The 55,840-nt window shown below is 71.5% G+C and carries 53 protein-coding genes (1 of these 53 only partly in view); 29 read left to right on the forward strand and 24 right to left on the reverse strand.

The window, feature by feature from the left end; all coding sequences use genetic code 11:
• Nucleotides 1-79: 79 nt before the first annotated feature.
• Nucleotides 80-808 carry a D-Ala-D-Ala carboxypeptidase family metallohydrolase gene (locus tag GA0070561_RS17155; protein WP_091402218.1) on the reverse strand — a complete coding sequence of 243 codons (729 nt, stop codon included), beginning with the start codon at nt 806-808 and terminating at the stop codon, nt 80-82.
• 176 nt (nt 809-984) lie between these two features.
• Between GA0070561_RS17155 and GA0070561_RS17160 the strand changes: the two genes are divergently transcribed.
• A complete protein-coding gene (locus GA0070561_RS17160) occupies nt 985-1,497 on the forward strand; it encodes an HIT family protein (RefSeq protein ID WP_181518504.1) in 513 nt (170 codons plus the stop codon).
• Nucleotides 1,498-1,546: 49 nt separating this feature from the next.
• Here GA0070561_RS17160 and GA0070561_RS17165 read toward each other — a convergent pair whose 3' ends face one another.
• The gene (locus tag GA0070561_RS17165) at nt 1,547-2,041 is read right to left on the reverse strand and encodes a hypothetical protein (protein ID WP_091401721.1); all 495 of its coding nucleotides are present in this window, start codon (nt 2,039-2,041) and stop codon (nt 1,547-1,549) included.
• An 86-nt stretch (nt 2,042-2,127) separates the two neighbouring features.
• On the opposite strand from GA0070561_RS17165, the gene GA0070561_RS17170 reads away from it, so the two are divergent.
• A complete protein-coding gene (locus GA0070561_RS17170; protein WP_091401723.1) occupies nt 2,128-3,186 on the forward strand; it encodes an aldo/keto reductase in 1,059 nt (352 codons plus the stop codon).
• A gap of 163 nt (nt 3,187-3,349) precedes the next feature.
• Here GA0070561_RS17170 and GA0070561_RS17175 read toward each other — a convergent pair whose 3' ends face one another.
• Nucleotides 3,350-5,506 carry an elongation factor G-like protein EF-G2 gene (locus GA0070561_RS17175; RefSeq protein ID WP_091401724.1) on the reverse strand — a complete coding sequence of 719 codons (2,157 nt, stop codon included), beginning with the start codon at nt 5,504-5,506 and terminating at the stop codon, nt 3,350-3,352.
• Nucleotides 5,507-5,755: 249 nt separating this feature from the next.
• Here GA0070561_RS17175 and pgsA point away from each other — a divergent pair, with 249 nt between their 5' ends.
• From pgsA to GA0070561_RS17220, 8 genes are all read left to right on the forward strand, one after another.
• Entirely contained in the window at nt 5,756-6,385 is a 630-nt protein-coding gene (gene pgsA / locus GA0070561_RS17180; protein ID WP_091401726.1) for a phosphatidylinositol phosphate synthase, read from the forward strand.
• A gap of 46 nt (nt 6,386-6,431) precedes the next feature.
• Nucleotides 6,432-7,364, forward strand: a complete 933-nt coding sequence (locus GA0070561_RS17185) for a phosphatidylinositol mannoside acyltransferase (protein ID WP_091401728.1) — start codon at nt 6,432-6,434, stop codon at nt 7,362-7,364.
• 16 nt (nt 7,365-7,380) lie between these two features.
• Nucleotides 7,381-8,541: a glycosyltransferase family 4 protein gene (locus GA0070561_RS17190; protein WP_091401730.1), complete on the forward strand. Its 1,161-nt coding sequence runs from the start codon at nt 7,381-7,383 to the stop codon at nt 8,539-8,541.
• A gap of 81 nt (nt 8,542-8,622) precedes the next feature.
• Nucleotides 8,623-9,126: a hypothetical protein gene (locus GA0070561_RS17195; protein WP_091401731.1), complete on the forward strand. Its 504-nt coding sequence runs from the start codon at nt 8,623-8,625 to the stop codon at nt 9,124-9,126.
• A 150-nt stretch (nt 9,127-9,276) separates the two neighbouring features.
• Complete coding sequence (gene pdxS, locus GA0070561_RS17200) at nt 9,277-10,194, forward strand: pyridoxal 5'-phosphate synthase lyase subunit PdxS (protein WP_091401733.1); 918 nt, start codon at nt 9,277-9,279, stop codon at nt 10,192-10,194.
• Nucleotides 10,195-10,297: 103 nt separating this feature from the next.
• A complete protein-coding gene (pdxT, locus tag GA0070561_RS17205) occupies nt 10,298-10,903 on the forward strand; it encodes a pyridoxal 5'-phosphate synthase glutaminase subunit PdxT (protein WP_091401735.1) in 606 nt (201 codons plus the stop codon).
• 282 nt (nt 10,904-11,185) lie between these two features.
• Nucleotides 11,186-11,938 carry a YebC/PmpR family DNA-binding transcriptional regulator gene (locus tag GA0070561_RS17215; RefSeq protein WP_091401738.1) on the forward strand — a complete coding sequence of 251 codons (753 nt, stop codon included), beginning with the start codon at nt 11,186-11,188 and terminating at the stop codon, nt 11,936-11,938.
• Nucleotides 11,939-12,084: 146 nt separating this feature from the next.
• Nucleotides 12,085-12,702, forward strand: coding sequence for a ribonuclease FAU-1 family protein (locus GA0070561_RS17220; protein WP_091401740.1), 618 nt, complete (start codon nt 12,085-12,087; stop codon nt 12,700-12,702).
• A 12-nt stretch (nt 12,703-12,714) separates the two neighbouring features.
• On the opposite strand, the gene GA0070561_RS17225 is transcribed toward GA0070561_RS17220, so the two are convergent.
• On the reverse strand, nt 12,715-13,710 hold the full coding sequence (locus GA0070561_RS17225) for a helix-turn-helix domain-containing protein (RefSeq protein ID WP_091401742.1): 996 nt from the start codon (nt 13,708-13,710) through the stop codon (nt 12,715-12,717).
• 252 nt (nt 13,711-13,962) lie between these two features.
• Here GA0070561_RS17225 and GA0070561_RS17230 point away from each other — a divergent pair, with 252 nt between their 5' ends.
• On the forward strand, nt 13,963-14,991 hold the full coding sequence (locus GA0070561_RS17230) for a helix-turn-helix domain-containing protein (protein WP_167362426.1): 1,029 nt from the start codon (nt 13,963-13,965) through the stop codon (nt 14,989-14,991).
• Nucleotides 14,992-15,062: 71 nt separating this feature from the next.
• On the opposite strand, the gene GA0070561_RS17235 is transcribed toward GA0070561_RS17230, so the two are convergent.
• The 8 genes from GA0070561_RS17235 to GA0070561_RS17270 form a co-directional block, all read right to left on the reverse strand.
• A complete protein-coding gene (locus GA0070561_RS17235; RefSeq protein WP_091401745.1) occupies nt 15,063-16,856 on the reverse strand; it encodes a carbohydrate binding domain-containing protein in 1,794 nt (597 codons plus the stop codon).
• A gap of 178 nt (nt 16,857-17,034) precedes the next feature.
• Nucleotides 17,035-18,096 (reverse strand): ABC transporter permease, encoded by a 1,062-nt coding sequence (locus GA0070561_RS17240; RefSeq protein ID WP_091401747.1) that lies wholly within the window; start codon nt 18,094-18,096, stop codon nt 17,035-17,037.
• Nucleotides 18,093-18,986: an ABC transporter ATP-binding protein gene (locus GA0070561_RS17245; RefSeq protein ID WP_091401749.1), complete on the reverse strand. Its 894-nt coding sequence runs from the start codon at nt 18,984-18,986 to the stop codon at nt 18,093-18,095. The genes GA0070561_RS17240 and GA0070561_RS17245 overlap by 4 nt, the downstream gene beginning before the upstream one ends.
• An 80-nt stretch (nt 18,987-19,066) precedes the next feature.
• On the reverse strand, nt 19,067-19,783 hold the full coding sequence (locus tag GA0070561_RS17250) for a response regulator (protein WP_091401751.1): 717 nt from the start codon (nt 19,781-19,783) through the stop codon (nt 19,067-19,069).
• Entirely contained in the window at nt 19,780-21,114 is a 1,335-nt protein-coding gene (locus tag GA0070561_RS17255) for a sensor histidine kinase (protein ID WP_091401753.1), read from the reverse strand. Before GA0070561_RS17255 ends, GA0070561_RS17250 begins: the two co-directional genes overlap by 4 nt.
• Before the next feature lie 116 nt (nt 21,115-21,230).
• Nucleotides 21,231-22,178, reverse strand: coding sequence for a permease prefix domain 1-containing protein (locus tag GA0070561_RS17260; RefSeq protein WP_091401754.1), 948 nt, complete (start codon nt 22,176-22,178; stop codon nt 21,231-21,233).
• Complete coding sequence (locus GA0070561_RS17265) at nt 22,175-22,516, reverse strand: PadR family transcriptional regulator (RefSeq protein ID WP_091401756.1); 342 nt, start codon at nt 22,514-22,516, stop codon at nt 22,175-22,177. The genes GA0070561_RS17260 and GA0070561_RS17265 overlap by 4 nt, the downstream gene beginning before the upstream one ends.
• A gap of 130 nt (nt 22,517-22,646) precedes the next feature.
• Nucleotides 22,647-23,246, reverse strand: a complete 600-nt coding sequence (locus GA0070561_RS17270) for a hypothetical protein (RefSeq protein WP_091401758.1) — start codon at nt 23,244-23,246, stop codon at nt 22,647-22,649.
• A gap of 134 nt (nt 23,247-23,380) precedes the next feature.
• On the opposite strand from GA0070561_RS17270, the gene GA0070561_RS17275 reads away from it, so the two are divergent.
• Nucleotides 23,381-24,811 (forward strand): serine/threonine-protein kinase, encoded by a 1,431-nt coding sequence (locus GA0070561_RS17275; protein WP_091402220.1) that lies wholly within the window; start codon nt 23,381-23,383, stop codon nt 24,809-24,811.
• A gap of 17 nt (nt 24,812-24,828) precedes the next feature.
• Here GA0070561_RS17275 and GA0070561_RS17280 read toward each other — a convergent pair whose 3' ends face one another.
• The 3 genes from GA0070561_RS17280 to GA0070561_RS17290 form a co-directional block, all read right to left on the reverse strand.
• Entirely contained in the window at nt 24,829-25,377 is a 549-nt protein-coding gene (locus tag GA0070561_RS17280; RefSeq protein ID WP_091401760.1) for a hypothetical protein, read from the reverse strand.
• The gene (locus tag GA0070561_RS17285) at nt 25,374-25,913 is read right to left on the reverse strand and encodes an RNA polymerase sigma factor (protein ID WP_091401762.1); all 540 of its coding nucleotides are present in this window, start codon (nt 25,911-25,913) and stop codon (nt 25,374-25,376) included. Before GA0070561_RS17285 ends, GA0070561_RS17280 begins: the two co-directional genes overlap by 4 nt.
• Nucleotides 25,914-26,012: 99 nt before the next feature.
• A complete protein-coding gene (locus GA0070561_RS17290) occupies nt 26,013-26,633 on the reverse strand; it encodes an L-threonylcarbamoyladenylate synthase (protein WP_091401764.1) in 621 nt (206 codons plus the stop codon).
• Nucleotides 26,634-26,777: 144 nt separating this feature from the next.
• Here GA0070561_RS17290 and dnaE point away from each other — a divergent pair, with 144 nt between their 5' ends.
• On the forward strand, nt 26,778-30,308 hold the full coding sequence (gene dnaE, locus GA0070561_RS17295; RefSeq protein ID WP_091401766.1) for a DNA polymerase III subunit alpha: 3,531 nt from the start codon (nt 26,778-26,780) through the stop codon (nt 30,306-30,308).
• 44 nt (nt 30,309-30,352) lie between these two features.
• Here dnaE and abc-f read toward each other — a convergent pair whose 3' ends face one another.
• Nucleotides 30,353-31,990 carry a ribosomal protection-like ABC-F family protein gene (gene abc-f / locus GA0070561_RS17300; protein WP_091401768.1) on the reverse strand — a complete coding sequence of 546 codons (1,638 nt, stop codon included), beginning with the start codon at nt 31,988-31,990 and terminating at the stop codon, nt 30,353-30,355.
• Between the two features lie 304 nt (nt 31,991-32,294).
• Here abc-f and GA0070561_RS17305 point away from each other — a divergent pair, with 304 nt between their 5' ends.
• Complete coding sequence (locus GA0070561_RS17305; RefSeq protein ID WP_091401770.1) at nt 32,295-32,657, forward strand: type II toxin-antitoxin system RelE/ParE family toxin; 363 nt, start codon at nt 32,295-32,297, stop codon at nt 32,655-32,657.
• The gene (locus GA0070561_RS17310; protein ID WP_091401771.1) at nt 32,657-32,971 is read left to right on the forward strand and encodes a transcriptional regulator; all 315 of its coding nucleotides are present in this window, start codon (nt 32,657-32,659) and stop codon (nt 32,969-32,971) included. The genes GA0070561_RS17305 and GA0070561_RS17310 overlap by 1 nt, the downstream gene beginning before the upstream one ends.
• A gap of 242 nt (nt 32,972-33,213) precedes the next feature.
• On the opposite strand, the gene GA0070561_RS17315 is transcribed toward GA0070561_RS17310, so the two are convergent.
• Nucleotides 33,214-33,909: a response regulator gene (locus GA0070561_RS17315; RefSeq protein ID WP_091401773.1), complete on the reverse strand. Its 696-nt coding sequence runs from the start codon at nt 33,907-33,909 to the stop codon at nt 33,214-33,216.
• Nucleotides 33,906-35,492 (reverse strand): ATP-binding protein, encoded by a 1,587-nt coding sequence (locus GA0070561_RS17320; protein WP_091402221.1) that lies wholly within the window; start codon nt 35,490-35,492, stop codon nt 33,906-33,908. Before GA0070561_RS17320 ends, GA0070561_RS17315 begins: the two co-directional genes overlap by 4 nt.
• Nucleotides 35,493-35,590: 98 nt before the next feature.
• Between GA0070561_RS17320 and GA0070561_RS17325 the strand changes: the two genes are divergently transcribed.
• The gene (locus tag GA0070561_RS17325; protein ID WP_091401775.1) at nt 35,591-36,976 is read left to right on the forward strand and encodes a cation:dicarboxylate symporter family transporter; all 1,386 of its coding nucleotides are present in this window, start codon (nt 35,591-35,593) and stop codon (nt 36,974-36,976) included.
• 166 nt (nt 36,977-37,142) lie between these two features.
• Here GA0070561_RS17325 and GA0070561_RS17330 read toward each other — a convergent pair whose 3' ends face one another.
• Nucleotides 37,143-37,781, reverse strand: a complete 639-nt coding sequence (locus GA0070561_RS17330) for a hypothetical protein (RefSeq protein WP_141710395.1) — start codon at nt 37,779-37,781, stop codon at nt 37,143-37,145.
• A gap of 182 nt (nt 37,782-37,963) precedes the next feature.
• On the opposite strand from GA0070561_RS17330, the gene GA0070561_RS17340 reads away from it, so the two are divergent.
• The 5 genes from GA0070561_RS17340 (at nt 37,964) to GA0070561_RS17360 (ending at nt 43,985) form a co-directional block, all read left to right on the forward strand.
• On the forward strand, nt 37,964-39,376 hold the full coding sequence (locus GA0070561_RS17340; protein ID WP_208603784.1) for an FAD-dependent oxidoreductase: 1,413 nt from the start codon (nt 37,964-37,966) through the stop codon (nt 39,374-39,376).
• Nucleotides 39,377-39,463: 87 nt separating this feature from the next.
• Nucleotides 39,464-41,653: an FUSC family protein gene (locus GA0070561_RS34550; RefSeq protein ID WP_279616375.1), complete on the forward strand. Its 2,190-nt coding sequence runs from the start codon at nt 39,464-39,466 to the stop codon at nt 41,651-41,653.
• Between the two features lie 88 nt (nt 41,654-41,741).
• Entirely contained in the window at nt 41,742-42,350 is a 609-nt protein-coding gene (locus GA0070561_RS17350) for a permease-like cell division protein FtsX (RefSeq protein ID WP_091401783.1), read from the forward strand.
• Nucleotides 42,350-42,886 carry a SigE family RNA polymerase sigma factor gene (locus tag GA0070561_RS17355; protein WP_091401785.1) on the forward strand — a complete coding sequence of 179 codons (537 nt, stop codon included), beginning with the start codon at nt 42,350-42,352 and terminating at the stop codon, nt 42,884-42,886. Before GA0070561_RS17350 ends, GA0070561_RS17355 begins: the two co-directional genes overlap by 1 nt.
• A gap of 61 nt (nt 42,887-42,947) precedes the next feature.
• Nucleotides 42,948-43,985: an aminotransferase class V-fold PLP-dependent enzyme gene (locus tag GA0070561_RS17360; RefSeq protein WP_091401786.1), complete on the forward strand. Its 1,038-nt coding sequence runs from the start codon at nt 42,948-42,950 to the stop codon at nt 43,983-43,985.
• 39 nt (nt 43,986-44,024) lie between these two features.
• On the opposite strand, the gene GA0070561_RS17365 is transcribed toward GA0070561_RS17360, so the two are convergent.
• Together GA0070561_RS17365 and GA0070561_RS17370 are read right to left on the reverse strand one after the other, a co-directional pair.
• Entirely contained in the window at nt 44,025-44,546 is a 522-nt protein-coding gene (locus GA0070561_RS17365; RefSeq protein ID WP_091401787.1) for a peptidoglycan-binding domain-containing protein, read from the reverse strand.
• A gap of 96 nt (nt 44,547-44,642) precedes the next feature.
• Nucleotides 44,643-45,815, reverse strand: coding sequence for an acyl-CoA dehydrogenase family protein (locus tag GA0070561_RS17370; protein WP_091401789.1), 1,173 nt, complete (start codon nt 45,813-45,815; stop codon nt 44,643-44,645).
• 196 nt (nt 45,816-46,011) lie between these two features.
• Here GA0070561_RS17370 and GA0070561_RS17375 point away from each other — a divergent pair, with 196 nt between their 5' ends.
• From GA0070561_RS17375 to GA0070561_RS17385, 3 genes are all read left to right on the forward strand, one after another.
• Nucleotides 46,012-46,668 carry a TetR/AcrR family transcriptional regulator C-terminal domain-containing protein gene (locus GA0070561_RS17375; RefSeq protein ID WP_091401791.1) on the forward strand — a complete coding sequence of 219 codons (657 nt, stop codon included), beginning with the start codon at nt 46,012-46,014 and terminating at the stop codon, nt 46,666-46,668.
• Between the two features lie 69 nt (nt 46,669-46,737).
• Nucleotides 46,738-48,192, forward strand: a complete 1,455-nt coding sequence (locus tag GA0070561_RS17380) for an aldehyde dehydrogenase family protein (protein WP_091401792.1) — start codon at nt 46,738-46,740, stop codon at nt 48,190-48,192.
• Nucleotides 48,189-49,397 (forward strand): alcohol dehydrogenase catalytic domain-containing protein, encoded by a 1,209-nt coding sequence (locus GA0070561_RS17385; RefSeq protein ID WP_244166271.1) that lies wholly within the window; start codon nt 48,189-48,191, stop codon nt 49,395-49,397. The genes GA0070561_RS17380 and GA0070561_RS17385 overlap by 4 nt, the downstream gene beginning before the upstream one ends.
• 20 nt (nt 49,398-49,417) lie before the next feature.
• Here GA0070561_RS17385 and GA0070561_RS17390 read toward each other — a convergent pair whose 3' ends face one another.
• Complete coding sequence (locus GA0070561_RS17390; protein ID WP_208603785.1) at nt 49,418-50,167, reverse strand: phosphotransferase family protein; 750 nt, start codon at nt 50,165-50,167, stop codon at nt 49,418-49,420.
• A 127-nt stretch (nt 50,168-50,294) separates the two neighbouring features.
• Nucleotides 50,295-50,558 carry a hypothetical protein gene (locus tag GA0070561_RS17395; protein ID WP_091402229.1) on the reverse strand — a complete coding sequence of 88 codons (264 nt, stop codon included), beginning with the start codon at nt 50,556-50,558 and terminating at the stop codon, nt 50,295-50,297.
• A gap of 173 nt (nt 50,559-50,731) precedes the next feature.
• On the opposite strand from GA0070561_RS17395, the gene GA0070561_RS17400 reads away from it, so the two are divergent.
• Together GA0070561_RS17400 and GA0070561_RS17405 are read left to right on the forward strand one after the other, a co-directional pair.
• Nucleotides 50,732-51,097, forward strand: coding sequence for a PadR family transcriptional regulator (locus GA0070561_RS17400; RefSeq protein ID WP_091401794.1), 366 nt, complete (start codon nt 50,732-50,734; stop codon nt 51,095-51,097).
• A complete protein-coding gene (locus GA0070561_RS17405; RefSeq protein ID WP_091401796.1) occupies nt 51,094-52,470 on the forward strand; it encodes a permease prefix domain 1-containing protein in 1,377 nt (458 codons plus the stop codon). The genes GA0070561_RS17400 and GA0070561_RS17405 overlap by 4 nt, the downstream gene beginning before the upstream one ends.
• A gap of 166 nt (nt 52,471-52,636) precedes the next feature.
• On the opposite strand, the gene GA0070561_RS17410 is transcribed toward GA0070561_RS17405, so the two are convergent.
• Complete coding sequence (locus GA0070561_RS17410; protein ID WP_091401798.1) at nt 52,637-53,494, reverse strand: SPFH domain-containing protein; 858 nt, start codon at nt 53,492-53,494, stop codon at nt 52,637-52,639.
• Nucleotides 53,495-53,717: 223 nt separating this feature from the next.
• Between GA0070561_RS17410 and GA0070561_RS17415 the strand changes: the two genes are divergently transcribed.
• The 3 genes in view from GA0070561_RS17415 to GA0070561_RS17425 are tightly spaced (at most 51 nt apart) and all read left to right on the forward strand, a layout consistent with a single transcriptional unit that may run on beyond the window.
• Complete coding sequence (locus GA0070561_RS17415; RefSeq protein WP_091401800.1) at nt 53,718-54,479, forward strand: ABC transporter ATP-binding protein; 762 nt, start codon at nt 53,718-53,720, stop codon at nt 54,477-54,479.
• A complete protein-coding gene (locus GA0070561_RS17420; protein ID WP_091401802.1) occupies nt 54,466-55,158 on the forward strand; it encodes an ABC transporter ATP-binding protein in 693 nt (230 codons plus the stop codon). The genes GA0070561_RS17415 and GA0070561_RS17420 overlap by 14 nt, the downstream gene beginning before the upstream one ends.
• A gap of 51 nt (nt 55,159-55,209) precedes the next feature.
• Nucleotides 55,210-55,840: the 5' portion of an ABC transporter substrate-binding protein gene (locus GA0070561_RS17425; RefSeq protein ID WP_372471847.1), read on the forward strand. It continues 620 nt past the right edge of the window; the window shows 631 of its 1,251 coding nt (coding positions 1-631); it begins with the start codon at nt 55,210-55,212; its stop codon lies off the right edge, out of view.

Below are 55,840 nucleotides of genomic sequence, written 5' to 3' on the forward strand. Positions count from 1 at the left end.
CGCCCGGAGTGCGGCGCCCGGAGTGCGGCGCCCGGAGTGCGGCGCCCGGAGTGCGGCGCCCGGAGTGCGGCGCTGGGTGTCAGATGCCGCAGTTGGGTGCTGACCAGCCGCCGACCGCCGCCACGTGGGTGTGGTCGTTGTGGTCGGGGTAGCCGGGGCCGAGGATCTGCCCGAAGCCGTGGTAGCGGGCCTGCTGGGCCAGCCGGCAGAACGACGGGGACCCGACCAGGTCCACCCCGTCGCCGTACAGGTGTCGGCTGTTCGACGCTCCGCCGACCGCGCTGTTGCAGGCGTAGCTGCGGAAGCTGCTGCTGATCGCGATGGAGACGTCGCCGAGGGCGTGCCGCATGGCCTGGAGCTTCCACATCGAGACGAGCGCGTTGAACCGCGCGGTGCTCGCCGAGACCGCGCCACCGGACCAGTCGCTGTTGCACTTGTTCAACTCGGGGTAGCTGAAGTTGGCCGGGGTGCAGTCGTCGTCCTGGAGGGCGTAGAGCCGGTTGAACGTCTGCGGGCCGGCGACGCCGTCCGCCGACATCCCGTACGCCTGCTGGAAGCGGATGACCGCGGACCGGGTGGCCGGGCCGAACGCGCCGTCGATGGTGAGCACCGCGCCGTAGCCGGGGTAGCCGGCGACCCGGATCTGGAGTTGCCGGACGTCTTCGCCGGTCATCCCCTGGGACAGGGCGCGACCCCAGGTGTAGCAGCCGTCCGCCTGTGCGGCGCCGGCGGTGAGGGTGACGCCGGCCACTGTGGTGGCGGCAGTCAGGGCGAGTGCCGCGAGGAGCCGGCCGAGCCGTCGGAACATGTAGCCCTCCATCAATGAATGGAAGTACGTGGATGCATGGAAGTTTCATGCTTCGACTTTGATCCGTCAAGAACTTGCAGTCCTGGTTTTCCCGAAGGCGGGTGTCGCGGCGTGCCCGCGGGGCTCCGTAGGATCGGCTCGTGACAGGGGCGGAACGGCACACGGACAGTGACGGCATGGCGGACGGTCTGGAGCGGCTCTGGACGCCGCACCGGATGACCTACATCTCCGGCGAGGACCGCCCGGCCGAGGGCTACGAGAAGCCCACCGGCTGCCCCTTCTGCCGAGGGCCGCAGCTGCCCCCGGAGGAGAGCCTGGTGGTGGCCCGGGGTGAGCACGTCTTCGTGGTGCTCAACCTCTACCCGTACAACCCGGGGCACCTGCTGGTCTGCCCCTACCGGCACGTCGCCGACTACACCGACCTGGACGTGCCGGAGACCACCGAGCTGGCGTCGTACACCCAGACCGCCATGCGGGTGATCCGCAAGGTCAGCAACGCTCACGGCTTCAACCTGGGCATGAACCAGGGCGGGGTGGCCGGCGCCGGCATCGCCGCGCACCTGCACCAGCACGTGGTGCCGCGCTGGGGCGGCGACGCGAACTTCATGCCGGTGATCGGCCGTACCAAGGTCCTGCCGCAGCTGCTCGGCGACACCCGCGACCTGCTCGCCCGCGCCTGGCCGTCCTGACCGCCGCCGGCCGCGCCGCGCCGGTCGCGCGGCCTCCGCACCGGTCCGGCTAGTCGGCGCGCAGCAGCGGGGTCAGTTCCGACCAGCTCTCCACCCGGCGTACGCGGGGCAGCAGCGCGGCGTGTGCGGCGACCTCGGCCTTTCGGGGCCGGAACAGGAAGCGGTGCGGCACCGTGTCGAGATAGCCGAGCACCTCCAGCTTGTCGTCCACGAAGTGGGTCAGGCCGAGGCGTCTGGCGATCGGCGCCTTGTCCGGTCGGGTGCGGCAGAAGTGCACCCGCTCGACCGGGATGCCGGTGCGGGCCGGAAAGTCCTGGTGGGCCAGCCACTCCCTGGTACGCCGCTCGGTGGCCTCCCCGCACTTGGACACCAGGTGCACCTCGTCGAACGCCGGGCCGAGCGCCGCGAGCGCGTCGAACGCCCCGACGACGACAGGGGTACGCAGGTAGTGCGCGCCGAAGAACGACGTGTCGGCGTCGTCGTCGGCCGGCTCGATGATGACCCCGCCGATGTCCACCCCGAGCCGTCGCATGGCATTGATCATGCCGCACCGTGACCGTCTCCATGCACCCGCGTGTCCGCCCGCGGATCTGCTGCGCCCCGGCCCGCCGAAGGTGGCACGATCGGCCGATGGCAGTCACGACACGGGTGTTGGGGCGCAGCGGCATCGAGGTCAGCGCCCTCGGCATGGGGTGCTGGGCGATCGGCGGGCCCTGGGCGGAGGGCACCCAGCCACTGGGCTGGGGCGCTGTCGACGACGACGAGTCGGTGCGGGCGGTACGCAGGGCCCTCGATCTGGGCATCACCCTCTTCGACACCGCCGACACGTACGGGGCCGGGCACGGTGAGCGGGTGCTCGGTCGCGCGCTCGCCGGTCGCCGTGACGACGCCGTGATCGCCACGAAGTGGGGTTACACCTTCGACGAGGCCAGCCGGCAGGCCACCGGCGAGGACGCGTCGCCCGGGTACCTGCGCACTGCCGTGACCGCCTCACTGCGCCGGCTGGACACCGACCGGATCGACCTCTATCAGCTGCACCTGGCCGACCTGTCGGTGCCGAGGGCGCAGGCGCTGATCGGGACCTGTGAGGACCTGGTGGCCGAGGGTCTGATCCGCGCATACGGGTGGAGCACCGACCGCACCGACCGGGCGGCCGCGTTCGGGCAGGCCGCCGCCGGTGCCACCGCCGTACAACACGCCCTGTCGGTGCTGCGTGACGCCCCCGAGTTGCTCGCCGTCTGCGAGAAGTACGACCTGGCCAGCGTCAACCGGGGTCCACTCGGGATGGGGCTGCTCACCGGCAAGTACTCGGCCGGGTCGACACTGCCCCGCGACGACGTACGCGGGCTGACCCCGGGCTGGTTGGAGTGGTTCCGGGGTGGCCGGCCGGCACCGGAGTGGCTGCGCCGGGTCGGCGCGGTCCGTGCCGCGCTCACCGCCGACGGGCGCACCCTCGCCCAGGGCGCGTTGGGCTGGATCTGGGCGCGCAGCGGCCGCACCATCCCGATCCCAGGCTGCCGTACGGTCGCCCAGGTCGAGGAGAACGCCGCCGCGCTGCACCGGGGCCCGCTGCCGGCGGACCAGTTCGTCGAGGTGGAGCGTCAACTCGCCGCCGTCCGCACCGCGGCCCTCCGCGACGCCGACCGCCCCCACTGGCCCCGCCCCACCCACCCCACAGTCCACCCGTAGACCCCCCGGGGCGTCACCTCCATCCCTCGCCGATCTTGCACTTTCTGCGGTGACTTATGCCGCAACAGCGACATAAGAACAACAGAAAGTGCAAGATCGCCGGGGCCGGGGCCGGGGCCGGGGCCGGGCGGGGCCGGACCGGGGCCGGGGGCCGGGGCGGGGGTTAGGGGAGTTGTTCCTTGCGGGTCTGGTCGGCCAGGTGGGCGGGCATCGGGTCGTGGCGGACGAAGTGGCGGCGGAAGGTGCCGGTGCCGGCCGTCATGGAGCGCAGTTCGACGGCGTACCGAAGCAGCTCGGTGGCCGGCACTTCGGCGCGGACGAGGGTGCGGCCCTCGCTGTCCGGGTCCGGTTCGGTGCCGAGCACCCGGCCGCGTCGGCCGGACAGGTCGCCCATCACCGTGCCCACCGAGCCGTCCGGCACCCGGATGGTGACCTCGTCGATCGGCTCCAGCAGGGCCGGCTGGCCACGCTCGGCGGCGTCGCGCAGCGCCAGCGCGCCGGCGGTCTGGAAGGCCGCGTCGGAGGAGTCGACGCTGTGCGACTTGCCGTCGACCAGGGTCACCCGCAGGTCCACCACGGGGTGCCCGGCGACCAGCCCGCGTTCCAGTTGGGCGCGGACGCCCTTCTCCACGGACGGGATGTAGTTGTGCGGCACCGCGCCGCCGACCACCCGGTCGACGAACTCGAAGCCACTGCCGCGGGGCAGCGGCTCGACCTCGATGTCGCAGACCGCGTACTGACCGTGGCCGCCGGACTGCTTGACGTGGCGGCCGTGCCCCTTCGCGGGCACGGTCAGGGTCTCGCGCAGCGACACCTTGACCGGTTCGGTGTCCAGCTCGACGCCGCCGGCGCGTAGCCGGTCGAGCACCACGTCCGCGTGTGCCTCGCCCATGCACCAGAGCACCAGTTGGTGGGTCTCCGGGTTGCGCTCCAGCCGCAGCGTGGGGTCGCCGGCGACCAGGCGGGCGAGGTTGCGGGCCAGGGCGTCCTCGTCGGCGCGGCTGCGGGCGGCGATCGCCACCGGCAGCAGCGGCTCCGGCATCTCCCAGGGGGCGATCAGCAGCGGGTCGTCAGTGGTCGAGACGGTGTCGCCGGTCTCGGCGCTGCCCGACTTGGTGATCGCGCAGATGTCACCGGCGACGCAGAGCGACACCTCCCGCACTGTGGCACCCAGCGGGGTGTAGATGTGCCCGACCCGCTCGTCGGCGTCGTGGTCGGGGTGCCCACGTTCGGCCATGCCGTGCCCGGAGACGTGCACGGTCTGGTCGGGGCGCAGCGTGCCGGAGAAGACCCGGACCAGCGAGACCCGACCGACGTGGCGGTCGATGGTGGTCTTGACGACCTCGGCGACCAGCGGCCCGGCCGGGTCGCAGCTCAGTGGCGGACGCGGCGAGCCGTCCACGCCGGTCACCGCCGGCAGTTCGTGCTCCAGCGGCGACGGGAACGCGGCGGTCAGCACCTCCAGCAGCACGTCCAGCCCGACACCCGTCTGGGCGCAGACCGGCACCACCGGGTAGAAGTGGCCCCGAGCGACGGCCTTCTCCAGGTCGTCGATGAGCACCTCGTCGCTGATCTCCTCGCCGTCGAGGTAGCGGTCCATGAGGGTCTCGTCCTCGCTCTCGGCGATGATCCCCTCGATCAGCTCGTCGCGGGACTCGTCGATGGCCCGCTGGTGCTCCGGGTCCGGGTCGCGGACGTCGGCGGGCAGCCCGGCGCTGTAGTCGAAGACCCGACGGGTGATCAGGCCGAGCAGCCCCTCGGTGGAGACCCCGTCGTCGCCGAGCATCGGCAGGTAGAGCGGCATCACGTTGTCGCCGAAGAGGCGCTGGCAGAGCGCCACGGTCTCGTCGACGTCGGCGCGGGGTTGGTCCAGCCGGGCCACCGCGACCGCGCGGGGCATGTCGACGGCGGCGCACTCCTCCCAGAGCGCGACGGTGGCCGCGTCCATGCCGCCCGCGGCGGAGACCACGAAGAGCGCGGCGTCGGCGGCCCGCAGCCCGGCGCGCAGCTCACCGACGAAGTCGGCGTACCCGGGGGTGTCCAGCAGGTTGACCTTGATGCCGTTGTGCAGCAGCGGCGCGCAGGACAGGCTGACCGACCGCTGCTGGCGTACTGCGGCGGGGTCGTGGTCGCCGACAGTGGTGCCGTCGACCACGGTGCCGGCGCGGCCGATCGTGCCGGTCGCCGCGAGCAGGGCCTCGACCAGTGTGGTCTTGCCCGCCCCGGAGTGCCCGACGAGCACCACGTTGCGAACCCGCTCGGGCTCGGTCACCACCGGCGTGCCGCCGGTGGAACCCTTCTCGTGACTCTTCTGCGCCATGGGGCGCACCTCCCTCAGCCGGTGGTGGTGGCGACCGCCGCGCGACGGGAAGCGGCCCGGGGCGAGTGCGCGGCGATATCCTCCGGTGGTCTGCTGCACAGCGGGAACGGGACGGGCGGACGGGTGAGCTGGCTCACCTCCCGGCTCGATCTCACACCCGTTGCCGGGTAGGCACAAGCCTCCCCCGGGCGGGTCGGCGGTACCGTCCGTATCGCCGGAGCTGGGCCGACCGTTATCGTGGGGACCGCCATGGCGAAGATCTTCCAAGTGTCGGCCCGCGCGGGGATGACCCGCGTCGTAGAGCCGATTGCCCGCGCCCTGCTGCGCGCGGGCGTCACCCCCAATGCCGTCACCGTCGCGGGCACCGTTGGTGTGCTCGTCGGCGCGCTCGGCTTCGGTGCTCGCGGCCACCTGGTCGCGGGCGCGTTGATCGTCACCCTGTTCGCGCTCACCGACCTGCTCGACGGGACGATGGCCCGGATGAGCGGCGGCTCCACCAAATTCGGCGCCTTCCTCGACTCAAGCATGGACCGGGTCGCCGACAGCGCCGTCTTCGGCGCTGTCGCGTACTGGTTGGCCACGCAGGGCGACCACTCCGGGGTGGCCGCCGCGTTGGTCTGCCTGGCCGTCGGAGGCCTCGTCTCCTACGTCAAGGCCCGCGCCGAGGGGCTCGGCATGACCTGCAACGTGGGCATCGCCGAGCGCACCGAGCGACTGCTGATCGTCGGGGTCGGCGGAATCCTCACCGGTGTCGGTGTCGATCCGGCCCTGGAGATCGCGCTCTGGCTGCTCGCCGCCGTGTCGATCTTCACGGTGGGGCAGCGGATGACGCACGTCTACCGCCAGGCCCAGCAGCTCCAGCCGGACGGCCAGGCGTGAGTGGCGTGCCGGCGACCAGTTGTCGGACGACCGGCGGCCGAGTCGCGTGAACCTCACCGAGCTGGGCTACATCGCCGGGTGGCGGGTGGTCCGCGCGCTACCCCGGCCGTTGGTGGCGGCGGCGTTCCAGGCGGGCGCGGACCGCGCCCACCGCGCCGGCGGCGGGGGTACGGCCCGACTGCGCGCGAACCTGCGCCGGGTTGTCGGCCCGGAGCTGCCCGACGCCGAGTTGGACGATCTCGTCAAGCGCGGGTTGCGCTCGTACGCCCGGTACTGGATGGAGGCGTTCCGGCTGCCCGCCCTGAGCCGCTCGCAGATCCTGTCCGGTTTCCGGCTCGACGGCGCCGAGCTGCTCGCCGCCGACGTGGCCGCCGGTCGGGGCGCGGTGGTGGCCCTGCCGCACGCCGGTAACTGGGATGCCGCGGGCGCCTGGGTGGCGGCCACCGGTTGGCCGATCACCACGGTCATGGAGCGGCTCAAGCCGGAGGGCGTGTACAAGCGCTTCCTGGCCTTCCGGGCGAGCCTGGGAATGGAGATCCTGCCGACCCACGGGGGGCCGCGTCCGGCGTTCGACGTGTTGCTGGACCGGCTGCGGGCCGGTGCGGTGGTGCCGTTGCTGGCCGACCGGGACCTCTCCGCCCGCGGGGTGGAGGTGGACTTCTTCGGTGGGAAGACCCGGATGCCCGCCGGGCCGGCGTTGCTCGCGCTGCACACCGGTGCGCCGCTCTACGTGGCCTCGCTCTGGTACGAACCGGATGCCGCCTGCGCGTCGCTGGCTGGTCCGTTGCCGGTGCCGGGGCCCGAGGTGGGGCCGCTGGACCAGCGGGTCCGGTCGCTGACCCAGCTGATCGCCGACCGTCTGGCGGCGGGTATCGCCCGGCATCCGGAAGACTGGCACATGTTGCAGCGGATGTGGCTGGACCAGGCGAGGTCGGGGGAGGGCGCGACGCTGCCCTCGTCGGCCTCCGGCCCGGCCTGAGGAGGTGGGCTGACGGATGCGGATCGGCATCGTGTGCCCGTACTCCTTCGACGTGCCCGGTGGGGTGCAGAACCACGTCATGGACCTCGCCGAGGCGCTGATCACGCTGGGCCACGAGGTCAGCGTGCTCGCGCCCGCCGACGAGGATTCGCCGCTGCCGGAGTACGTGGTGTCCGCCGGTCGGGCCGTTCCGCTGCCGTACAACGGTTCGGTGGCCCGGATCGCGTTCGGCCCGGTGTCGACCGCCCGGGTGCGGCGGTGGATCACCAACGGCGACTTCGACGTGCTGCACGTGCACGAGCCGCTCACGCTGAGTCTGTCGCTGCTGGCCGTGCTGTCCGCCCGTGGCCCGGTGGTGGCCACGTTCCACACCGCGATGACCCGTTCGCGGGTCCTCGCCGCCGCGCAGGGTGTGCTCCAGATCGTGTTGGAGCGGATCACGGCCCGGATCGCGGTGAGCGCGCTGGCCCGCAAGGTGCAGGTCGAGCACATGGACGGCGGCGCGGTGGAAATCCCCAACGGGGTGGCGGTGGCCAAGTTCGCCGACGCCGAGCCGTTGCCGGGCTGGCCGGGGGAGTGCGGGGCCGGCACCGGCGGCACGCTCGGCTTCCTGGGCCGGTTCACCGAGGCACGCAAGGGCTTCCCGGTGCTGCGCGACGCGTTCGTGGCGCTGGCCGCCACCCGGCCCGGTCTGCGGTTGCTCGTCGCCGGCCCGGGCGACCCCGACGACCTGTACGACCAGTTCCCGGCCGAACTGCACGAGCAGATCACGTTCCTCGGCCTGGTCAGCGAAGCGGACAAGGCGCGCATGCTGCGCAGCGTGCACCTCTACGTCGCACCGAACACCGGCGGTGAGTCGTTCGGCATGATCCTCACCGAGGCCCTCGCTGCGGGTACGACGGTCATCGCCAGTGACCTGGACGCGTTCCGGCGGGTGCTCGACGGTGGGCGCGCCGGTCGGCTCTTCCCCACCGGCGACCCGGTGGGGCTGCGTGACGTGCTGGCCGAGCTGCTGGACGATCCGGCCGCGCGGGCCACGCTGAGTGCCTGCGGCGATCAGGTGGTCGCGAATTTCGACTGGCCCGTGGTTGCTCGCCGCGTTCTGGAGGTATACGCAGCGGCGATCGAGGCAACCGACGGGCGGGTCATCGACCAGGAGTGGGTGGGGCTGAGCTGAGCCGGTGTGACGGATGGTGCGGGGGTGACCGGTGGGACCGGTCCGGCCGCGCCCAATCGGACGAAACGGAGCAGCACTACGATGCCGCACATGTGGTGGGTGGTGGCCGCGAGCGTGGTCGTGGGGCTGGTCGCGGCGTACCTCATCTGGACCGCCGGCCGGGTGGAGCGGCTACAGGGCCGCGCGGAGCTGGCGGCCCGGGCCCTCGACGCCCACCTGCTGCGCCGCGCGGCGGCAGCCGCGGTCCTGGCTGAGCGGCGTTTCGGCGTCGAGCTGTACGCGGCGGCCCGGATCGCCCTGGACGCCAGCCCGGACGAGCGGGAGGCGGCGGAGAACGACCTGACCCGGCAGTTGCGCGGCGTCCAGTTGGACCCGGGCGACCCGGACTGCGTGGCGGTCATCGCCGCGAGTCGTCGGCTCGCGTTGTCCCGGCAGGTGCACACCGACCTGGTCCGGGACGCCCGCTCGGCGCGCAGCCGGCCGCTGGTGCGCCTGTTGCGGATGGGGCGGGGCCGGGAGTGGCCGCGCTACTTCGACATCGACGACCCGACCCTCGTCGTGCCGGCGGACGTCCCCGCCGCCTGACCTCCGAGCGGCGCCGTGGCTCCTGCGGCGAGCCGGTGACCACTGCCACAGTGCAGGCCACCGGGGGTCTGATTGGCTGTCGGTGCGGCGTTGAACCGCGCGTAGCATTTTCGCTGCCACCCCCAGAGCTTGTCCAAGGAGCGATGACCCGTGCCCGAAAACACCGCCTCGAACACCGGTACCGCCCCCGTCGTCGGCACCGCCCGCGTGAAGCGTGGCATGGCCGAGATGCTCAAGGGCGGCGTGATCATGGATGTCGTCAACGCCGAGCAAGCCAAGATCGCCGAGGACGCCGGCGCCGTCGCCGTGATGGCCCTGGAGCGGGTGCCCGCCGACATCCGCGCGCAGGGTGGGGTGTCCCGGATGAGCGACCCCGACATGATCGACGGGATCATCGAGGCGGTCTCCATCCCGGTGATGGCCAAGGCCCGCATCGGCCACTTCGTGGAGGCGCAGATCCTCCAGTCGCTCGGCGTGGACTACGTCGACGAGTCCGAGGTGCTGACCCCGGCCGACTACGCGAACCACATCGACAAGTGGGCGTTCACAGTGCCCTTCGTCTGTGGCGCGACCAACCTGGGCGAGGCGCTGCGCCGGATCACCGAGGGCGCGGCGATGATCCGCTCCAAGGGCGAGGCGGGCACCGGTGACGTCTCCAACGCCACCACCCACATGCGCAAGATCCGCCAGGAGATCCGCCGGCTGGCCTCGCTGCCGACCGACGAGCTGTACGTCGCGGCCAAGGAGTTGCAGGCCCCGTACGAGCTGGTCAAGGAGGTCGCCGAGAGCGGCAAGCTGCCGGTGGTGCTGTTCACCGCGGGCGGGATCGCCACGCCGGCCGACGCGGCGATGATGATGCAGCTCGGCGCGGAGGGCGTCTTCGTCGGTTCCGGCATCTTCAAGGCGGGCAACCCGGCTCAGCGGGCCGCCGCGATCGTCAAGGCGACCACCTTCCACGACGACCCGGACGTGCTGGCCAAGGTCTCCCGGGGTCTCGGCGAGGCGATGGTCGGTATCAACGTCGACGAGATCCCGCAGCCGCACCGCCTGGCCGAGCGCGGTTGGTGAGCGCGAGGAGTGAGCCGCTCTTGCGAGCCCCGCAGTCGCGAGGGGGAGGAAAGGTTGTGAGCGCTCTTCCCGGACGGCGGACGCGGAGAGGAACGGTGCGACCATGACGGCACCCGTGATCGGTGTGCTCGCGCTCCAGGGCGACGTCCGCGAGCACGTGGCGGCGCTGGCCGCGGCGGGCGCGGACGCCCGCCCGGTCCGCCGTCCGGCGGAGCTGGACGCGGTCGACGGCCTGGTCATCCCCGGCGGCGAGTCCACCACCATGAGCAAGCTCGCCGACATCTTCGAGATGCGCGAGCCGATCGACAAGCGGATCGCCGACGGCATGCCGGTCTACGGCTCCTGCGCCGGGATGATCATGTTGGCGACCGAGGTGCTCGACGGTCGGCCCGATCAGCGGGGTTTCGCCGGCATCGACATGACCGTCCGGCGCAACGCGTTCGGCCGGCAGGTCGACTCGTTCGAGGCGCCGGTGACCGTGGTCGGGGTGCCGGGGGAGCCGTTCCACGCGGTGTTCATCCGCGCGCCGTGGGTCGAGCGGGTCGGTGCCGGCGTCGAGGTCATCGGGGTGGTGTCCGACGGCCCGGCCGCCGACCGGATCGTGGCGGTCCGGCAGGGCAACCTGGTGGCCACCTCGTTCCACCCGGAGCTCACCGGTGACCTGCGGGTGCACGCGTACTTCGTGGACCTGGTCCGCGCCGCCCGCTGAACGGCGGGCGACCGCGCCGAGCTGTCCATGATGCTCGCCGCGGTCGTGGCTTCGTCCAGGGTTTTTGTCCCGTCTGCCCAGGTCCGTCGGGGCCGGGCGGTCCTGCCGCGCGCGGTGCATGACAGGGACCCGGGGGACGTCGGTAGGATTGCGGAGATTCGGCAGGGCCATCTGCCCGCCACGGCTTCCACCAGAGCTGACCGGCACCTCCGCGTGCGCCGGCGGGAGCGGGGCGTGAGCGGTGCGGTCGATGCAGACGGCGGGTAGCAACGGAGGTAGAAGATGTCCGGCCACTCAAAGTGGGCGACGACCAAGCACAAGAAGGCCGTCATCGACGCCAAGCGCGGCAAGATGTTCGCCAAGCTGATCAAGAACGTCGAGGTGGCCGCGCGGATCGGCGGCGGCGACCCCACCGGCAATCCGACGCTCTTCGACGCCATCCAGAAGGCGAAGAAGAGCTCGGTGCCGAACGACAACATCGATCGCGCGGTCAAGCGTGGCTCCGGCCTGGAGGCTGGCGGCGCCGACTGGCAGACGATCATGTATGAGGGGTACGGCCCGAGCGGCGTGGCCATGCTCATCGAGTGCCTCACCGACAACCGCAACCGCGCGGCGACCGAGGTACGGACCGCGCTGACCCGCAACGGCGGCTCGCTCGCCGACGCCGGCTCGGTGTCGTACATGTTCTCCCGCAAGGGCGTGGTGATCGTCCCCAAGGAGGGCACCAGCGAGGACGACGTGATGCTGGCCGTCCTGGACGCCGGCGCCGAAGAGGTCAACGACATCGGCGAGGCGTACGAGGTGGTCTCCGAGCCGACCGACCTGATCCCGGTGCGCACGGCGTTGCAGGACGCCGGCATCGAGTACGAGTCGGCCGAGTCCTCCCTGATCCCCAGCGTCAACGTGCCGCTGGACGAAGAGGGCGCGCGCAAGATCTTCAAGCTGATCGACGTCCTGGAGGACTGCGACGACGTGCAGAACGTCTACGCCAACTTCGACGTCAGCGACGACGTGATGGCGGCGGTCGACGCCTGACCCTGCCCTGCCCTCGCCCCGCCTCACCCCGCCTCGATCTTGCACTTTCTGACCCGACAGACCGGGTCACGCAGGGCATATCGTCAACAGGAAGTGCAAGATCGCGGCGGGGGTTGGGGCTGGGACGGCGAGGGAGGGGGTGCGGGGTGGTAAAGCGGTTTGAGCGTGGCGACACCGTGGTACGGCGTGAGGTGCTGCGGGGTGAGGTCTGGTTCGGCTGCCCGACGATCTGCGTCGAGAATTCGCCTGACCTGCTCGCCCTCTACCTCCCACCGGGGGCCGAGTTCGGCTTCCCGGACACGGGCGTCTTCCCCTGCGGGCGGCACCCGTGGGAGGCCGCCGGGCACCGGTCCTGGTCCGGGCACGGCAAGCTGATGCTGCAACGCCCCGGTGAGGCGCACTCGATCGACGTGTTCTGGACCGGGCCGGGGCGCGACTTCGCCGGCTGGTACTTCAACCTCCAGGACCCGGTGCGGCGTACCCCGATCGGGGTGGACACCCTGGACCACGAGCTGGACCTGTGGTGGGCCGCGGACGCCGACCGGTACGTCTGGAAGGACGTGGAGATGTTCGCCCAGCGCCTCGTCGAGGGGCGCTACCCGGGCATGGCGGACGCCATCCAGGCCGAGGGTGACCGCATCGCCGCCCTGCTCGACGGGGGCGAGCGCTGGTGGGACCCGTCGTGGGCCACCTGGCAGCCCGACCCCGCCTGGACGGTGCCCCCGCTGCCCGCCGGCTGGGACCAGGTGCCACCGGCGCGCTGAGCGGCGCCGACGTCAGTTACCGGGCAGCGCGTTGACCAGGAACACCTGATCCGGGCCGCCGGTGCACGGTTCGACCAGCGCCGCGTCCGCCACGGCGCTGTCGTCGTCGCGCAGGCCGACGCACAGCTCGGTACGGTCGGGCCGGATGCGGTACGCGTCGGGCGTCGCTCCGGTCGGTTCGAAGTGGAACACCTGCTTCGACCTGTTCGCGCTGCAATCCTTCTCGTTCCAGGGTTCGAGCAGGTTCCGGCCGGGATCCTCCTCGCGGATGGTGAGGCAGCCCTTCCCGAGCACCGGGTGGACCCAGTGGATGAAGAACATTCCGTCGGCCACCGGTTCCAGCGAGGTGTCCGGTGGGGTGGCCTCCGTGCAGGGCCGCTGGACCGCTATCTCCTTGGTGTACTGGCCGGTGCGATCGCGACCCTCGCTGAGGCAGAGGTGCGGGCTGCGGGCGGGGCGGATCTGACTGAGCCCCGCGCTCGGCGAACGGGCACCCTCACCCGCCGACGCGGTCGGATCGGTGGTTTGCGCGGCCTTTCCTCGCCCGTCGTCGCGTCGCTCGATCCAGAAGCCCACGCCGAGCGTGGCCAGCAGGGCGGCGACGACGAGCAGCGCCAGCGGCGCGGGCCGCGCGAACCACCGTGGGCGGGCCGGGCCAGAGTGCTCCGGGGCCACGGTCGTGACCGTGTCGATCGGCGGTGGGTCCGCTACCGGCGTCGGCGGGGTCAACTGGCCTGCCGTGAGGCGGTGCCGGGCCCGTAGCCACGTCTCGACCTGATCTTCCGCGCCGCACGCCCGCACGAACGCGGCCACCACCTCGGGGCGCGGCAGTGTGGACCGGCGCAGGATGTCCGCCGCGGTGCTGCGGGCCAGCACATCACCCGTCGACGCGGCACGCTGCTCCAGTTGCCGGTAGGTGAGCCCCGACCGGTCCTTGAGCTGGCGCAGCATCTCGACGAACTCGGCCGGGTCGGACGCGTCGTCCGGGCGTAGCTCCCCCGTGGTCATCGCCCGATTCTCCAGACACCGCGGACGCGGGGGCAAGTCGGGTCCCGGCGACTGTCCGAGATGGTCGGACAAGACCCGGACATGCTGCCCTGAGCTGCCCGGACAGCCCAGCGCGGCGACCAGGGCATTGTCCTGGCCGACCGGGTTCCCTAGCGTCTTTTCTCGATGGCCGCGCCGCTGACCGGTGTACGGCCGAGGGGCTCGCACCGGCACGGGTTCGGGCTCGACCACACCAAGACACGGGGAGATTCGATGGATGACGCTGTCCGGGATCCGGTGCCGCAGGCGGCCACGGCGGGGGAGTACGTGGCGTTGCTCAGGGAGGTGCGGCGGCGTTCCGGTCTGACCTATCGGGAGCTCGCCCGGCGAGCCTCGGCGGCCGGACACTGGCTGCCGCCGAGCACTCTCGCGACGATGCTGGGGCGGACGACGCTGCCCCGGGAACGCACCGTCGTCGCGCTGCTGGCCGCCTGCGGCACCCCGGCGGTCGAGGTCGACAGGTGGTTGGAGACACGGCGGGACCTCGAGGCTCGCCTGGGCGAGCAGGGTCGAGGGGAGAGTGACGCGGTGCGGACCCCTGCCGGCCCGTCCACTGCCGTCGCGGCGAACATCCGCCCGAGCGTCGGCTCGGTTCCGCCGCGACCCGAAGCGCCGTGGCCGGCCCGTCGCTGGCTTCGGCTGGCGCTGCTGGCGGTGTTCGGCGTTCTGACGGTCGGGACGGCCGGGGCGCTGCGACCCCTCGCCCCTCCCACGGTGGACGGCTCGCCGACCGTTGGCTGCCCGGAGGTGCTGCGCCAGGGCATGTACGGCCCCTGCGTGCTGAGCCTCCAGGAGCATCTGGTGGCCGACGGACTCACAGTGCCGGTCGACGGCTGGTTCGGCCCGGACACCACCAGCCGGGTGATGGTGTTCCAGGCGTTTGGCGCTCTGCCGGTCAGTGGCACCGCGGACGAGCGGTTGTTCGACGAGTTGGCGGGCGATCGCAAGGTGCCCGCCAGCTGGTCGGAGGACCGGATCGGCAAGCATCTGCGGCGGACGTTCCCGGAGGACCCGGCCGGGGCGGTGCAGGTGGCGCGCTGCCTTTCCGGCTTGGACCCGTACCGGGTGGAGGTCGGCGAGGACGGAACACGGCGCTGGGGGTTGTTCCAGTTCAGCGACATGGAGGTGTCCCGGTTCGGCGTCGACCGCCAGACGGCGCTGGACGCGGCCTGGAACATCAGGACGGCACGGGAGGTCTGGTCTCGTACGGGCGACTTCAGCCATTGGAACTGCGCGGCGTAGCGGTCACGCGTGACGCTCCCCGCCCGGTCCACGAACCGGACGGGGAGCCCCCCGTTATCCCGACTGGCGATTCACTGTCGCAGGCGGTTGGCGAAGACGTACGCGCCCACGGAACGGCCGGTGGCGAGCCCGGCGTCCGCGTCGAACCGGTAGTGCACGCCGAGGTAGATCCGGCTCAGCGCGTTCTCCTCGGCGGCGTGGTCGAAGCCGGTCATGTGCCGGACCACGTCGACGGCGTGCGGATCGTCAGTGGTGGCGTCGAAGGCGATCGCATCGGTGCCGAAGAACCTCTTCATCACCGCGGACCAGGCCCCCGCGAAGGTGGCGTGCCCGGAGATGTAGGCCGGGAAGGCCGGCGTGTACGGCACCCCCTCGCGGGTCTGCGACAGCGGCTGCCAACCGGGGCCCTCCGTCGCTTCGATCGCCGTCACCGGCCGCCACAGGTCGACAGGCGTCTGGTACTTGGCGTCCCAGGCGGCGATGGCGGCGTCGGCGAGGGCGAGGGCGACCAGCCCGAAGAGCCGGGCGTTGGCCAGGATGCCGAGCTGACGCTGCTCCGACACGATCCGGGTGTGCGAGAAGAGTTGACCCGGCGGCTTGTACGTGCCCCCCAGGTCATTGGCCCAGAAGAACGCGATCTGCGTCTGCTCGGGGGTCCGCAGCGATGACGTCCGACCGCCGTAGTCGCGGATCTCCTGCACCTGGGTGCGGTACTCCTGCTTGCCGAGCAGGTCGGCGTACCCGGTGGCGTCGGCCGGTAGACCGGGCCGGAACTGCTGGCCCGAGGTGAGCGCGAACGGGGTGACCAAGCCCCAGTTCGGGCTGACCGCCGCCTTGCCGTTGGTCGGCCGCCACGCTCCCGGCACGTTCTCCTGCACCGGGTACGCCGTGTTGTTGTCGGAGCCGTCGTTGGCGCGGGCCTGGAGGTTGGCGGCGGCCGCCGCCGCGCCGACGGTGTCACCGCGCGCCTCCTCGGCGTCGTTAACGCCGGACGGCCGGCGCTCGACGGCACGGGTGAGGGCATCGGTGAAGGAACGACCGTGCCGGGTGTACAGGGCGGTCAGCACGTCGTACGCGGCCCGGTCGATGGCCGCGTGCAGGGACGGCGCCACGACGTTGTCCATGGTGCCGGGGTAGCTGACCGGCACTCGTACCCGGTAGGGGTTGCCGACCCCGGTTACCGAGACGGCGGCGTCGTGCATCGCCGCGTGCAGGATGGCGGCCTCGCGGGACGAGGAGGTGGGTGGCAGGTCCAGCGCCTTGTACGTGGCCAGCAGGATGCCGTTCCAGTACAGGATCGGGTCGGTGGCCGGGTTCACGGCCAGCGGGGTGAGCGAGATGTTGTCCAACCGGACCGTCGAGGCGGCCTGGCCGCCGAAGTGGAACAGCAGCACCGCCTTCGGGTCGCCGAACGGGGACGTGAAGTCGAAGGTGAACCGGCGCATCGAGGACGTCAGCGCAACGCTCTGGTCGACGGCGGAGGTGAAGGGCGTGTCCGCCCGGGAGACCGAGACGCGCAGGGAACGGTTGACGTCGGCCGAGGCGTCGAACTGCAACCGGTACGACTGCGCGGCCGTCACCCCGAACTCGAAGTGACCGACCAGGTCCTCCCAGACGGGCTTGCCCACCGTGGCGCTGGTGCGGACGCGCAGTTGCCCGGCGTTGACAGTGGTGCTGGTCGAGGCGAGCCGGGTCCACCAGGGCTGGGTGCTGCCGTTGTCGAACGTGCCGTTGAGGATGAGGTCGCCCGGGGCGGCGGCGGCCGGCGCGGGCCGGACGAGGGCGGTGAGGGTGCTGGCGAGGGCGACCGCGAGCACGAGGCTGAGCAGACGACGGAGTTGCCGTGCGTTGATCGGTGGGGACATCGAGAGCCTTTCCGGTCCGGAAACCGGCGACGACCAGGTCGTTGCCGTGAGGATCGGCTCAACGTAGGAGTGTTCGCGCAGTTCACGGCCACCGAACAGCGCTCGGAACGGTGCCGTACGGCAGCGGGCGCCGGCATCCGATCAGGACACCGACGCCCGCGCGGGTCGGACCGCTGACTCAGCCGATCGTCTCCCGCTCCCGCCAGGCGGTACGCAGCGAGGTCCGGCCGTTGGTGCGCAGCAGCGACCCCTCGTACACCCGAGCCCCGGCGAGGAGGAACGCGCCGGCGGCGAGCACCAGGAGGACCAGTGAGACGATCGGTTCCCAGCCGGCCGCGTCGCCGGTGAAGAGCCGCAGCGGCATGGCCGTGGGCGACGAGAACGGCAGGTAGGACAGCACCCGCATCGCTGTGGCGTTGTCGTTCAGGAAGATCACCGCGAAGAACGGCAGCATGACGGCGAGCTGCACCGGCGTCGAGACCGCGGCGATGTCCTCCTGCCGGTTGGCCAGCGCGCCGGCCGCGGCCCACATGGCGGCGAGCAGCACGAAACCGATCAGAAAGAACGGTACGAACCAGCCGATCGCCGGGGCGAGCAGGCTGAGCAGACCTCCGCTGTCGCCGATCTGCAGCCCGAGAACCGCCACCACCGCGATCAGGGCGATCTGCGCGAACGCCAGGATGGCCCCGGCCACCACCTTCCCGGCCAGCAGGGCCCGGACCGGCACGGCGGCGACCAGGATCTCCACGATCCGGGTCTGCTTCTCCTCGATGACGCTCTGCGCGATCTGCACACCGAATGTCTGCGAGGTGATGAAGAAGACGAACGCGAAGACGAACGGCACCAGGAACGCCACCACCGGATCGACCGCGTCCGGATCGAGCAGGCGGACGGTCGGTTGGGTGCTCAGGGCCCTCACCACGTCGTCGGGGGCGTCGTCCATGGCCAGGACGGCCGGTCCGGTGACCACCGCGGCGTCCACGTCGTCGTCGCGGACGGCCTGCTCGGCGGCCCGGTCATCGGGGACGACCCGGACTTCCAGCCCGGCCGCGCGCAGCGGCGCCGCCAGGCTCTCGGTCGCGGCCACTGTGGACGGCCCGCCGGAGAACAGCGGCGGCAGGATGGTGCCGGCCGCGGCGATCAACAGAAAGAACAGCGTGCCGAACAGGAAGGTGCGGTCGCGCAGCTTGACCCGGATCTCGCGTTCGGCGACCAGCCGGGTGGCCTGGGTGACGTTCACTGGGTGACCTCTCGGAAGATCTCGGTGAGCGAGGGGCTGACCGGGCGGAAGGCGCGGACCGGGCCGCGCGCTAGGGCGGCCCGCAGCACGGGCTGTTCGTCGGTGCCGGCCGGCAGGTCGAAGACCACCCGCGCGCCGTCCAACTCGACCACTGTCACCCCGGGGTGGTCGCGTACCCAGCCGGCGTCGTGCTCCACGACCAGCTCGAAGCGGGGCACCGTGTACGAGTCGCGCAGCTGCTGCCGGCTGCCGGCGGCCCGGATCACCCCGTCCCCGATGATCACCAGGTCGTCGCAGAGGCGCTCCACGACGTCGAGCTGGTGACTGGAGAAGAGCACCGGCGCGCCGGCCGAGGCCCGTTCCCGCAGCACGGCCACGACGGTCTCCACTGCCAGCGGGTCGAGGCCGGAGAACGGCTCGTCGAGCACCAGCACCTCGGGGTCGTGCACCAACGCGGCGGCGATCTGGGCGCGCTGCTGGTTGCCCAGCGACAGCGTCTCCAGCAGGTCGTCGCCGCGCTCGCCGAGCCCGACCCGGTCCAGCAGCGCGTCGGTGGAACGTCGTGCCGCGGCCGCGTCCAGCCCGTGCAGCCGGCCCAGGTAGGCCACCTGCTCGCGGGTGGTCATCTTGGGGTAGAGGCCCCGCTCCTCCGGCATGTAGCCGAAGCGTCGGCGGTCCTGCCGGGTCAGCGTGGTGCCGCCCCAGCTCACCTCGCCGGCGTCGGGGGCGAGCACACCCAGGATGATCCGCATGGTGGTGGTCTTGCCGGCGCCGTTGGCGCCCACGAAACCGGTCATCCGGCCGGCGGACACCTCGAAGGACACGTTCCTGAGCACCTGACGGTCGCCGAAGCTGCGGTCGACGCCGTCGAGGCGAAGCGTTCTGGTCACGCACTCACGCTAGATCGATTACGCCGCTGCGCCGTCCGCCCGGCGGGTGAGCGGGCGGGTCCACCTCGCGGCGGACGCCGTCACCCGCCGGGGCGGACCACCCCGTTCTCGTACGCGAACACCACGGCCTGCACCCGGTCACGCAGGCCGAGCTTGGCCAGTACCCGACTCACGTGCGTCTTCACCGTCGCCTCTCCCAGGTGGATGGCCGCGGCGATCTCCGCGTTGCTCGACCCGGCGGCGAGCAGCATCAGCACCTCCCGTTCGCGCGGGGTCAGCTCGGCCAGCGCGGCATCGGCGTCCGGGCCCCGGTGGGCGGTGCCCGCCGGGTCGCCGGGTCGGGCGAAGGTGGAGATCACCCGGCGGGTGATCTCCGGGGCGAGCAGACCGTCGCCCCTGGCCAGCACCCGGATCGCCTCGATCAGCTCCTCCGGCGTGCCGTTCTTGAGCAGGAAGCCGCTGGCCCCGGCCCGCAGCGCCGCGAACAGGTAGTCGTCGCGGTCGAACGTGGTGAGGATCAGCACCGCGGGCGCCCCGGGGCCGTCGGCGACGATCTGCCGGGTGGCCTCCAGGCCGTCCATCCCGGGCATCTCCACATCCATGAGTACGACGTCGGGGCGGGTGGCTCGGGTCATGGTGACGGCCCGTTCGCCGTCGGCGGCCTCACCGACCACTTCGATGTCGTCCTCCACCTCCAGGATGACCCGGAAGCCGGTACGGACGAGGTGCTGGTCGTCGGCGAGCAGCACCCGCACCGTCGGCCCGGTGTCGGATGCCTGCTGGGCGGCCGCGCTCATGCCGACGGCTCCGCGCCGGCTGCCGCCTGCTGCCTGTCGCTCGGCTCCCGCTGTGGGCCCACCGGCCGGTCCGCCGCCGCCAGGGGGAAGCGGGCGCGTACCCGCCAGCCGCCGCCGGCCCGCGGCCCGGCCTCCAGGTCGCCGTCGTGGGCGGTGACCCGTTCGCGCATGCCGATCAGGCCCAACCCGACGGTGTCGGTCCGGCCGCCGCCCCGCCCGTCGTCGGTCACGTCGACCTCCACCTCCCGGGCCAGGTACCGGACCCGCACGTCGAGCAGGGCCGCCTCGGCGTGCTTCAGGGTGTTGGTCACCGCCTCCTGCGTCACCCGGTAGGCCGTCTGGGAGACCGATTCGGGCAACGCGACGGGGTCGCCGTACACCCCGAGGGTGGCCGTCAGCCCGGCGGCCCGAGCCCGCTCGACCAGCTCGTCGATCCGTTCGACGCTGCCGGCCGTCGGCGGCGCGGCGTCGGTGCCGGCCGAGGTCCGCAGCACGCCGAGCATCCGACGCAGCTCGTCGACGGCGGTGCGGGCGCTCTGCTCGATGGCGGTCAGCGCGGTGCGGGCCTTGCCCGGGTCGCGGTCGAACACCCGGCGGCAGGCGGATGCCTGTACGCCCATCACCGACACGTGGTGGGCGACCACGTCGTGCAGCTCGCGGGCGATCCGGACCCGTTCGCCGAGCACCGCCCGTTCCCGGGCCTCGGCCTGGGAACGGCGCAGGTCCTCGGCCTGGGCGCGCAGCTCGTGCTCGCGGCGCGCGGCCACCCACGCGGTCTCGCCGAAGAAGTACGCGAAACCGAAGACCAGCACGTTGAGCAGCACACCGTTGACCATCGCGGCGAGCACCGGTGGCACCGGCCCGACCGCGTCGGCGAAGGTGTCCGCCGGAATGTGGTCGATCATCACCGCGTAGTAGACCCCGAGCCAGGCGAACATGGTGGCGATCACGCCGATCCGCAGCCGGCGGGACAGTTGGCGGTCCTGCCCCCAGGCGCCGACGGTGTAGAGGGCGCAGAACAGGGCCCAGGAGGAGAACTGGCTCTCTGGGGCCGAGCGCGCCTGCGCGGCGATGAACGCCGCCGCGACGACCAGCACTGTCGCGGTCGGCCAGCGTCGTCGCCAGATCAGCGGGAGGGTCACCGCGACGGTCCAGAACAGCTGCTCCGGCCCGGACGGCGGTGGGCCCAGCAGGAACGCGCCGGTGCTGCGGGCCAGGGTCAGACTGACCAACGCCAGCCCGGTCATCCCCAGCCCGATCCAGAGGTCGTTTCGGCGCTGCTCCGCCGTCGGACCCGGACGACGCCATTCCGGTCGCGGTGCCACTGTCATCCGGGAACGATGCCACGCCGCCCACCAGGCCCTCCAACCGGGCGGGCCACCGCGGTCACCACGACGGGCGACGGCCCGACGCGGGGTACGCGCCGGGCCGTCGGGTCGGGGATCACTCACGCGGTCTGCCGCCGGGTCTTCAGGGCCGTGTCGATCAGGTCCCAGACCACCACCACTGCCGCGCCGACCGCGATGGTCGCCCCGAGGACGTTGCGGTTGTCCGCGTCCGCCAGCCAACTGAGCCGCTCGCCGAGGGCCGGGTTGAGCAGTCGGTCGGTGAGCGCCAGCCACATCAGCGGCACCGAGAAGGCGAGGTTGAGCAGCGCCCTGATGCCGAAGAGCGTCCAGGTCCAGTGCGCCATCCGGTACTTGACGATCTCGACCACCGCGCTGGCGGCCAGGACCACGATCAGCGCCGGCAGCCAGAACGACCAGAGCGCCGGGTCGAGGATCGGGATGTTCTCGCCGTCGGTGCCGTGGACCCAGGACTGGTAGTGCTGGAACGGCAGGTACGCGATGGTCAGCACCAGCATGATCACCGATGCGACGGTGTCGGCGAGCGGGATGCCCCGGTGCACCGGGGCGTCGGGCAGTTGGTCGACCGTCCAGCCGGGCAGGTCAACCGTCGTCTGGGAGCGCTCGATGATGGCGAAGGTCAGGGTGAGCCAGAAGGCGATGTGCACGGCCACGTGCAGGGCGACGACGATGCCCGGCCCGATGGCCCCGAATCCGCTGCCCTCGGCGACCTTGACGACGGCGACGATCGTGCCGACGAGCGCTGGGATGAAGCTGAGCAGAAGCTTCAGCAGCCGTTGCCAGACCAGGTAGTAGGTCGGGCCGATGAGCTGCAACCGGCGGTCGGCGTACCGGGCGGCCAGCACGTCCGGGTTGCCCAGCTCGGTGAGCACCTCCCGCTCGGCCACGGTCGGGTCCGCGCCGCCGCCGGTGCGGTCGTCGATCATGTCCTCGATGGAGGCCCGCAGCTCGGTGGCGATCTCGTCGCGGCGCTGAGCGGGCACCGATCGCAGGGTGGCGGCGAGGTAGCGGTCGGTCAGGGTGTTCATCGGTCCACTCCTTGGATCAGCCCGGTGATGGAGGTCTGCACGGCGGCGAGGTCGTCGAGGAGCCGGTTCAGCATCGACTCGCCCTCGTCGCTGGTCCGGTAGAACTTGCGCGGTCGGCTCTCTTCGGTGTTCCACTCGCTGGTCAGCAGCCCCTGGTCCTCCAGGCGGCGCAGCAGCGGGTAGAGGGTGTTGGCGTCGACCGGGAAGCCGTGGTCGCTGAGCCGTTGCAGCAGTGCGTAGCCGTAGTCCGGTCGGCGTAGCGCGACCAGGCTGGCCACCACGACGGTGCCTCGACGCAACTCCTGTAGGTGCGTCCGTAGAACGTCCTCGCTAACCATGTGTCACACCATACTGTGTGCCACACAGTGTTGTCCAGCGGACATCATCGTGTCCGCCCAACCTCCGTCTCGGGCCGATACGACGTGCGGGGCGCCCGGTTGACACCGGACGCCCCGCACCTGGGAAAACTCAGCAGGACGCGCCCTGGAGGAAGTTCCGCTCGACGAAGCTGGCCGGGCCGACCTGGAAGTAGCCCACCCCCGGCCGGATCGGGTGGCCGGTGAACAGCTCCACCCGCGACCCCACCCGGACCAGGTACGCCTCGGCGTCCCCCGCGTCGTTGCGAATCAGCGAACCCCGCCGGCCGTAGATCGCCTCCAGCTCGTCGAAGGACATACCGACAGTGGCGCCGGCGGGGGACTGCGGCGGCGCGGTTGCCGTACCGACCTCCACCAGCCGCCCGTCGCGGAAGGCCAGCAGGATCACGCCCGCCCAGGATCCCGTCGCGCCGGCGTGCACCACCCCGCCGCAGGTCGGCACGGTCCAGTCGATGTGCCCGTTCGTGGTGAGCGACGCCAGGCTGGCGCCGATGCGGTACACGCCGACGCCACGAACGCCGAGCACCTGCGGGTGGCTGTGCCCGGCGGCGACGGCGGCCGGACCGCGGGCCGAGGCGGGCGCGGCGCCGCCGGCCACTGGCGCTGCCGCCGCCGGGCCGGCGACGGTCGCCGGGACGAGCGTGCCGAGCGCCAACGCGGCGGTGGTGAGGAGGATCGCGGGACGGTTCATGGTGGCTCCTTCGGTGATGGGTCTCCTGCCCTCTTAGTCACCGCGCCAGGGCCAACGGTTCGTCGGGATTCCGACCGGCCGGGTCTACTGTGCAGAGAAACGCCGACCGACCGTGCAGGCCGGGGGTGACGCGGGTGACAGCTCCACTGCGGATCGGGCCCTACGCCGTCGAGCGACTGCTCGGCGTGGGTTCGTTCGCGATGGTCTGGCTGGGCTACGACCGGGCGCTCGACGCGCACGTGGCGATCAAGGTGCTGGCGGAGAACTGGAGCCACGACCTGCGGGTGCGGGAACGCTTCCTCGACGAGGCCCGGTTGCTGCGCCGGCTGGAGCACGAGCGGCTGATCCGGGTGCACGCCGTCGGTGAGCTGCCCGACGGCCGCCCGTACGCGGTCCTGGCCTGGGCGGACGGGGGCAGCCTGCGGGACCGGCTGGCCGCTGGCGAGATCCCCGCACCGACGGCGTTGCGGCTGCTCGGTGAGGTCTGCGCCGGGGTCGCCGTGCTGCACCGCCACGGCGTCGTGCACCGCGATCTCACCCCGGGCAACATCCTGTTCCGCTCCGCCGGCTCCGGCGGCGGGGAACAGGTGCTGATCGCCGACCTCGGCCTCGCCAAGGCGCTCGCCGCCGCCTCCGGGCTGACCGCCCGGGCCGGCACCCCGGGCTACATGGCCCCCGAGCAGGACGATCCCGGCGCGGTGGTCGACACCCGCGCCGACGTGTACGGGCTCGGCCGGCTCGGCATCCGACTGCTGGCCGCCGACCCGTCGAGCGCGAACCCGACCAGGCCCGATCCGCCTCGGCACTCCCCGGAGATCCGACTTCGGAACGACGTGCCTCCGGCGGTCGCGGCGGTGCTCGCCCGGGCCACCGCCCACCGCCCGGCCGAGCGCTACCCCGACGCCGCGACCCTGCACGCAGCGTTGATCCGCGCGAGCGGCCCGTCGGGGCGGCCGGCTGCGGCGGCCGGTCCCGTGCGGCGACAGCCGTCACCCCGGGCGGGGGCGCGCCGCCCGTACCGGTTGCGACGGGCCGGGGCCGCTGTGGTGGCCCTCGCCGCGGTGGGTGTGGTGGGCGCCGAGCCGGGTGGTGCCGGGTCGGCGCGGCCGGTCGGCGGCACGTACACGACCGGGTCACTGACCGTGACGTTGCCGCCCGGCTGGTCCGCCACGGGTGCCACCTGGGCCGGTCAGTACGGCGCCGACGGCGAACCCGAACCGGCGCTGGTGATGTCGCCGCAACCCCGCCGCTGGGCTGCCGACCCTCGCCTGCCCGGAGCGTTCGTGGGTCTCTCCGCCAGCACGGCGGCCCGTGCCACGCCCGCCGGGTTCCTGGCCGAGCGCACGCACGGCGACTGCACGCCCGCGCCGGCCCGGGTCACCCGGCAGGCCGGCGTCGAGTGGACCGTCGTGGCGTACCGCTGCGAGCAGGGCCGGCCGCAGATCATCGAGTCGGCCGCCCTGCACCCCGGCCGACCCGCCCTGGTGTACGTGCAGATCGCCCCACCCGCGGACGCCGGACCCGACTTCCTGGACACCCTGCTCGCCGGCGTACACCTGCGGTAGGTGCGGCCGAACCCGCCCTAGCGGACCACCACGGTGATGGTGTGCTCCCGGCCCTCCTTGGGGATCGTCACGGCGACCGTGCCGGGGCGGACGAAGCGGATGTCCACCACGCCCGCCTCGTACTGCTGGGAGACCAGCTCCGGGCGGTCCACGGTGACCAGCCCCGGCCCGATGCCCTGGATGCGCAGCACCGCACCGGTGGCGAAGCAGAGCGATGTGAGCAGCTCGATCTCGGTCTCGGCGAGCGGCAGGTCGTAGCGGACCGCGCCCTGACAGGCCGGCGTCGGCTCGGTCGGTGGGGGAGTCGTTCGGGGCGTACCCCTTGTTCTGGTGGGTGCGGGCGGTGGCGCGGCCGGGCGCGCGCTGGTCGGAGGCGGTCGGAACGGCGACCCGGTGGGCGCGGCGATCGCGGAGATCGTGGGGATCGCGGTGGGGGCCGGCGTCGAACGGGTCGGCCCGGGCGGTTGGACGGGCAGGGGCGAGACGGCGTCGGCGCCGCCGCAGCCGGCGACCGCCACGGTGGCCGCGAGGACGACGACGACCCGGCGCAACGACGCGGGCCTCATTCCGCGCCGAGCCGTTGCCGGACCTGCCGCCGGGCCAGGTGCAACCGGGACTTCACGGTGCCCAACGGCACGTCGAGCAGGGCGGCGATCTCCGGGTAGCTCAGCCCGAGGACGTCGCGCAGGGCGACCACCTCGGCGAGGTCGGGGTGGACCGCGTCGAAGGCGTCGAGCAGGTCGAGGCGGGTGCCCGCGACCACGCTGGTCCGTCGCGGGTCGGCCTGGTCGGGCAGCGGTACGCCCTCGGCCTCCAGCCGGCAGCGGCGGCGCAGCGTGCGGTACGTGGAGCGGGCCCGGTTGGCGGTCAGCCGGTGCAGCCAGGTGCGGAACGAGGAGCGCCCCTCGAACCGGCTGATGCCGCCGGCCAGCGCCAGCAAGGTGTCCTGGCAGGCCTCTTCGGCGTCCTCCCGGCTGGGCAGGAAGCGGGCGCACAGTCGCAGCACCTCCGGGCGCACCGCGACCAGCAGGGCGTCCAGCGCGGCCGGGTCGCCGTGCGCGGCGGACCGGGCCAGGGCGTCGATGTCGTCCGCGTCGGGCATGCCGGATGTCCAATGCTCGCCGGTGCCGATCCCTGAGCGTACGACCGGTGCCGCCGCGGCGGCACCGTAGCGTCCGGCACCCGACGCGAAACTGGCGCCCTACTCGAAGCGGGACACGTCCCCGGCGCCCCGGCGCAGGATCTCCGGCTCGGGCCCGGACAGGTCGATCACGGTCGTCGGCTCCTTACCGCAGTCGCCGGCGTCGAGCACCGCGTCGAGCTGGTGGTCGAGCCGTTCCTTGATCTCCCAGCCCTGGGTCATCGGCTCCTCGTCGCCGGGCAGGACCAGCGTGCTGGAGACCAGCGGTTCGGCCAGCTCGGCCAGCAGCGCCTGGGTGACGGTGTGCCGGGGCACCCGCACGCCGACGGTCCGCTTCTTCGGGTGCAGCATCCGGCGGGGCACCTCTCGGGTGGCCGGCAGGATGAACGTGTAGCTGCCCGGGGTGGACGCCTTCACCAGGCGAAAGACCGAGTTGCTGATCTGCACGAACTGGCCGAGCTGGGCGAAGTCGTGGCAGACCAGCGTGAAGTGGTGCCGATCATCGAGGTGTCGGATCTGTCGGATCCGGTCCAGCCCGTCCTGGTTGCCCAGTTGGGTGCCGAGCGCGTAGCAGGAGTCCGTCGGGTAGGCGACCAGCCCACCCCTGCGGATCAGGTCGGCGACCTGCCCGATGACCCGGGGCTGTGGGTTCTCCGGGTGTACGTCGTAGTACCTCGCCATCCTCCGAGACTAGGCGCACCCGGGGAGGATCAGGAGACGAGGGCCACCCTCGGCGCGGACGGTGGAGCCGCCGAGATCACCTCGGTAGGGTAGGTCCCGGTCGGCTCCGACCAACAAGATCCACACCGCCGGGGGGCGCCACGCATGGCTGATTCGTTCGCGCATCTGCACGTGCACACCGAGTACTCGATGCTCGACGGAGCGGCCCGACTGAAGGACCTGTTCGCCGAGGCCAAGCGGCTGGGCATGCCCGCTGTGGCGATCACCGACCACGGCAACATGCACGGCGCGAACGACTTCTACAACCAGGCGATGGCCGCCGGGATCACCCCGATCCTGGGCGTCGAGGCGTACGTGGCGCCGGAGTCGCGCTATCACAAGGCGCGGGTCAAGTGGGGCCGCCCGGAGCAGAAGAGCGACGACATCTCCGGTAACGGCGCGATCACCCACAAGACCATGTGGGCGAAGAACGCGCAGGGCCTGAAGAACCTGTTCACCCTCAACTCGCGCGCCTCCATGGAGGGGCACTACGTCAAGTGGCCCCGGATGGACATGGAGCTGATCGCCGAGCACGCCGAGGGGATCATGGCCACCACCGGTTGCCCGTCCGGTGCGGTGCAGACCCGACTGCGGCTTGGCCAGTTCGACGAGGCCCTCAAGGTCGCCGCCAGCTACCAGGACATCTTCGGCAAGGACAACTACTTCCTGGAGATCATGGATCACGGCCTCTCCATCGAGAGCCGGGTCCGCGAGGGGCTCACCGAGATCGCCCGCAAGCTGGACATCCCGCCGGTGGTCACGAACGACTCCCACTACACCCACGAGGCGCAGGCCACCGCTCACGACGTGCTGCTCTGCGTGCAGACCGGCAGCAACATCGACGACCCCAACCGGTTCCGGTTCGAGGGCGGCGGCTACTTCATCAAGAGCGCCGACCAGATGCGCGCGGTGGACTCGTCCGAGCTGTGGCAGCAGGGCTGCCGCAACACCCTGCTGGTGGCCGAGAAGGTCGACCCGAAGGGCATGTTCGAGTTCCACAACCTGATGCCGCGCTTCCCGGTGCCCGAGGGGGAGACCGAGGAGTCCTGGTTCCGCAAGGAGACCTTCGCCGGCCTGGCCCGCCGTTATCCGAACGGCATCCCCGAGGGGCACGTCGTCCAGGCCGAGTACGAGCTGGGCGTCATCAACCAGATGGGCTTCCCGTCCTACTTCCTCGTGGTCGCCGACTTCATCCAGTGGGCGAAGAACCAGGGCATCGCGGTGGGTCCGGGCCGTGGTTCGGCCGCCGGGTCGCTCGTCGCGTACGCGCTGGGCATCACCGACCTGGACCCGATCCAGCACGGCCTGATCTTCGAGCGGTTCCTCAACCCCGAGCGGATCTCGATGCCGGATGTCGACATCGACTTCGACGAGCGTCGGCGCGGCGAGGTGATCAAGTACGTCACCGACAAGTGGGGCGACGACAAGGTCGCCCAGATCGCCACCTTCGGCACGATCAAGGCGAAGGCCGCGATCAAGGACTCGGCCCGGGTCCTCGGCTTCCCGTACGCGGTCGGCGACCGGATCACCAAGGCCATGCCGCCGGCGGTGATGGGCAAGGACATCCCGCTCACCGGCATCTTCGACAACAAGCACCCCCGCTACGCCGAGGCGGGCGAGATCCGCGGCCTGTACGACTCCGACCCGGACGTCCGCAAGGTGATCGACACGGCCAAGGGCATCGAGGGGCTGATCCGGCAGACCGGTGTGCACGCCGCCGGCGTCATCATGTCCGCCGAGCCGATCATCGAGCACATCCCGTTGATGCGCCGCGACGCCGACGGGGCGATCATCACGCAGTTCGACTACCCGACCTGCGAGTCGCTCGGGCTGCTGAAGATGGACTTCCTCGGCCTGCGCAACCTGACGATCATCGACGACGCGGTCAAGAACATCGAGCTGAACCACGGCCGGAAGCTCGACCTGCTGGGCCTGCCGCTGGACGACAAGGCCGCGTACGAGCTGCTGGCCCGCGGTGACACCCTGGGCGTGTTCCAGCTCGACGGTGGGCCGATGCGGTCGCTGCTGCGGTTGATGAAGCCGGACAACTTCGAGGACATCTCCGCCGTCCTGGCCCTGTACCGACCCGGCCCGATGGGCGTCGACTCGCACACCAACTACGCGTTGCGCAAGAACGGCCTCCAGGAGATCACGCCGATCCACCCGGAGCTGGAGGAGCCGCTGCGGGAGATCCTGGCGCCCACCCACGGTCTGATCGTCTACCAGGAGCAGGTGCAGCGCGCCGCGCAGATCCTCGCCGGCTACACCCTCGGTCAGGCGGACCTGCTGCGCCGGGCCATGGGTAAGAAGAAGAAGGAGATCCTCGACAAGGAGTTCATCCCGTTCCGGGACGGCTGCCGCGAGCGCGGCTACTCCGACGAGGCGATCCAGGCGGTGTGGGACGTCCTGGTGCCGTTCGCCGGGTACGCCTTCAACAAGGCGCACTCCGCCGCGTACGGCCTGGTCTCCTACTGGACCGCGTACCTGAAGGCGCACTATCCGGCCGAGTACATGGCCGGGTTGCTGACCAGCGTCGGCGACGACAAGGACAAGATGGCCCTCTACCTGGCCGAGTGTCGCCGGATGCGCATCCAGGTGCTGCCGCCGGACGTCAACACCTCGGCCGGGCCGTTCACCCCGGTCGGCAAGGACATCCGCTTCGGCCTCGCCGCGGTTCGCAATGTCGGGGCGAACGTGGTCGCGTCGATCATGCGCTGCCGGGACGAGAAGGGCGAGTACACCGACTTCTACGACTTCCTGTCCAAGGTGGACGCTGTGGTCTGCAACAAGAAGACCATTGAATCGCTGATCAAGGCGGGTGCTTTCGACTCCCTCGACCACCCCCGCAAGGGCCTGCTCGCTGTGCACGCCGACGCGATCGACGCGTACGCCGACGTCAAGCGCAAGGAGGCCGTCGGCCAGTACGACCTGTTCGGTGCCGGCTTCGGTGACGCGGACACCGGCAGTACCACTGTGATGCCGACCATCGGCGACAGCGAGTGGGACAAGCGCGACAAGCTGGCCTTCGAGCGGGAGATGCTCGGCCTGTACGTCTCCGACCACCCGCTGTTCGGCCTGGAGCACATCCTCAACGCGGCAGCCGACACCACAATCGCCTCCCTGGCCGAGGAGGGCGGGGTGCCCGACGGGGCGGTCGTCACCCTCGCCGGCATCCTCTCCGGGGTGCAGCGCCGGGTCACCAAGCAGGGCCGGGCCTGGGCGTCGGCCACCCTCGAGGACCTGGCTGGTGGGGTGGAGACGCTGTTCTTCCCCAACACCTACGAGGTGATCGGGCAGTACATCGCCGAGGACGCCATCGTGGTGGTCAAGGGTCGGGTTGACCGCCGCGACGACACCCCACGGATCATGGCGATGGACATGTCCATGCCGGACGTCAGCACCAGCGCCACCAACAAGCCGGTCACCCTCACCATCCCTGTGCACCGCTGCACGCCACCGCTTGTGGAGAAACTCAAGGAGACCCTGGTGCTGCACCCCGGCGACACCGAGGTGCACGTCAAACTCCAGAACGGCGGGCGCACCACCACCCTGCGGCTGGGCCCGTTCCGGGTGGCGGCGACGACCGCGCTGATGGGTGACCTGAAGAGCGTCCTCGGCCCGGCCAACGTGAGCTGAGCCGGCCTCGGTCCGGCCGGCGTGCGCCGGCCGGACCGCCTGGCTCAGACCCGCTCGGGGGCGCTGATCTCGCGCAGTTGGCCGTCGGCCAACCGCAACCAACGCTGCACGCCGATCTCGGCGAGGAACCGTTCGTCGTGGCTGACCACCACGAACGCCCCCTGGTACGCGGACAGCGCGCTCTCCAACTGACCCACGCTGACCAGGTCCAGGTTGTTGGTCGGCTCGTCGAGCAGCAGCAGTTGCGGCGCCGGCTCGGCGCAGAGCACACAGGCGAGGGTGGCGCGCAGCCGTTCACCGCCGGAGAGCACCCCGACGGGCAGGTTCACCCGGGCACCCCGGAACAGGAACCGGGCGAGCAGGTTCATCCGCTTGGCGTCCGGCAGGCTCGGCGCGTACGCGGCGAAGTTCTCCGCCACCGTGCGGTCGAGGTCCAGCAGGTCCAGCCGCTGTGACAGGTACGCGATCCGCCCCTCGCCGCGCTTCAGCTCACCGCCGGACGGTTCGAGGTCACCGTTGACCAGGCGCAGCAGGGTCGACTTGCCGACGCCGTTCGCCCCGGTCAGGGCGATCCGTTCCGGCCCCCGGATCACCAGGTCGGCGCCGTCGCCGCCGAACAGCTCCCGGTCGTCGAAGCGGGCCCGCATCCCGTGGCCGGAGAAGACCGTGCGCCCGCCCGGGACGGTGGTGTCGGGCAGGTCCACGACGATCCGGTCCTCGTCGCGTACCGCACGGCCGGCCTCGTCGAGTCGGGCCTTGGCCTGACCGAGCCGGGACGAGTGCGTCTCCTGCGCCTTGCCCGCCGACTCCTGCGCGCTGCGCTTGAGCCCACCGGCGACGATCCGGGCCAGGCCGGCGTTCTTCAGGTTCTTGGAGGCGTTGCTGGCCCGCCGGTCGGCCCGTTCCCGGGCCTGCTGCATCTCCCGCTTCTCCCGCTTGACCTCCTGCTCGGCGTTGCGCAGGTTGCTCTCGGCCACCTCCCGCGCCGCCTGCACCGCCTCGGTGTACGCGGTGAAGTTGCCCCCGTACCAGCGGATCTCGCCCTGGTCCAGCTCGGCGATGCGGTCCATCCGGTCCAGCAGTTCCCGGTCGTGGCTGACCAGCAGCAGGCACCCGGACCACTCGGTGAGGACGTCGTAGAGCTTGTGCCGGGCCTCCAGGTCCAGGTTGTTGGTCGGTTCGTCGAGCAGCAGCACGTCCGGGCGGCGCAGCAGTTGCGCCGCCAGGCCGAGGGAGACCACCTGACCGCCGCTGAGGGTGTGCAGCCGGCGGTCGAGCGACAGCTCGCCGAGGCCGAGCCGGTCCAGCTCCGAGCGGGTGCGCTCCTCGATGTCCCAGTCGTCGCCGATGGTGGCGAAGTGCTCCTCGCTGGCGTCGCCGGCCTCGATGGCGTGCAGCGCTGCGATCCGCTCGGCCACGCCCAGAACCTGCGCCACGCTCAGGTCGCCGACCAGCGGCAGCGTCTGCGGGAGGTAGCCGAGCACACCGTCGACGGTGACGCTGCCGCCGCTGGGCCGCAGCTCCCCGGCGATCAGCCGCAGCAGGGTGCTCTTGCCGGCGCCGTTGGGCGCGACCAGGCCGGTGCGACCGCCGGGAACGGTGAAGGACAGCTCCGAGAAGACCGGGGTGTCGTCCGGCCAGGAGAAGGACAGGTTCGAGCAGACAATGAACGCATCAGACATGCGAGTGACCTCAAAGGGTGGGGTGGGCGCGCCTCAGCCGCCCGACGACAACGGGAACCGGTGGAACGACGGCATGGCCTCGGCGGCTGCGCCTACGCGCGCCGAACCGATGGCCGAACACATCCGGTCTCACCCGGAGATGTCGTCGTCACCCGCCATGTCTGGTCTCCCTGGTCGTACCGCTAACCCAACGCGGCAAGTCTAACAACGGATCTCCGCCTTGCCACCGCAATAGGGCGCAGCGCTCGGTGTATAGGCCAGGCTATAGTGGGTCCAGTCTCATGAGCCGCCACGTCGCTGGGCGATCAAGACGACAACGGGTGTCCGCGACTGGTTGCGGTCCCTGCGAGAAACCGACCCGGCGACGTACCGGTCCGTCAACGTAGCGATCGACATGCTTGCGGACACCGGTCCGGGCCTGGGGCGTCCGCTGGTCGACACCCTCAGGGGTTCGACCATCAGCAACCTCAAAGAGCTTCGACCGAGATCCGGAAGGGACGTCGCCGTTCGCGTGCTGTTCGTCTTCGATCCGTGGTCCCAGGCCGTGCTGCTGGTGGCTGGCAATAAGGCAGGGGATTGGAGTCGGTGGTACGACAAGGCGATTCCAGCGGCTGAGATTGCGTACGAGGGCTGGCTTGCCTTCGAGAGGAAACGGAGGGAGGGCTGATGGGCGACTTCCATGACTGGAACGACATCCGGGCTGAGCTGCATGACGGGGACGATGAAGCGCTCGACACAGAGCGTGCTCGTACCGAGGCGTGGATCAGCGCGTTCCACCTTGCCGAAGAGCGGAAGCGGTTGGGCCTGACCCAGCGGCAGGTGGCCGAACTGATGGGTGTCACGCCCGGCCGGGTCAGCCAGATCGAGAACGGTGACCTGGAGGCCAACGAGGTCGCGACGCTGAGCCGATACGCACGAGCGCTCGGCGCCCGGATGCGGATCATCTTCGACTACGGCGACGACCTCCGTCAGATCGCCTGATCTGCTCGGCCAGGCTCATGCGGCCAGGTCGTCCACGGAGACGACTGGCTGAATGCCCTGGCGGCGGGCCAACTTCTCGGCTGGCACATGCTCAACCGTTGACCATTTGCGCTTTCGTCCGGCGTTGCTCGATGTCACGGCTAGCCTTTCCGCCTCGCATGGCCATACCTCTGAGTCATATTTATGACTCAGAGGTATGGCGCTCAAAAGACAAACAGACCCGGCCCGGAGCGACGGTGTGGTCACCTCGGTCGGTACTCGACCTCGGGGCGGCCGGGGGTGCCGTAGCGGGGGGTTCGGGCGGCCCGGTCGACCGTCACCAGGTACTCCAGGTAGCGGCGGGCGGTCACCCGGGAGATGCCGGTCGCCGCGCTCACCTCGGTCGCGGACAGCCCGACCTCTGCGCGGGTGCCGTCGGTGAGCGCGGCGCGCACCCGATCGAGGGTCTGTGCGTCGAGCCCCTTGGGCAGGCTGTGCCCGGCGGTGCCGCGCAGGGTGGCGAACATCTGGTCCACCTCGTGCTGGGCGGCGACCTCGCCGTCGGCGAGCGCCTGGGCGCGGTAGTCGGCGTACCGCTCCAGCTTGTCGCGGAACGCGGCGAACGTGAACGGCTTGAGCAGGTAGTGGGTCACCCCGAGGGACACCGCGGTGCGCACCACCGCCAGGTCCCGCGCGGACGTCACCGCGAGCACGTCGATGCTGCTGCCGGCCGCGCGCAGCGCCCGGCACACGTCCAGGCCGTGCAGGTCGGGCAGCCGAAAATCAAGGAGTACGAGGTCCACGTCGCCGCCGTCGTTGGCGCGCAGGGCCGCCATCGCCGCCCGCGCGGTGTGCGCCACCCCGACCACGACGAAACCGGGAACCCGTTCGGTGTACGCGCTGTGCGCCTCGGCCAGCAGCGGCTCGTCCTCGACGACCAGCACCCGGATGGCGGTCATGACCGCTCGACCCTGCCCGGCAGCCGGACGGTGAACAGGCTGCCGCCGTCGTCGGAGCGACAGACCTCGGCGCTGCCGCCGTGCCGGCGTACCACCTGCCCGACCAGCGCCAGGCCGAGACCCCTGCCGGTGCTCTTGGTGGACCAGCCGCGCCGGAACGCGTCGGCGACCCGCTCCGGGGCCAGACCTGGGCCGCTGTCGGCTACCCGGACCACCAGTTCGTCGTCGGTCGCGCCGACGAAGACCCGCACCCGGCGCGGCGCCGGCGTGCCGGCCACCGCCTCCAGGGCGTTGTCGACCAGGTTGCCGACGACGGTGAGCAGGTCGCCGGTCGGCAGCGGACTGTCGTCGAGGCGGCAGTCCGGTTCGATGACCAGATCCACCCCGCGTTCGCCGGCCTGTGCGGACTTGCCGAGCAGCAGCGCGGCCAACGCCGGCTCGGTCACCGCGCCGACCACCCGGTCGGTCAGCTGTTGGGCGAGGGCCAGGTCCCGGGTGCCGAGCCGGACGGCCTCGTCGGCGCGGCCCAGCTCCACCAGGGTCAGTACGGTGTGCAGCCGGTTGGCCGACTCGTGGGTCTGCGCCTGCAACGCCTCGGTCAACGCCCGCACCGAATCCAGCTCGCTGGCCAGGGTGCGCAACTCGGTCTGGTCGCGCAGGGTCAGCACGGTGCCGAGCACCGCGCCCTCGAAGCGGGTGGTCCGCTGGTTGGCGACGAGCACCCGGTCACCGGCGACGATCGGCTCGTCGCGGGCGTCGCGCCCGGAGTCGAGCAGTTCGGCCGCCGCGGGTGGCAGGTCGATCCCGGCCACCGGCTGATCGATCACCGGCGCGTCCGCGTCGAGCCCCAACAGCCGGCGGCCCTCGTCGTTCACCAGCGCCACCCGACGATCGGTGGTCAGCACGATGAGACCTTCGCGCACCGAGTGCAGAACGGCGTCGTAGTACTCGTACATCCGGGTCATCTGGGCCGGGCCCAGACCGTGCGTCTGGCGACGGAGCCGGCGGCTGAGCAGCCAGGAGCCCGTCGCGGCGAGCGCCAGAGCCGGCGCGACCACACCGAACAGCACCGGCAACTGGCCGAGCAGCTTCTTGTCGATCTCGCGGGTGGTGATGCCCACCGAGACCAGACCGACGAGGCGTCGCTGCTCGTCGTACACCGGAACGACAGCGCGCACCGACTCGCCGAGCGTCCCGACGTTGGTGGTGGTGAACGCGCGGCCCGCCAGAGCGGGCCTGATCTCACCGACGAACGGCTCGCCGATCCGGTCCTGGGTCGGGTGCGAGAAACGGGTGCGGTCGGGGGCCATCACCACCACGAAGTCGGTGCCCGTGGCCTTCCGGGTCGACTCGGCGTACGGCTGGAGGACCCTGGCGGGGTCGGCGGTCGTGAGGGCCGCCCGGACGTCGGGGGAACCGGCCACGGTCTGCGCCACCGCGAGCACCTCCTCCTGCGCGGCCTGGCGGGAGTCGCTGCGGGCCAGCCAGACGGCGCCCGCCGCGCCGGCCAGCACGAGCAGCGTCACCACCATCGCCTGGAGGGCGAAGAGTTGTCCCGCGATGCTCCACTGGCGTCGGGCCACCTCCACCACCTCCCTCGTCGCGCCACCGTTTCTGCCATCGCGGTGAACAGAATGACCGCAAGGCTGTCAACGGGTGAGACGCGCTTCACATTGTCGACATGGACACCACCGCATCCGCCACCACCCCGGCACCGGCGGTCCGCCGGGACCGTACCCGTTACCTGTATCTGGCCGTCATCGTGGCCGTGGTCGCCGGCATCGTGGTCGGCCTGGTCGCCCCCGATTTCGGCAAGGAACTCAAGCCGATCGGCACCGGCTTCGTCAACCTGATCAAGATGATGATCAGCCCGGTCATCTTCTGCACCATCGTGCTCGGCGTCGGCTCCGTCCGGCAGGCCGCGAAGGTCGGCAAGGTCGGCGGCCTGGCCCTCGGCTACTTCCTGACCATGTCGACCGTCGCGCTCGCCATCGGCCTGGTCGTCGGCAACCTCATCCACCCCGGCTCGGGCCTGAACCTCGGCCCGGACCTCGTCGGCTCCGGCAAGGCCGCAGCCGGTGACGAGGCCGCCGGTACGGCCGACTTCCTGCTCGGGGTCATCCCGACGACGCTGCTCTCCTCGCTCACCGAGGGCAAGGTGCTCCAGACGCTGCTGGTCGCCCTGCTGGTCGGCTTCGCCGTCCAGGCCATGGGCCGGCGCGGTGAGCCGGTGCTCAGCGCCATCACCGTCATCCAGCGGGTCGTCTTCAAGGTCCTCGCCATGATCATGTGGCTGGCGCCGATCGGGGCGTTCGGCGCGATGGCCGCCGTGGTCGGCGCGACCGGCGTGGACGCCCTCAAGAGCCTCGCCCAGATCATGGTGGGCTTCTACGCCACCTGTCTGATCTTCGTGCTGGTGTTCCTGGGCGCGCTGCTGTGGTTCGTGGCCCGGATCTCGATCTTCTCGTTGCTGCGTTACCTGGGCCGGGAGTTCCTGCTGATCCTGTCGACCTCGTCGTCGGAGTCGGCGCTGCCGCGGCTGATCGCCAAGATGGAGCACTTCGGTGTGAGCAAGCCGGTCGTCGGCATCACGGTGCCGACCGGCTACTCGTTCAACCTGGACGGTACGGCGATCTACCTGACCATGGCGTCGCTGTTCATCGCCGACGCGCTGGGCAAGCCGCTGGCCGTCGGCGAGCAGATCTCGCTGCTGCTGTTCATGATCATCGCGTCGAAGGGCGCTGCCGGGGTCACCGGCGCCGGGCTGGCCACGCTGGCCGGCGGCCTCCAGTCGCACCGGCCGGACCTCGTCGACGGGGTCGGGCTGATCGTCGGCATCGACCGGTTCATGTCGGAGGCTCGGGCGCTGACCAACTTTGCCGGCAACGCGGTGGCGACCGTCCTGGTGGGAACCTGGACCGGCGAGTTCGACAGGGAGCGGGCGGCCGGTGTGCTGAGCGGCAACGACCCGTTCGACGAGGCCACCATGCTCGACGAGCACGACGACGACGAGGCGGCGTCCCGCCCCGACGAGAAGGAGGCCACGCCGGCCGGAGCCCCGGCCTGAGTCGAGGCGTGGACCCGGGGTCGCGGCGGCGCAGTGCCGCCGCGACGCCGTCCCCTCCCGTTGATCAAGAGGCTTGCGTCACGACACACCGGGATGGATGACGCAAAGCTCTTGATCAACCGGGGCTGGGGGGGTGGGCTGGGGTGGGGCGGGTGGGCGTGCGGGGCTAGGGCGTGGTGGTCTTGTCGCAGGGGACGCCGATGCCGAGATTGACGCGGTCGGTGTGGCCGTTCGACGTCACGATGAGCGGTACGCAGGCGGCCTGCGCGACCCAGGTGCCACCGACGAAGGCCATCCACTGAGCCTGCCCACCCGCTGGCGCGCACGCGTGCACGGTGACCGTCGCCGCGGGCGTGCCGGTGCCGCCCCAGCCGAGCCGGGCCTTGTCCTGCCAGCCCGGTGCCACCCGCAGGTCGACGACCGTGCCGGCGCGGACGACGAGCCCCCATTTGGCGAACAGCCGTGCCGCCGGATCGGCCTCCCCGGAATCTTCCGCCGACATCACGGGGGCGTTGGGCACCGCCACGTCTTCGCCCACCAACCGGTAGCCCGCCGGCGGTGCTGGCAGCGTGTCGACCGATGTCGTGCAGGGCGGCCCGCCACCACTGGCGTCCGTCGACGGCGCCGCGCCGTTGGCCGGCGGGGTGGCGTGCTGGCGCGAGTCACCCGCCGGCGTGCACGCGGCCAGGGCCACCACCAGGCTCAGGAAGCCCCACCAGGCGACCGGTCTGGTTCGGCTGCCCGCCCCGGGATCCGGAAGGGCCGGGGCACGCGGGGGCCGGGTCGCACCGGCATGGGCACTCATCAGACATTCATAGCTGGTGGCCGGACCCGGCGCGGTCCTGGCCGGCGGGGGATCGCCGCCTGTCTGACCACCGCATCCGGGGCGCCAGCTCCAAGTGGCGGTCCAACTCAGCGCTGACGGCGGACGCCGCGATGGTTACGGTCGTGGATGCCAGGTATCCCGACCGTTCGAGGAGTGATCCCATGCCCCCCTCTCCGTCCCGGCTCTTCGCCGAGATAGCGACGGCCGAAGCGCCCGCCGAGACCAGAGTGGTCATGCGACGGGCGGTGGTGCTCGGTGGCAGCATGGCCGGGTTGCTGGCGGCCCGGGTGTTGAGCGACCACGCCGAGGAAGTGCTGATCATCGAACGGGATCCGTCCGATGTCGACGCCGGTCCACGGCCGGGCGTGCCCCAGGGCAGTCAGGTGCACGCGCTGCTGCCCGCCGGTCAGGTCCAGTTGGAGCGCTGGTTTCCCGGCATCGCCGACGAGGCGCTCGCGCTCGGCGCCCCGCCGCCACCGAGCGATCCGAGCACGGCGAAGGTCTTCGTGAACGGCATGTTGGGTCTGCCGCCCGCGGCGACCGGCACCGGGCCGGCGCTGATCACCACGCGTCCGTTCCTGGAGGCGCTGGTCCGCCGACGCACCCTCGCCATCGACAACATCCGCATGGTGTACGGCCGGGCGGAGGGTCTGCTCTTCGACGAGCGGCGGGTCAACGGCGCCCGGTACGTGCCCGAGGGTGGCGCCGAGCCCATCGTCGAAGCCGCGGACCTGGTGGTCGACGCGATGGGGCGGTCCAGCCGGTTGAGCGACTGGCTGGCCGAGCACGGGTGGCCGCGCCCGCCGCTGCACCGCATGCCGATCAAGCTGAACTACGCCACGGCGCTCTTCAAGCGCGACGAGTCGGTCAGCGACGCCTGGGTGGCGGTCTTCCACACCATGGCGGGCAAGGGGCGTACCGCCCGGATCGGTGGGATCAACTCGGTCGAGGGGGACCGCTGGATCATGCTGGTGGCCGGCTACGACGGGGACCGGCCCAGCCGCGACGTCGCCGACTTCACCGCCCGTTGCCGCGAGCACTACCCGCAGATGTTCGGTGACATCGCCGAACACGGGGAGATGCTCGGCGGCGTGGTCACGTACCACCAGGCGGACAGCCGACGCCGCGACTTCCACAAGCTCGACCGTCTGCCCGCCGGGTTGGTCGCCGCCGGCGACGCGGTCGCGTCCTTCAACCCGGTGTACGGGCAGGGAATGACCTCCGCGACACTGCACGCCTCCTGCCTGTCGACGTACCTGCGCTCCGGTCCGAAGCCACACGACGAGCCCGCGCACGCGTACTTCGACCAGGTCCGCGTGGTGGTCGACGCCGCCTGGCAGATCTCCACCACCGCCGACATCGAGCTGCCGCACGTCGATGGGCCGTACCCGCCCGGCTACAAGGTCACCAAGTGGTTCGGGGACCTGCTCTTCCGGGCGTCGCTGACCGACCCGGTGCTCAACGCCCGGCTGGGCCGGGTCACCACCATGCTCGACCACCCGGCCGCCCTGAGCCGCCCCGGCACCCTTTTCCGGGCCCTCCGGCTCGGCCTGCTCGGCGGCTCCCGGCGGTGATTCGTCGCCAAAGCCGCCGCCCACCGCGGGGCGCTGTGGAGAATGGTGGGCCGGGGAGGGGTGCTGCGACGAACCGGGGGAGCGGTCGTGCTCGGAACCAGCCTCCTTGGCCGGCTTCGCCGCCGTGACCCGGGTGACGCCATCCTGCGACGCGCGGCCCGGCTGACGCTCGTCGCGTCCGTCGTCTTCTACGGCTGCCGGTACGGCGTGGGCAGCTCGACGCTCGCCACGTACGGGTTGTTCGGCACGATCGCCGCCGGGTCGTTCGCGCAGCTACCTGGGCCGGCGCCGCAACGGGCGCGGATCCTCGTGCTGTCGCTGCCGGTGGTGTGGGCGCTGATCGCGGCGGGCTCGCTGTTGGCGTGGAGCACCTGGGCGGCCGCCGGTGGCATGCTGGTCGTCGGGTTCGTGGTGGCGTTCGCCGGGGTCGGCAACCCGCGTCTGGTGGGTTTGGCGAGCGCGTTCCAGCTCTTCTACATCCTGGCGTCGTTCCCGCCGTACCAGCCGGGCACCCTGCCGGAGCGACTCGGTGGGGTGACCCTCGCCGTCGTCCTGCTCGCCGTGGCCGAGGTGTTCGTCTGGCCCGACCCGGTGCCGGTTTCCTACCGGCAGCGCCTCGCCGAGGCGGCGGACGGCGTCGCCGCCTTCCTCGACGCCACCGCCGAGAAGTTGACTGACCCGCACGCCGCTGCGGGTGACCCGGACGCGCGGCGCGAGCGGGCGCACGATGTGGTGGCGGCGATCGAACTGAACCGAAGCCCTCCGGCGTGGGCGCCCACCGCGGCGGGCGCTCAGGATCGGGCGTTGCGGATCTGCGCGGCCGCGTTACGGGAGGTGCTCGGCGAGGCGGACCGGTTGGCGGCGGACGCCCCGCCGGAGCCGATTCCGGACCTGGCGGCGGCGCGTCTGCTGCGCTCGTGCGCGGACACCACCCGCGCGGTCGGCCGGAGCCTGTCGCCGGGTGCCCCGGCGGTGGCCCCGGCCGACCTGGATGTGGCGGTCGGACGAGCTGAGGCGGCGTACCCGGTGGGAGACGGCCAGGTCCGCGACGCGCCGGACGTACCCCGGTTGTGCCGGGACGCGACCGCGCTGGCCCTCGCGGACCAGGTGCGGGTCTTCGTCGTCGGTTCCCGGGTGGCTACCGGGGCGGGGCTCGGCGGCGACGACGCCTCCTCGGCGCTGTTCGAGTACGCCCAGCGCAGCCCGTGGACGCTGTACTGGTGGCAGTTCCGCGCCCACCTGGCGCCGCGCTCGGTCCACCTGCACAGCTCGCTGCGGCTGGCCGTGGCGCTGGCCATCGCCCGGGTGGCCGCCGGGGTGTTGCAGCTGACCCACGGCTTCTGGGTGCTGCTGGCCACCCTCACGGTCCTGCGCACGTCGGCCGCCGACACCCGCACCGCCCTGCGGCCGGCCGTGCTGGGCACGATCATCGGTGCGGTCGTCAGCGGCGGGGTGATGCTCGTCGTCGACGATCCGCTCGTGTACGCCGTCGTCCTGCCGGTCACCCTGCTGCTGGCCTTCGGCGTCGGCCGCCTGCTCGGTCCGGTGTGGCAGCAGGCGCTGTTCACAGTGCTGCTGACTGTCGTCTTCGCCCAGCTCAGCCCGGAAGGGTGGCGGCTCGCCGAGGCCCGCCTCGTCGACGTGCTGCTCGGCGCGGTGATCGGCGTGCTCGCCGGGGTGGCGATCTGGCCGCGCGGCGCGGGCCACGACCTGCGGCACAACGCCACCCGGTACCTGGCGGCCAGCGCGGACGCTGTCGAACAGACGGTCCAGTCGATGCTCGGCGATGCTCCGCCACCGGCAGGTGTCCTCGGCCGGGTCCGTCGCCGGATGATCCTGATCGACTCGTCGTACTGTCAGTACCACTCGGAGCGGCACGATCCGCACCTCCAACAGGTGAACTGGGACGCCGTGCTGAGCGCCGGGCACCACGTCGTGCCCGGCGCGGAGTCGCTGCTACGCCGCAACCCGCCCGGCTGCCTCGCCGGCTGGCCCGGGGCGGCGGCGCTGCTGCGGGACTCCGCCGCGCGCCTGCGATCGGCGTACGACGCCCTCGCCGACGAGGTCGCCCACGGCCGGAGGTCGGACCGGGCGCCGGTCTCGACCAGCTGCGTCGACCAGCTGGACCGGATCCGTCCGCTCCTCGGCGAGGCCGACCATCAATCGGTCCGGCACCTGGTGGAGGTCGACCGGTGGCTCGCCGGCCTCGCCGACAGTCTCGCCCGGATCCCACTGCCCGCTGCCGACGAGTCGATCGGGCGCCGCCGGAAGCGGTGAGGCCGGTGCCGCCCGGCGTCGATGTGACCGATCCGGTGCCCCAACCAGTCATGACCTGTGAGAGCCCACCGGGGCCACGGGAGGAAACATGGATCAGAACCTGCGGGTGCTCTTCGACCGTGCCATCGCCGACGAGCCGGACCTACCCCTTGTCGACCTGGTCGATGACGCGGTGGCCGCCGGCAACGGCCTGCGTCGACGCCGACAACGGCTGGTGGCGACAGGCGTCGCCGCCGTGATCGCCGTCGCGGCGGTGGGGGCGGTGAACGTGGCGACACCGCCGCAACGGTCGGCGCCGCCACCAACGGTGCCGGCGGCGTTCGGCACGCTCGTGAACAGGGCGTGCCAGGCCCCCGCCGACGAGACCGCGACCGACGCCGCGGTCTACCTCGCTCCCGAGATCACCGATCAGCAGCGCGCTGTGATCAAGCACGGGCTGGACGCGGACCCGGCGGTCGGGACCGTGGTGTTCCAGAGCCGCGAAGAAGCGCTGGAGAAGCTCAAGAAGGTGTACGCGGACACACCCGAACTCGTTGACCACATAGTGCCCAGCCAACTGCCGGAGTCGTTCCGGATCACGCTCGTGGTGCGGACCCAGTACGCGGAGCTGGCTGAGCGGGCCAAACGCCTGTCCGGGGTCGACGAGATCATCGGCATCGACTGCCCGGCCGGCACGAGCGCGTCGGCGGTCGACTGATGGCGGCTGCCCGCTGGGGCGCGGCTCGACGGCGTGAGCAGACCGCCCAGCAGGCGGAGTTCACGGCCTTCGTCGAGACCGCCGCACCGAGGTTGCGGCGTACCGCCTACCTGATGTGTCGCGACTGGCACCTCGCCCAGGACCTGACCCAGACGACCTTCGCGAAGATGTACGCGAACTGGGGCCGGATCCGGCACACCGCGAACCTCGAGGCGTACAGCCGCCGGGTCCTCATGAACGCCGTCTTCGACCAGAACAAGCGGCACAGCGCCGCCGAGGTCGTGCTCGCCGAGCTGCCGGAGGGGTCGCCGCAACGGCCCGACGACACCACGGAGCTGCACATCGCCCTGCTCCAGGCGTTGGCCGCCCTGCCGATCCGCGACCAGGCCATCGTGGTGCTCCGGCACTGGGAGGATCAGAGCGTCGAGGCGGTCGCCAGCACCCTCGACGTCTCCGTGTCGGTGGTCAAGATGCAGAACGCCCGCGCGCTGACCAGGCTGCGGTCGTTGCTCGGTCAGGACTTCGTCCGCATCTGACAGGCCGCCGATCGCCGATTGGCAGTCCCCGTCGCGCGTCGCTCGGCCTAGCGTCGACGGCATGGAGATCGAGCAGGCGCAGAAGCTGTGGCAGCCGGAGCCCGGCTGGTTGAACACCGCCAGCTACGGGTTGCCGCCGGAACCGGCGTGGGCGGCGTTGCAGGAGGCTCTCGCGGCCTGGCGGGTTGGTCGTACATCGTGGGAGGGCTGGGGCGAGTCGACGCACCGGGCTCGCGTCACCTTCGCCGACCTCATCGGGGTGCCGGTCGGTGACGTGGCGGTCGGCGCGGCGGTGTCCCAGCTGCTCGCGCCGGTCGCGGCGGCGCTGCCGGCCGGTGCCACGGTGGTGGTCCCCGAGGTCGAGTTCACCTCGAACCTCTTCCCCTGGCTGGTTCAGGAGGAGCGTGGCGTCAAGGTCCGCACGGTGCCGCTGGGGTCTCTGGTCGACGCCATCGACGCCGATACCGACCTGGTGGCGTTCAGCCTGGTGCAGTCGGCCGACGGGGCGGTCGCCGCGTACGACGAGATCGTGGCCGCGGCCCGCGCCCACGACGCGCTGGTGGCGGTGGACGCGACCCAGGCGTGCGGCTGGCTGCCGTTCGACGGCAGCCGGGCCGACGCGGTGGCGGTGGGCGGCTACAAGTGGCTGATGAATCCGCGCGGGACCGCGTACGCCTATCTGGCCCCCGGGTTGCGTGAGCGGCTGCGCCCCGACGCGGCCGGCTGGTACGCGGGCCGCGACCCGCACGCCTCCTACTACGGCCCGCCGCTACGGCTGGCCGACGACGCCCGCCGGTTCGACATCTCACCGGCCTGGTTCAGCTGGGTCGGTGCGGCGCCCGCCCTGGAGGTGGTCGCCGAGATCGGCGTGCCGGCGATCGGGGCGCACAACGTGGCGCTGGCCAACCGGTTCCTGACCGGTCTGGGTCGGGCACCGGGGGAGAGCGCCATCGTCAGCGTGGACGTGCCGGACGCGGAGCAGCGCCTCGCGGCGGCCGGCATCCGGGCGGCGGTGCGCGCCGGACGGGTCCGGGCCTCGTTCCACATCTACTCCACCGAGGCCGACGTGGACGCCGCGTTGACGGCGTTGACCGGATAGGCCGGCCGCGCCCGTTGCGGGGCACGGCCGGCCGGTCGGTCAGGAGCAGATGCTGAAGGTCGCACTCGTGTACGCGAGAGGCTTCCACTCCAGATCGGGCCCGAGGCTCATGTCCCACCTGCCGTCCGGGAGGCGGCCGAAGTAGATGAAGTTGCTGCCGAGCCCGTCGTAGTAGAACCAGTTGTCGCCTTCGTACGTGCTGAGGCGGGTCGCTGCCCTCGCGAGGGTCCTGGGGCCGACGACGCCGTCGCTCACCAGGCCCCGGTCGCTCTGCCACCGTTTGGTGGCGGCCGTCGTGACCGCACCGAACCTGCAGTCGACGCCGGAGGCGGCGAGGTAGCCGTCGGCTACCAGGATCTTCTGCCACATGGCGACGACGTTGTTGTACGACCGGGTCGACGCGGAGATGGGGCCCTCGTCGTTCCAGTCGTCGGTCCAGGTGCCGGAGCCCGCGACGTACCCCTGGCTGACGCTCGCGGACGCGGGCGCGGCCACGATGACGGCAGCGCCGGCGGTGGCGACGGCCATCGCCATCGTGGCTGCTCTGATTCGTAGGAACATGCGTATCCCCCTCTGACTGATCGGGCGGGTGGTACGCGAATACACGTCTGGCCACGCCGCTCTGTTGCAGGTCAGTCAGGAGACGGACACTTGGGCTCAGGCCAGGTGACCACCGATCTTCGTGTACCCGCGCAGCAGGTCCCGCGAGATGATCAGCCGCTGCATCTCGTCGGTGCCCTCGAAGATCCGGTAGAGCCGGACCTGCCGGTACCAGCGTTCGATCGGCAGCTCTCGGGTGTAGCCCATGCCGCCGTGGATCTGGAGCACCCGGTCGACCACCCGGTTGACCATGCCGGCGCCGTAGAGCTTGCCCATCGACGAGGCGTGCCGGGGATCCAGGCCGGCGTCGACCGTCCACGCCGAGCGCAGCACCAGCCAGCGGGCCGCCTCCAGCTCCGTCTCGGAGTCGGCGATCATCCACTGGATGGCCTGGTTGGTGCCGATCTTCGTGCCGAAGGTCTCCCGGGTGTTGGCGTAGTCGATGGCCATCTGCAACACCCGCTCGGCGATGCCGATGGCGTGCGATGGGATGGTGTAGCGCCCCTTGCCGATCCACTCCATGCCGAGCGTGAAGCCCTGCCCGATCTCACCGAGGATGTTGCGGTGCGGCACGCGTACGCCGTCGAAGATGAGTGACGCGGGCCCGCCCTCGCCCATCGTCTGGATGAACTCCGAGCGCCAGCCCATCGACCGGTCCACCAGGAAGGCGGTGGCACCGCCCTTGCGGGCGCCCTTCTCCCGGTCGGTCACCGCGACCACGATGGCGAAGTCGGCGTCGTGACCGCCGGTGATGAAGGTCTTCTCGCCGTCGAGGATCCAGTCGTCGCCGTCGCGGCGGGCCGACAGCCGGATGTTGGCCGCGTCGGACCCCGCGCCCGGTTCGGTGATGGCGAAGCAGGAGCGTCGCTCGCCCTCGATGGTCGGGATGAGGAACTCCCGCTTCTGCTCCTCGGTGGCGTGGAACAGGATGTTGTCCGCCTCGCCGCCGAAGCGGAACGGCACGAACGTGCGGCCCAGCTCGGTCCAGATCAACGACTGGAGTACGGCCGGCAGGTTCATCCCGCCGTACTCCTCCGGGGTGGCCAGGCCCCAGAAGCCGAACTTGCGCGCCTTGAGTTGCAGTTCGCGCACCTCGGAGTGGTCGAGGCCCGGCTGGTGCGCCCGTTCCCGGCGGAGCACCTCCGCTTCCAGGGGCATCACCTCGCGGGTGATGAACGCGCGCACGGTGTCCCGGACGGCGCGTTCCTCGTCGGACAGTGCGAAGTCCACGGTTCCCCCTCGGTCGGCGTGGTGGTGCGCCGCCACGGGTCGTAGCGGTCCCTCATAAACTAGCGGTGTAAGTTTTCATTCGTCCAGACCCCTTCTCCGGCCGACGTGGTGACGCCTGCCCGCAGGCGGTCCCCGATAGGGTGCGTGAACAGGTGGTTCCCACGGGGAGGGACACCGCAGACCGAGGAGTTCTGACGTGCCCCGACCTCGACGGCCTCTGCTCACCCGCGACCGGATCGTCGAGACGGCGCTCGCGCTGATCGACGCCGACGGGCTCGGCGCGCTCTCCACCCGCCGACTCGCCGCCGCGCTCGGCGTGCAGGGCCCCTCGCTCTACAACCACTTCGCCACCAAGGACGAGATCCTCGACGCGGTCGCCGACACGGTCACCGTTGCCGTCGACACCAGCGGCTTCGCCAGCCGGGACTGGCTCACCGCGCTGCGGGACTGGGCGTGGTCGTACCGGCGGGCGCTCACCGCCCACCCGAACATCGTGCCGTACCTGGCGCAGGGGCCGGGTCGTCGACCGGCCGCCCTCGCCATGGCCGACGCGGTCTACGGCGGGCTGGTCCGGGCCGGTTGGCCGCCGGCCCGTGCCACCCACATCGGCGCGGCGCTGCGTTACTTCGTGGCCGGGTCGGCGCTCGGTTCGTTCGCCCGCGGTTTCGTCGAGGACCCGGAGCTGTACGCGGCGCACTACCCGCACCTGCGCCAGGCCCACCGGCTCGCCGAACACCAGCAGAGCGTGGACGAGGGCGCCTTCGCCCTCGGCCTGGACGCCCTGCTGCACGGTCTGGCCGCCGAGTACACCCGCACCGTCGACACGGTGGAGTCCGCCCGGCCCAACGGGTAGCGTCCAAACTCCCAGCGCTAGTTTCACCGCCCGTCGCCATCGCCCATCGCCCACCCTCGAAGGGACGACATGGACCTCGCCGCCCCGCCGTCGCTGTTGCCCGACTCCCTGCGCCTCCGGCGCCACCTGCACGTCGGCGGGCAGTGGACGCCTCCCGCCGACGCCGGTCTCATCGACGTGGAGAACCCGAGCACCGGAGAACTGATCGGGCAGGTGCCGGCCGGCACCGCTGCCGACGTGGATCGCGCCGTGGCCGCGGCCCGGGCCGCGTTTCCCGGCTGGTCGGCCGCCACCCCCGCCGAGCGCTCCGCCCACCTCGACCGGCTGCACGCGGCGCTCACCGCCCGCGCCGACGACCTCGCCCGCACCATCGCCGTGGAGCTGGGCTCGCCGCTCAAGCTCGCCACCCGGGTGCAGGTCGGGCTCCCACTGACCGTGCTGCGCGACCACGTCGCGCTCGCCGCCCGCTCGCCGGTCGAGGAGAGCATCGGCAACTCCCTGGTCGTCCGCGAGCCGATCGGCGTGGTCGGCGCGATCACCCCGTGGAACTACCCACTGCACCAGGTGATGGCGAAGCTCGCACCCGCCCTGGCCGCCGGCTGCACTGTGGTGCTCAAACCCAGCGAGCTGACCCCGTTGACCGCGTACCTGCTCTTCGACGCGGTCACCGAAGCCGGCCTGCCGCCGGGCGTGCTCAACCTGGTCCCCGGCACCGGGCCGGTGGTCGGTGAGGCGCTCGCCGGGCACCCCGACGTCGACCTGGTCTCCTTCACCGGCTCCACCGCCACCGGCGCGCGAATCATGCGGCTCGCCGCCGACCGGATCGCCCGGGTCGCGCTGGAGCTGGGCGGCAAGTCCGCCAACGTGATCCTCCCCGACGCCGACCTGGCCACCGCCGTCAAGGTGGGCGTCGGCAACACCCTGCTCAACTCCGGGCAGACCTGTACCGCCTGGACCCGGATGCTGGTGCACCGCGACCGGTACGACGAAGCCCTCGACCTGATCGCCACGGCGGTGGCCGGCTACCGACTCGGCGACCCGTTCGACCCGGCGACCCGGCTCGGCCCGCTGGTCTCCGCCGCCCAGGCCGAGCGGGTACGTGGCCACATCGACCGGGCCCTCGCCGACGGCGCCCGGCTGGTCGCCGGCGGGCCCGACGCCCCGGTGCCGACCCGGGGGCACTTCATCGCCCCGACCGTCTTCGCCGACGTGCACCCCGACAGCGCGCTCGCCCAGGAGGAGGTCTTCGGCCCGGTGCTCGCCGTCATCCCGTTCGCCGACACCGACGAGGCGGTCGCCATCGCCAACAACTCGAAGTACGGGCTGGCCGGCGCGGTCTGGTCCGCCGACACCGACGCGGCGCTCGCCGTGGCCCGGCGGCTGCGCACCGGCGCGGTCGACATCAACGGTGCGCCGTTCAACCCGCTCGCCCCGTTCGGCGGCTACAAGCAGTCCGGCCTGGGCCGGGAGTTGGGCGTGCACGGGCTGGCCGAGTTCTGCGAGCTGAAGGCGATCCAGCGATGACCGACCCTGAACTGTCCCCGACCGCGCCCACAGGCGGCACCGAACTGTCCCCGACCGCGCCCACAGGCGGCACCGAACTGTCCCCGGCCGCGCCGGGCGGCGGCACCGAGCCGGCGTCCGCGCCGGTCATTGTTCGCGCGCTGGTCGCGCGCGGGTCCGGCGCCGAGCTGCGGGTCGAGCGGGTACGCCTGCCCGCGCCCGGCCCCGGCGAGGTGCGGGTGACGATCCGGGCGGCCGGTGTCTGCCACTCCGACCTGTCCATGGTCAACGGGACGCTCGCCGCGAGGTTCCCGCTGGTGCTCGGGCACGAGGCGACCGGCGTGGTGGCCGAGGTCGGGCCGGGCAGTCAGCTGACCGTCGGCACACCGGTCGTGCTCAACTGGGCACCGGCCTGCCGGGCCTGCTGGTGGTGTCGGCGCGGCGAGCCGTGGCTCTGCGCCGACACCACAGCCCCGACCGTGCCTCGCGGCGAGACCGACGACGGGGTCCCGCTGCACCTGACCCTCGGCCTCGGCGCGCTCGCCGAGGCGGTGGTGGTACCCGAGCGTGCCGTCATCCCGATCCCCGCCGGGCTGCCGCCCGCGCAGGCCGCACTGCTCGGCTGTGCGGTGCTCACCGGCGTCGGCGCGGTCCGGAACACCGCCCGGGTGGCACCCGGCGAGTCGGTCGCTGTCGTCGGGCTCGGTGGGGTCGGGCTCGCCGTGCTCAGCGCGGCCCGCCGAGCCGGTGCCACGACGATCCTGGCCATCGACGTCGCCGAGGCGAAACGGGACCTGGCGCTGGCCGCCGGGGCGACCGACTTCCTGCTCTCCGACGACCGGCTTTCCAAGGAGGTACGGGCGCGCACCGAGAGCCGGGGCGTCGACCACGCCTTCGAGTGCGTCGGTCGGGCCGCCACCATCCGCGCCGCATGGCGGCTGACCCGGCGCGGGGGAGCGGTGACAGTGGTCGGCATGGGCGCCAAGGACGACATGGTCAGCCTGGGCGCGCTGGACATCTTCCACTCCGCGCGCACGCTGCGCTCCTCGGTGTACGGCTCGTCCGATCCGGACCGGGAGGTGCCGGTGCTGGCTGCCGAGCTCGCCGACAGCGCACTGGATCTGGGTGTGCTGGTCAGCGGGACGGTTCCGTTGGACGAGGCGCCCGCGGCGTTCGACCGGCTGGCCCGGGGCGAGGGCGCTCGCTGGGTGGTCACCCTGGACTGACGCTGGTCACAGCCGGGAGCTCAGCACGTCGACGATCTCAGCACGTCGACCTCGCAACCGGGTGCCCACGGGTCGAAGCCGTGCTCGACGAGCCAGCGGATCGCCAACAGGCTTCGCAATGACCACCACGCGCGGATCACGTCGAGGTCGACGTCGGCGCGGTAACCGGCGAGGACGTCGCCGAGGTGTTCCTCGTGGCCGAGCGTCAAGGTGGCGAGGTCGAAGAGGGCGTCGCCCTGGCACGCCTCGGACCAGTCGAGCACGCCGGTTATCTGGTCACCGTCGACGAACACGTGGCTGATCTGTAGATCGCCGTGCGTGAATACCGGGGCCCACGGGCGGAGCGCCGCCTCGGCGACCTGGCGGTTGCGCGTGACCAGGTCGGTGGGGAGGACGCCGTTGGCGACGAGCCACTCGCACTCGGCGTCGAGCTGCGATGTCAACTCGTCGCGGCTGCGGCTGACCCATGGCGGTAGCGGCGCGTCGTGCAGCTTTCGAGTGGCGGCACCCGCCGCGGCCCACGCCGCCGGCGACGCGGTCGACGGCTCGCCGAGGCGACCAAGCGCCGTTCCGGGAAGGGCGGCGAGCGCGAGTACGGGAGGCTTGCGCCAGAGAACCTCGGGGGTCGGGACCGGTGCCAGCGTCATCGCCTCGACCTCGACGTCGGTGCGCCCCGGATCAGTGTCGATCTTCAGGAACACGTCGCCGACGCGCACTGTCGCCCGTTCCTGGTGGGCGACGACGACTTCGACCTCCGGCACAACGGCCATTGTCGCGACACGACCATCGACATCCCAGCGATTTTTCGGGGGCGACTGGCGCGGTTGGCCGGGTGCCCTGGGTCGACCCGGGAAGGGGCAACCCTGGGCACCCGGACAACGAGGCCGGGGCGACTGGTCAGAAGGGTGGGGCGTCCTCGCCCATCAGCGCCAGCACGACGCCGCCCTTGCCGCTCTTGAGGCCCTGGACGACGACCTTGCCGGTGCTGCCGTCGGGCAGCTCCAGGGTGAAGGTCTTTCCGACCGCGTTCTTGGGGCCGTTGCCGGCGCTGTTGGCGGGTCGGAAGTCGCCTGCCCAGGGCGGAATCCCGCCCCTACGGGCCGGCTCGGCGAAGAGCGCGGCGGTGCCGGGGGTCCTGGTGCCGTCTGAGGAAAGGAGCACTGAGGCGCTGCGAAAGGTAGCCATATGCGCCAAGGCTAACCCGGACCATGCCGTTCGCGGCACCACAGCTGCCCGGAACGGCGATTCGGTCCTCTCGTCCCGGCACGTTGCGCCGGGAGCCATACCTAGCAGTACTATGCATCGTACCTCTAGGTTTGGAAGTGGGGGGTTTCATGAAGGTCGCCAAGGATCTGGTCGCCGCCTCGGCGACGCCGATGGTGCTCGGCATCCTGGCGGAGGGTGAGAGCTACGGCTACGCCATCCTCCGGCGGATCAACGAGCTGTCCGGGGGTGAGCTGGACTGGACCGAAGGGCTGCTCTACCCGTTGCTGCACCGGCTCGAGCGCCTCGGTCACCTGGAGTCGAGCTGGCAGGCGGTCGCCGGCGAGCGGAAGCGCAAGTACTACCGCATCACCGACCGGGGTCTGGCCGAGCTGGCCGAGCAGCGCCGGCAGTGGGACACCGTGGTGGGCGCGCTCAAGGAGATCTGGCACGACCGCGCGCCGCTGACGGTGCACCCGTTGGAGGGCCTGGCATGACGGCGCACGAGGGGCCGCAGGAGTTGGAAGCGCAGTTCGAGCAGTGGCGCCAGTACGTGCTGCGCCGCCGGGAGCTGCAAGCGGTGGACGCCGACGAACTGGAAGACCACCTTCGCGGCTCCGTCGACGAGCTCGTCGCCGCCGGCCTGAGCCCGGACGAGGCGTTCCTGGTGGCGGTGAAACGAATGGGCAGCCTCGACGACCTCTCCCGCGAGTTCGCCCGGGAACACTCCGAACGGTTATGGAAGCAGTTGGTGCTGACCGGCGACTCCGGCAGCCCGGTCGGTGGCACGCGCTCGGCCCGGGACCTGTGGGTCATGCTCGGCTGTGCGGCGGGTGCGGTGGTGTCCGTCAAGGTGCCGGCGCTGTTCGGGCTGAGCTTCGCCGACGACGGCTCGTTCTACGCCCGGAACTTCACACTGTTCGCGCTGCCCTGGCTGGCGGCGTACCTGGCCTGGCGCCGGGGAGCCGGACGGACGGTCATCGCGGCACTGGCGGCGCTCTTCGTCCTCGGCGCCGTGGCGGCCAACGCCTACCCCCTGGCGGACGATTCGCAGTCCGTGGTCGTCACCAGCATCCACCTGCCCATCGCCCTGTGGCTGGTGGTCGGCCTGGCCTATGTCGCCGACGACTGGCGCTCCTCCCGACGACGCATGGACTTCATCCGGTTCACCGGCGAGTGGTTCATCTACCTGGTGCTGATGGCGCTCGGCGGCGGCGTGCTCTCCGCGTTCCTGTTCAACACCTTCGCGGCCATCGGGATCGTCCCGGAGGCGTTCATCTCGCAGTGGCTGCTGCCCGGCGGTGCCGCGGCCGCGGTCGTGGTGGCCGGGTGGCTCGTCGAGGCCAAGCAGAGTGTCGTCGAGAACATCGCGCCGGTCCTCACCCGGCTGTTCACCCCGCTCTTCACGGCCGCCCTGCTCGCCTTCCTCGTCGCTGTCGTCTGGACCAGTCACGGCATCGACGTCGAGCGGGAGGCGCTGCTCCTCTTCGACCTCCTGCTGGTCGTGGTGCTGGGGCTGCTGCTCTACTCACTCTCGGCCCGTGACCCGCTGGCCCCGCCCGGCCCGTTCGACAAACTCCAACTCGCGCTGGTGGTCAGTGCGTTGGCCATCGACGTGCTGGTGCTGCTGGAGATCACCGGGCGCATCACCGACGAGTACGGCGGTACGCCGAACCGGGCGGCCGCGCTCGGCGAGAACGTGATCCTGCTGGTCAACCTCGCGTGGTCGGCGTGGCTGCTGCTGTCCTTCATCCGTCGGCGCACGCCGTTCGCGGCGCTCGAACGGTGGCAGACCGGCTACCTGCCGGTGTACGCCGCGTGGGCCTGGATCGTGGTCCTCGTCTTCCCGCCGCTGTTCAGCTTCGCCTAGACGGGTGGTTCCTCACGGCCTCCACCGTGCGCTCGGCTGGCCCTCCATGCCGATCCGCCGAGGAGCGGTATACCTCAGAGGCATAAATATTCCTCTGAGGTATACCGCTTGATGCCGCATCCGCCCCGCCGAAGGTGGCCGATGGTGATCGGCCTGGGGCTGGGGGTCACTTGCCGGTGACGATGCCCGGGTTGATGCAGAGGCCCGGGTTCGCGCCATTCTTGTCCGCGATCTCCAGACAACGGGTCACCTTGTCGACAGTCGCGTTGGTCTCGGTGATCTGCTTGGAGATCTCGGCGTTCTTGCGGTCCTGCTCCAGGTTGCGGGTCTGCGCCAGCTTGTCCTGGAACGCCTTGATGTTGCCCTCGGTCTTGTCGTCGTGGTTCACCCGGGTGATGGTCACCGAGAGGATGTCCACGTCGGTGGCGAGGCGGCTCTCCGCGCTGGTCTTGATGTTCGCCGCGAACGGCTTCAGGTCGACGTTGAGGTCGCCGGTCTGAGCGTCGATCTTCTCCAGCGGGTTGTACGCGGCGAAGGCGTCGTTGACCGCGCTGTCGAGCTGCACACCCACCCGCTGACCCCGGAAGCTGCCGAAGTCGCCCTTGTAGTCCATGAACTGCTTCGGCGCGTTCTCCGGCTTGACCTGCCATTCGACGAGCACCTCGACGCAGGCGTCGGCGAGGGTGCCGGTGCGCACGCGTACGCAGTTGTTGCCGCCGATGTGGTCGTACTTCTGGCGGCCCGCGTCCCACTCGCCGACCTTCTGCCAGGGCGCCACCCACTTCAGGCCCGAGCCGGTCACCTCGCCGGTGGGCTTGCCGAAGCTGGTGACGATGCCGACCGAGCGGATGGGCACCGAGTGGGCGCTGGAGGCGATACCGACGAGCAGCGTGAGGGCGAGAAAGCCGAGCGCCGCGAGGGCGGCCATCCGCTTGAGCGGCCGTGCGGGAGCGACGAGTGCGACGACGGCGCTGACCGCCAGGGCGACGGCGAAGACGATCGCCATGGTGAAGCCGACGGGCATGGGGTGGGGACCTTCCGGTGGGCTGTGTGGATCATCAACCTAGGGGGTCCGGTCAAGTCGACGGTGCGGGGGAGTGGAGTTCGAGCACGTCAAACGTGGGCCGAATATGGAGCCCATCGACATGGTTCGACTCCGGCGGCCCGCCGTAGGTTTCGTCCACGCGACGGGCCTGTGACCACGGTCACCGAACCGACCGTCGCCGCGACGTGCGGAGGATGAGGCGATGGCCGGGCAAGCGCTCCTGTCGGCCCGTGGGCTGACCCGCGACTTCCGGGGCTTCCGGGCGGTCGACGACGTCGACCTCGACGTGGCGTCGGACAGCGTGCACGCGCTGGTCGGCCCGAACGGCGCGGGCAAGACGACCCTGTTCAACCTGCTCACCGGCTTCCTGCGACCCAGTGGTGGCCGGATCGAGCTGGCCGGGCGGGACGTCACCGGGCTGCCCCCCGAGCAGGTGGCACGGCTCGGCGTGGCCCGTTCGTTCCAGATCACCAGCCTCTTTCCCCAACTGTCCGCACGCGAACACGTCGCGCTGGCCTTGCAGTCGCCCAGCGGGTTGGGCTGGCGGTTCTGGCGGTCGGCGAAGCTGATGGGCCGCTACACCGAACGGGCCGACGAACTGCTGGCCATGGTGGGACTGGCCGAGCTGGCGCACGCCCCCTCGGCGTCCCTGGCGTACGGCCGGAAACGCGCCCTGGAGCTGGCCATCGCCCTGGCGCTGGACCCGAAGGTGCTGCTGCTCGACGAGCCGACAGCGGGCATGGGCCTGGAGGACGTCGACCGCACCGTCGAGCTGATCGGTCGGGTCCGCCAGGGCCGGACCGTGGTGATGGTCGAGCACAACATGAGCGTGGTCGGCCGTCTCGCCGACACCGTCACCGTGCTCCAGGCCGGCAAGGTCCTCGTCGAGGGCCCGTACGAGCAGGTCCGCGCCGACGAGCGCGTGATCACCGCCTACCTGGGAGCCGCCGATGCTGCGCATTGAGAACCTGTCCGCCTTCTACGGCGAGGCGCAGGTGCTGCGCGACGTCAGCCTCGAGGTCTCCGCCGGTGAGGTGGTCACCCTGGTCGGCCGCAACGGTGCCGGCAAGTCCACCCTGCTGCGCTGCGTGATGGGGCTGCACCCCGGTCAGCGCGGCACTGTGGAGCTGGACGGGCGGGACATCACCAGGTTGCCGGCGCACAAGCGGGCCCGCCTGGGGCTGGGCTGGGTGCCCGACGACCGGGGCAGTTACGCCACGTTGACCGTCACCGAGAACCTCACGCTGCCACCCACTGTCGGCTCCGATCCGTGGTCGCTGGAGCGGGTGTACGAGGCGTTCCCGGCCCTCTACACCCGACGGGACTCGGCGGCCACCATGCTCTCCGGCGGCGAGCAGCAGATGCTCGCGCTGGCCCGGGTGCTGCGGATGGGCGCCCGGCTGCTGCTCTGCGACGAGCCCACCGAGGGGCTGTCGCCACTGCTGGTGCAGCAGGTCGGCGACCTGCTGCGCGAGGCCAAACGGCACGGGGTGACCGTGCTGCTGGTCGAACAGAACCTGCACTTCGCCACCGGTGTCGCCGACCGGCACTACCTGCTGGCCGAGGGCCGGGTCGCCGAGGCGATGGACAACTCCGAGGTGCGTTCGCGCGAACGCGAACTGCTCGCGTACCTCGGGATCTGAATTTTCTCAACGACGACCCGCGCGACGCCGCGCGGAATGGATGGAGTGGGCATGCGCAGGACGATGGGTGTGGCCGCGGCGTCGGCCGTGGTGGTGCTGGTCGCCGGATGCGGCGGCGGTGGCCCCCAGTCGAGTGGCGACCAGAAGCTGACCGGCGACAAGATCGTGCTGGGCGTGCTCAACGACCAGTCCGGGGCGTACTCGGAGTTGTCCGGAAAGAACTCGGTGGCGGCGGTGGAGATGGCCATCGCCGACTTCACCGCGAAGTACGGCGACAAGGCGGTGACCACTGACATCACCGTGGAGACCGCCGACCACCAGAACAAGCCGGACGTGGCCAACTCCAAGGCCCAGGAGATGTACGACCGCAAGGGCGTCGACCTGATCCTGGACGTGCCCACCTCGTCGGCCGCGCTGAAGGTCGCCGACGTGGCGAAGGAGAAGAAGAAGCTCTACTTCAACATCGGGGCGGCGACCACCGACCTGACCGGCAAGAGCTGCAACAAGTACACCTTCCACTACGCGTACGACACGTACATGCTGGCCAACGGCACCGGAAAGACCACCACCGAGCAGATCGGCAAGAACTGGTACATCCTCTACCCGAACTACGCCTTCGGTCAGGACATGGAGAAGAGCTTCTCCACAGCGATCACGGCGGCCGGCGGCACTGTCGTCGGCA

This window comes from Micromonospora saelicesensis (genome assembly GCF_900091575.1).
GTDB classification, from domain to species: domain Bacteria; phylum Actinomycetota; class Actinomycetes; order Mycobacteriales; family Micromonosporaceae; genus Micromonospora; species Micromonospora saelicesensis.

Excerpts from the sequence above, each read along its gene's own strand:
- GA0070561_RS17155 (WP_091402218.1), bottom strand. The coding sequence starts at position 808 with ATGTTCCGACGGCTCGGCCGGCTCCTCGCGGCACTCGCCCTGACTGCC.
- GA0070561_RS17160 (WP_181518504.1), top strand. The coding sequence starts at position 985 with ATGGCGGACGGTCTGGAGCGGCTCTGGACGCCGCACCGGATGACCTAC.
- GA0070561_RS17165 (WP_091401721.1), bottom strand. The coding sequence starts at position 2,041 with ATGATCAATGCCATGCGACGGCTCGGGGTGGACATCGGCGGGGTCATC.
- GA0070561_RS17170 (WP_091401723.1), top strand. The coding sequence starts at position 2,128 with ATGGCAGTCACGACACGGGTGTTGGGGCGCAGCGGCATCGAGGTCAGC.
- GA0070561_RS17175 (WP_091401724.1), bottom strand. The coding sequence starts at position 5,506 with ATGGCGCAGAAGAGTCACGAGAAGGGTTCCACCGGCGGCACGCCGGTG.
- pgsA (WP_091401726.1), top strand. The coding sequence starts at position 5,756 with ATGGCGAAGATCTTCCAAGTGTCGGCCCGCGCGGGGATGACCCGCGTC.
- GA0070561_RS17190 (WP_091401730.1), top strand. The coding sequence starts at position 7,381 with ATGCGGATCGGCATCGTGTGCCCGTACTCCTTCGACGTGCCCGGTGGG.
- GA0070561_RS17195 (WP_091401731.1), top strand. The coding sequence starts at position 8,623 with ATGCCGCACATGTGGTGGGTGGTGGCCGCGAGCGTGGTCGTGGGGCTG.
- pdxT (WP_091401735.1), top strand. The coding sequence starts at position 10,298 with ATGACGGCACCCGTGATCGGTGTGCTCGCGCTCCAGGGCGACGTCCGC.
- GA0070561_RS17215 (WP_091401738.1), top strand. The coding sequence starts at position 11,186 with ATGTCCGGCCACTCAAAGTGGGCGACGACCAAGCACAAGAAGGCCGTC.
- GA0070561_RS17225 (WP_091401742.1), bottom strand. The coding sequence starts at position 13,710 with ATGACCACGGGGGAGCTACGCCCGGACGACGCGTCCGACCCGGCCGAG.
- GA0070561_RS17230 (WP_167362426.1), top strand. The coding sequence starts at position 13,963 with ATGGATGACGCTGTCCGGGATCCGGTGCCGCAGGCGGCCACGGCGGGG.
- GA0070561_RS17235 (WP_091401745.1), bottom strand. The coding sequence starts at position 16,856 with ATGTCCCCACCGATCAACGCACGGCAACTCCGTCGTCTGCTCAGCCTC.
- GA0070561_RS17250 (WP_091401751.1), bottom strand. The coding sequence starts at position 19,783 with ATGAGCGCGGCCGCCCAGCAGGCATCCGACACCGGGCCGACGGTGCGG.
- GA0070561_RS17255 (WP_091401753.1), bottom strand. The coding sequence starts at position 21,114 with ATGACAGTGGCACCGCGACCGGAATGGCGTCGTCCGGGTCCGACGGCG.
- GA0070561_RS17260 (WP_091401754.1), bottom strand. The coding sequence starts at position 22,178 with ATGAACACCCTGACCGACCGCTACCTCGCCGCCACCCTGCGATCGGTG.
- GA0070561_RS17265 (WP_091401756.1), bottom strand. The coding sequence starts at position 22,516 with ATGGTTAGCGAGGACGTTCTACGGACGCACCTACAGGAGTTGCGTCGA.
- GA0070561_RS17270 (WP_091401758.1), bottom strand. The coding sequence starts at position 23,246 with ATGAACCGTCCCGCGATCCTCCTCACCACCGCCGCGTTGGCGCTCGGC.
- GA0070561_RS17280 (WP_091401760.1), bottom strand. The coding sequence starts at position 25,377 with ATGAGGCCCGCGTCGTTGCGCCGGGTCGTCGTCGTCCTCGCGGCCACC.
- GA0070561_RS17285 (WP_091401762.1), bottom strand. The coding sequence starts at position 25,913 with ATGCCCGACGCGGACGACATCGACGCCCTGGCCCGGTCCGCCGCGCAC.
- GA0070561_RS17290 (WP_091401764.1), bottom strand. The coding sequence starts at position 26,633 with ATGGCGAGGTACTACGACGTACACCCGGAGAACCCACAGCCCCGGGTC.
- dnaE (WP_091401766.1), top strand. The coding sequence starts at position 26,778 with ATGGCTGATTCGTTCGCGCATCTGCACGTGCACACCGAGTACTCGATG.
- abc-f (WP_091401768.1), bottom strand. The coding sequence starts at position 31,990 with ATGTCTGATGCGTTCATTGTCTGCTCGAACCTGTCCTTCTCCTGGCCG.
- GA0070561_RS17310 (WP_091401771.1), top strand. The coding sequence starts at position 32,657 with ATGGGCGACTTCCATGACTGGAACGACATCCGGGCTGAGCTGCATGAC.
- GA0070561_RS17315 (WP_091401773.1), bottom strand. The coding sequence starts at position 33,909 with ATGACCGCCATCCGGGTGCTGGTCGTCGAGGACGAGCCGCTGCTGGCC.
- GA0070561_RS17325 (WP_091401775.1), top strand. The coding sequence starts at position 35,591 with ATGGACACCACCGCATCCGCCACCACCCCGGCACCGGCGGTCCGCCGG.
- GA0070561_RS17330 (WP_141710395.1), bottom strand. The coding sequence starts at position 37,781 with ATGAGTGCCCATGCCGGTGCGACCCGGCCCCCGCGTGCCCCGGCCCTT.
- GA0070561_RS17340 (WP_208603784.1), top strand. The coding sequence starts at position 37,964 with ATGCCCCCCTCTCCGTCCCGGCTCTTCGCCGAGATAGCGACGGCCGAA.
- GA0070561_RS17350 (WP_091401783.1), top strand. The coding sequence starts at position 41,742 with ATGGATCAGAACCTGCGGGTGCTCTTCGACCGTGCCATCGCCGACGAG.
- GA0070561_RS17355 (WP_091401785.1), top strand. The coding sequence starts at position 42,350 with ATGGCGGCTGCCCGCTGGGGCGCGGCTCGACGGCGTGAGCAGACCGCC.
- GA0070561_RS17360 (WP_091401786.1), top strand. The coding sequence starts at position 42,948 with ATGGAGATCGAGCAGGCGCAGAAGCTGTGGCAGCCGGAGCCCGGCTGG.
- GA0070561_RS17365 (WP_091401787.1), bottom strand. The coding sequence starts at position 44,546 with ATGTTCCTACGAATCAGAGCAGCCACGATGGCGATGGCCGTCGCCACC.
- GA0070561_RS17380 (WP_091401792.1), top strand. The coding sequence starts at position 46,738 with ATGGACCTCGCCGCCCCGCCGTCGCTGTTGCCCGACTCCCTGCGCCTC.
- GA0070561_RS17385 (WP_244166271.1), top strand. The coding sequence starts at position 48,189 with ATGACCGACCCTGAACTGTCCCCGACCGCGCCCACAGGCGGCACCGAA.
- GA0070561_RS17390 (WP_208603785.1), bottom strand. The coding sequence starts at position 50,167 with ATGGCCGTTGTGCCGGAGGTCGAAGTCGTCGTCGCCCACCAGGAACGG.
- GA0070561_RS17400 (WP_091401794.1), top strand. The coding sequence starts at position 50,732 with ATGAAGGTCGCCAAGGATCTGGTCGCCGCCTCGGCGACGCCGATGGTG.
- GA0070561_RS17405 (WP_091401796.1), top strand. The coding sequence starts at position 51,094 with ATGACGGCGCACGAGGGGCCGCAGGAGTTGGAAGCGCAGTTCGAGCAG.
- GA0070561_RS17410 (WP_091401798.1), bottom strand. The coding sequence starts at position 53,494 with ATGCCCGTCGGCTTCACCATGGCGATCGTCTTCGCCGTCGCCCTGGCG.
- GA0070561_RS17415 (WP_091401800.1), top strand. The coding sequence starts at position 53,718 with ATGGCCGGGCAAGCGCTCCTGTCGGCCCGTGGGCTGACCCGCGACTTC.
- GA0070561_RS17420 (WP_091401802.1), top strand. The coding sequence starts at position 54,466 with ATGCTGCGCATTGAGAACCTGTCCGCCTTCTACGGCGAGGCGCAGGTG.